This is a genomic window from Pseudomonas sp. SJZ103, from assembly GCF_007828335.1.
Classification (GTDB): Bacteria; Pseudomonadota; Gammaproteobacteria; order Pseudomonadales; family Pseudomonadaceae; genus Aquipseudomonas.
In genome coordinates, this window is the sequence record NZ_VIUN01000012.1 from 1 (window position 1) to 56503 (window position 56503).

Genomic DNA, 56503 nt, shown 5'->3' on the forward strand with positions numbered 1-56503 from the left:
TTTTTGAAGGCGAACAATTTGGTTGCCAGCATGAGCCGCCGAGGCAATTGTCATGACAACGCCGTGGCTGAGAGCTTTTTCCAGCTTCTAAAGCGGGAACGGATCAAGCGGAAAATCTATTCCACGCGCGAAGATGCTCGTAGTGATGTGTTTGATTACATCGAGATGTTCTACAACGCAAAACGCCGCCATGGTTTCAACAATCAGCTGTCACCGGTAGAGTTTGAAAAGCGTTATGCAATGAGCTTGCAAGGTGTCTAGAGAATCCGGGGCGATTCATCTCGGTAACTGGATCAATTCGGCATCGGCGCCAACAATCACAAGCTCATAGCCGGTGAAACGACCGGTACTTCTGTCTTGGAATCACCAATCACCGAAGCTGACATCCTGCAGATGGCTCAACAACTCGCGATGAGTCGTTTGTCGAAAGGCCTGGCATTGACTGAGCCTAAGCACGTCTTCAGCCACTTACAAACACTGCTGCAGTACCACGAGCACGAAGTCTTTGCTTTGCTGTTGCTCGACACCAACCACCGGGGGATTGGTTTCAGGGACTATTCAGATGCACACTGGACGGTGCCCGAAAACTCACTCAAACACGCACCTGTGGCAGCCGAACGCTGGCTTCGCCAGCTGCTACAGGGCGTGGAGTTAACAGTTGGCTCAGCTCAAATACCAGCCCCAGGCCCCACCGTTGTATTGGGTGATTTGCTTGGTTTCGAGGTAGTTGTTGTAGCCCCACTCACCCAGTTCACGGCCAATACCGCTCTGCTTGTAGCCGCCCCAAGGCGCTTCCACGAAGGTCGGTTGCGAGCAGTTGACCCAGACGATTCCGGCGCGAAAGCGTCGGGCAACCCGTTCGCAGCGTGGAATATCACGCGACATGACAGCCGCTGCCAGGCCGAAGGGCGAGTCATTGGCCAGGCGAATCGCTTCGGCTTCCGTATCGAATGCACGCAGACACACCACCGGGCCGAAAATCTCCTCGCGCCACACCGAACTCTGTTCCGGCACATCGGCGAAAATCGCCGGGGTCAGGTAATAACCCTTCTGCAGATGGGCCGGACGTGTGCCGCCCGACACCAGTCGCGCGCCCTCTTGCTGACCGGCCGCAATCGCTTCAAGGACTTTGTCCCGTTGCCCTTGGCTCACCAGCGGCCCAAGTTTCACACCGTCAGTAAAGCCTTGGCCGATCTGGATCTGCTCGGTGGCAGCGATCAAACCCTCCAGCAGCGCCGGGTATAACGCGCGCTCCACCATTACGCGCGAAGTGGCCGAACAGACCTGGCCCTGATTCCAGAAAATCCCGAACAGAATCCATTCCACCGCGGCGTCGAGATCACTGTCAGCGAAGATCACGAAGGGCGATTTACCGCCCAGCTCCAGACTGATGTTTTTGATCTCGGCCGCTGCCGCTTGCATGATCTTGCGCCCGGTCGGGACGCTGCCGGTGAAGGCAATCTTGTCCACGTCCGGATGTTCGGCCAGCGGTGCGCCAGCCTCTCGCCCCAGCCCGGTGACGACATTCAATACCCCCGCCGGCAAGCCTGCCTGATCGGCAATGCCCGCCAGTTCAAGGGCGGTCAGCGGTGTGAGTTCCGACGGTTTGAGCACCACGGTGCAGCCAGCCGCCAGTGCTGGAGCGACTTTCCACGACGCCATCAGCATCGGGAAATTCCACGGAATGATCGCCGCGACCACACCCACCGGCTCCTTGATCACCGAGGAACTGAAGCGTTCATCCGGCACGCTGATCGCCTGCTCGCTGTGTTTGTCCGAACCTTCGGCGAGGCCGGCATAGAAGTCGAAACAACCGGCCGTGTCAGCAATGTCCCACAGCGCTTCCGGCAGCGGCTTGCCGTTGTCGCGTACTTCGATGGCGGCCAATTCGTCCTGACGTGCCCGGATACCATCGGCGATTCGCCGCAGTACGTGTGCACGCTGCGCGCCTGTCCAGCGCGGCCAGTCACCTTCGTCGAATGCCTTGCGTGCGGCGCCGACAGCCAGGTCGATATCGTCCGACGTGGCGGCGGCGACCTGCGCCAGAACCGATTCATCGCTCGGGTCAACGGTCTCGAAAACCCCACGCTGTACCGGCGCGATCCATTCGCCGCCGATGTACAGCCGTTGATAATCACGCATGGCACACTCCTTCTTTCATCGCCGGCTCCAGCCGAATATTTTCCAGACGACTGAACGCATCCACCCGCACCCCGCTGCCCACGCTCACCCCTGGTCCAAATACCACGCAAGGTTCGATGCACACGTCCCTGGCCAGCTGTGTATCGGCACTGAAGAACACCGTGTCCGCCGCCATCAGGCTGACGCCCGATTGCATGACCGCTTGGCGTCGACGCTGTTGGAAAAGCTGTTCGGCCGCATGCAATTGCTCGCGATCATTCACCCCGAGCACGTCGTCTTCACCTACCTCCACCGCCGTCACTTGCAGCCCGGCGCTGTTGGCCACGGCCACCGCGTCGGTGAGGTAGTACTCGCCTTGCGCGTTTTGGTTGCCGATGCGTTCCAGCAACCAGAGACAGGTGTCGGCACGCAAGCCCATGACACCGCCATTGCAGAAGCCGACGTCCAACTCTTGCGGGCTGGCGTCCTTGGCTTCGCGGATTGCCAGCAAGCGGCCGTCCTCCACTAGCAGTCGCCCATAAGGCCCGGGGCTTTCAGTGTGAAACCCTGCAACCGCAACCGCCGCACCGTCGATCAGCGTCTGACGCAGCTGCAACAATGTCTGCGGACTGATCAATGGTGAATCGCCAAACAGCACCAGCACGCAGCCCTGCTCATGGGCCTGTAACGCGGCGCGGGCGGCGAGCAATGCGTGCGCCGTACCCAATTGTTCGTGCTGGGTAAACAGTTGTGCCGTGGGCGCAACCCGTTGCAAGTAATCGTTAACCGGTCGACTGCCAGCCCCCAGCACCACCGCCACTTGCTCAATGCCCGCGGCCTCGACCGCCGCCAGCACATGGCCGAGCAGCGGTCGATTACCCACCGGGTGCATGACTTTCGGCAACTGCGAACGCATGCGAGTGCCCTGCCCGGCCGCGAGAATCACCGCCAGGGTTGACCAGGAAATGTTGTCGCTCATTGCGATCCTCCCAAGTACCGCGGCGTTAAACCTGATCGCGATAAAACACGTCGTCGGCATACGGATACCACCAGTCCTGGATCTTCGGCTGGTGATCGATGATGACCATTTTCGAGCGACGGAACGCTTCAAGGCCCTGACGCCCGAGTTCGCGTCCCAGGCCTGACATCTTCCAGCCACCAAACGGCAGCGCGTCGTTGTCGATCAGTGGGTTGTTGACCCAGACCATCCCGGCTTCGAGACGCTCGGCGGCTTCCATGGCTTCGGCAAGATCGGTGGTGAACAGCGATGCGCCGAGACCGAACGGCGAGTCATTGGCCAGACGCACCGCTTCGTCGAAATCGCTGACACGGCAAATCGCCGCGACGGGGCCGAAGCACTCTTCCTGGAGGATCGCCATGTCGCGGGTCACGCCGGTGAGAATGGTCGGTTCGTAGAACCAGCCCACCGTGTGCTGTGGCGGAATCCGCCCGCCGCATACCAGCGTCGCGCCCTTGGCCACGGCGTCGTCGACCAGGCGCATGACTTTATTGCGTGCGGCTTCGCTGACCATCGGCCCGATTTCCGTACGCTCCAGACCATGGCCAATGCGCAAGGCGCGGGTACGTTCGGCGAACTGCTCGACGAACTCATCGTGGACCTCATCGACCACATAGAAGCGTTCTGCCGAGGTGCAAATCTGCCCGCTCAGGTGGAATGCAGCGGTCACCGCTCCTGCCGCCGCGACGTCCAGTGGTGCGTGTTTTGAGATGATCAGCGGGTCGCTGCCACCGGCCTCGATCACGCACGGTTTCATTTGTTTTGCACACGCCACCGCCACGGCTTTGCCCGCCGCGACGCTGCCGGTAAAAGCCACGGCGTGAGTCCCGCTCGACTTCACCAGCAACTGCGCAGTCAGCGCATCGCCCGGCACGCAAGACACCAGACCCGGCAACAGCGAGGTGAAATGCTCCATGAACTTGAGCGTGCAAAGGGTTGTGGCTTCCGCCGGTTTGACGATGCAGGCGTTGCCCGCCGCCAGCGATGCAGCGACCGTCCAGCACATCAACAGGATCGGAAAGTTGAACGGCATGATGTGCACGCTGACGCCATACGGCTCATAACGCACATGCTGGAACGAGCCGATCTGCGTGGTGCCGGCGACCTTGCCCGCATCGTCCCGCGCCATTTCCGCGTAGTAGCGAAAGATCGGCGCGCAGTTCGCCAATTCACCCATGGATTCGGGAAACGGCTTGCCCATTTCCAGGGTCATCAACCGCGCGACTTCGCGGTTGCAGGCGACGTTCTGTTCGATGGCATTGGCCAACTGATGCAAGCGCGCGGCACGGCTTTTGGCGTCGATCAACCGCCATTGTTTTTGCGCGGTGGTGGCGGCATCGACGGCGGCTTGCACGTCGGCTTCGCCGCATAGGCCTACCTGCCCGACAGGTTGCAGCGTCGCCGGGTCAAGCACTTCGCGGGTGCGGGCATTCGTCAGGAGCAGGTACTCCGAATTGATGAAACGCAGGGCAGTGTCAGTGTTAAACGTGGCCATGGGATGATCCTTGAACCAATCGATAAGGGGTTTCGCGCAACGTCGCCAAGGTCGCGGGCGATAGATCCTCGCGCCAACCCGGTACGTGCCGGTTGAGCCAATCGCGCAGCGGAGCAAAGGCCTCAGCGTCCAGCGCTCGAACAAACAAACCGAGGGTGCGTGGCAGATGCGCCAGGTAACCGTGCTTGCCGTCGCGGCCTGCCAGGCGCACAAAAATCCCCAGCACCTTGGCGTGACGCTGGGCGGCCAGCCGCCGGTAATCCTCGAGAAAACGCGGCGCATTGAGCTCCGGACGCTGCATCAGGTAGTGCGTCAGCAGCGTCACGCGCAATGCTTCGGGCACGTCGCGGCGAGCGTCTTCGAGCAACGACATCAAGTCGTACGCCGCCGCACCGATCAGTGCGTCCTGAAAATCCAGCAGTCCGCAGGCCGCAACGCCTTCGCGGCCTTCCAGCAGCATCAGGTTGTCGACGTGAAAGTCGCGCAACACCAAGGCTTCGCGACGTTGCGCGACATCGCCGCAAGCCTCGGCGAACAGCGTCAGAAACGACTCGCGCAGGTCCAGCGCCGCGTCCTTGCCAATCAACAGCGGGATATACCAGTCGATCAGCAGCGCACACTCGTCACTCAGTTGCCGGGCATCGTAGGGCGCCATTTCTGCCGCCGGTGGCGCGCGATGCAGCGCCACCAGCGCATCGACAGCCAAGCGATACAGCGCCGCTTCCGGATGCCCCGCCGCCAACAACCGGGTGTAGGTGTCGTGACCGAAATCTTCGATCAGCGCCAAACCCGCCTCTTCGTCAACCTGCACCAGGGCCGGCGCGGAAAGCCCCAGCCCGTGCAAGTGACGGGCAACCTGCACAAACGGACCGATCGGCTCGCTGCGCGGTGGCGAGTCCATCAGCAGCAAACCTTCACCGCTTAAACGAAAATAGCGCCGGGTCGAGGCATCCGCCGGCAACGCAACCAGCTGCGCCTCGGCGAAGCCGGCACCCGCCAGAAAGGCTGCGCGCTGGTCCTCACGAGTCGGCGAAAACGCACGTGTATCAGTCATGGCATTCACCGGATCATATAGACCTTTTTCACCGTCTCATGGACGGTGCATATGCCTTTCCAGTCCTTGCAGAAAAAGGCAGCCGTGTCGGGTTTGATCTCGATCACTTCGCCGGACTCATGGACGTACGTGCAGCGGCCTTCGAGGAAATGGCAGAACTCGTCGCTGGTGACATGGCAAAACCATTTACCCGGCGTGCAGATCCACACACCGCACTCGGACTGGCCTTCGGGGCCTTTGTGCAGCACCACGCCGGAGACATGGGATTGACCTTCAAGCATGGTCGGGATCACGCCCCAATCCTTGACGTCGGTGATGCTCAGCGGGTCGTACAGAAACGGGGTAGTCATTGTTGCTCTCCAAAAAAATTCAGGTTCAAGCCAGCATGTAAACGTTGCGCAGGGTTTCCCGGACGTGGCATTCCCCGGTCCAGCCAGCCGGGAACAACACCAGTGTGTTGGGACGAACTTCGATCACTTCACCGTCGTCATTGCGGTAAGTAGCATTGCCTGCGATGAAATGGCACAGCTCGTCGCGGGGAATCGACAGCCGCCAGCGACCGGGCGTGCAGACCCAAAGTCCGGTTTCAGGACTGTTATTCGGGCCTTTGAACAACAGTCGGCCGCTGGAGTGCGAGACGCCTTCGACGGCTTCACTCTGCACGCCCCAGTCCACTAGATCGGTGCGACTGCTGACGGCTTCGAGGTACGGCGTAAAACCCGCCGCGGTGTTTTGCTCAGGCATTGTTAAGCACCTTGTCGAGAATGGCGGCCGCGTCCGCTGGCCCTTTGCGTGATTGCATTTGCATGCTGGTGTGCCGCAAACGTTGGCGCATCGCCTCGTCGTTGAGGCAGGCGGCGAGTTTTTCCGCCAACTGCGCTTCGCTCCAGTCGTAGCGATCGAGCTTGAAACCGTGACCGCTTTCTTCGGCGCGCATGGCGTTGTCGTGACCGTCCCAGACGTACGACATGACAATCGCCGGTTTGCCGAAGAACAGGCACTCGGTAAAGCTGTTGTTGCCGCCGTGGTGGATCACCGCATCGACCTGGGCAATCACCGACGGCTGCGGGAACCAGTTGGAGATCAGCACGTTGTCCGGCAGGTCCGGGTATTCATCGAGGTGCTCACCGACATTGAACAGCGCGCGGTAAGGCAACGTGCCTACCGTAGCAATCAGGCGTTTGAGCAAATCGACATCGCCGGAACCGAGGCTGCCAAAACTGACGTAGAGCAATGGCTTGTCGTTGTTGGCGCGGAACTCGGGAATCTCGTACGTCGTATCGTGACGCACGCACCCTTGCAGGTAGTGAAAGCGCTCGGCCGGCAACGGATGACGGCGCTCGAACTTGACCGCGTCCGGGTACAGCAACAGGTTCATGCAAGGCGAGGCTTCGAAGAACGTGCCAAGCGGATACGGCTGCTCGCCATGGGCTTGCAGGAATTGGTTGAAGTCTTCGTGGATCGGCCCGATCACGTCTTCAAAACGCTGCCGAAACTGTGCGTGACCGGCCTTGTCGTCGATGCTCATGCCTGACAGGTGCGGCGGGATATCCGGGTCTTCGATTTCGTTTTCCGAGCAGGAAATGATCCGCACCCAAGGCTTGCCGTATTGCTTGATCGCCGGGAACAGGATCACGTTGTCGACGCAAATCAGGTCCGGTTTGACCTTGTCCAGCACCGCCGGCAAATCCTTTTGCGCCCACTTCGCGGTATCGACGATGGCGGCCCAGCATTCCTTTACGTAGTTGTCGATTTGATCGAGTGGCGATTTGCGGAAGTTGGGAATGTGGCCGTTGATGAAATCGACCCAGTAACGGGCCATTTCTTCGGCCGGCATGGGCGCCGACATGTTGACCATGTGTTCTTCGAAACCATACCCGGCATACACGCCACTCATGCCGGGGTCGGTGAGGAATACTGCTTTGTGGCCGAGGGCTTCACACGCCTGGGCGATACCGACTGAGTTCAGCGCCGGGCCATAAGCGGCTTCCGGAAAGAAGGCGATCACTTTCTGTTTCATCGAGGGGTACTCCTGCCTGGTCTTTTTATTGTTCAGCGCGTCAGAACACGGGCGTGGCGAGCCTGCCAGCCGAGCCGGACGCTCATACCGATAGCAAAATGAGCAAATTCGAATTGCGAGGACGGCACCCGGACGATCAAGGCCTTGTCGCTGAGCGCTGTTTGCACATGCACGTTGGTGTCGAGGCCGTGATAGGCGATTTCGACGATATTGCCGATCACCCGATTGGCACAGTCGTCGCCCTCCTCCGCCAGCACCTGTAAACGTTCCGGGCGAACGACGACGGCAACCTTTTGCCCCGGAATCAACGGCGCATCGGTCTCGACCGCCAGCTCCTGGCCGTTGACGCGCACCGTGCGCTCGCCCGAACGCACACCTTCAAACAGGTTGCTCACGCCGATAAAGTTGGCGACAAACCGACTGTTGGGATTTTCGTAGAGTTCGGTCGGGCTGCCGCACTGGCAGACCTTGCCGCCGTCGAGTACGGCCATGCGATCCGACATCACCAACGCTTCTTCCTGATCGTGGGTGACGATGATGAAAGTGATGCCGCTCTCGAGTTGCAGGCGTTTGAGTTCGAGCTGCATTTTTTCCCGAAGCTTTTTGTCGAGCGCGCCCAACGGCTCATCGAGCAGCAACACCCGCGGCCGTTTAACCAGTGCCCGCGCCAGTGCGACACGCTGACGTTGACCACCGGAGAGCTGATCCGGTTTGCGATCCGCCAGCTCACCGAGCTGCGCGGTGCTCAGCACTTCATCAACCCGACGACGGATTTCCGACTCAGGCAGACGCTCCATCTCCAGCCCGTAGGCGATGTTCTTGCGCACGGTCATGTTGGGAAACAGCGCATAGGACTGGAACATCAGGTTCAACGGACGCTTGTTGGCCGGCAGCGGCGAGATGTCCTGGCCATCCAGGTAAATGCAGCCGGCGCTGGGTGTTTCGAAGCCGGCGAGCATGCGCAACAGCGTGGTCTTGCCGCAGCCGGATGGACCCAGAAGCGCAAAGAACTCATTCTCGCGGATGTTCAGCGACACCTCATCGACCGCCAGACCGTTGCCATAAGACTTGCTGACCTTGTCCAGGATCAGTACCGCAGATGAATTATTCATGGGTGCGAGGAGCCTTGTTGAGACGCTGCGAAGCCAGCAGCGCGGTGATGCTGACCAGCATCACCAGCGTCGCCAGAGCGTTGATTTCCGGGGTGACGCCAAAACGGATCATGGCGTAGATCTGCATCGGCAACGTGGTGGAAGCCTGGCCGGAACCGGAGTTGAAAAAGGCGATGATGAATTCGTCCACCGACAACGTGAACGAGAGCAATCCACCCGCCAGCACGCCGGGGAAAATCGCCGGCAGCAGCACTCGGCGAAAGGTGGTGAACCAGCTCGCACCCAGGTCGATCGAGGCCTCGAGAATCGAATAGTCGAAGTGCTTGAGCCGCGTGCGCACCACTGCGCAAACGAAAGCGATGTTGAACACGGCGTGGCTGATGATGATCGAGTGCAGGCCCAGCCCAACCTTGAGCAGGTTGAAAAAGCTCAGCAGCGCAATCGCCAGGACGATGTCGGGAATGATCATCGGCGCCATCAACAAGGTGTCGACCACCTGCCCCTTGTCATTGCCCTTGCGGCGCAACTCAATGCCCAGCGCCAGGAAAGTCCCGAGTACGCAGGCAATGAAGGTCGCCGACAGCGCGACGATCAAGGTGTTGAGGGCCGCCGACAAAATGGCCGAGTTATGCGCCAGCGCCACGTACCACTTAAGTGAAACGCCGCCCCACGCAGTGGGTAATCCTGACTTGTTGAACGACAGCAGGATCAACACCAGGATCGGCACATAAAGGAAGGCGTAAACCAAACCCAGGTGCGTGCTGAGCACCGTGCCGCCAACCGAACGTGACTGACTCATGCGCGGCCCCCTTCTGCACGACGAGCTACCAATGCCTGAATGAACAACAGAACCAGCATGATCGCGATCAGGAAGAAGCTCAGCGCCGCGCCGAACGGCCAGTCCCGCGCCGTGAGGAATTGCGAGTAAATCAGGTTGCCGACCATCTGCACCTGCTTGCCGCCCAACAGGTCGGCCGTAATGAAGTTGCCGATGCTCAAGACGAAGACAAACACGGCGCCGGCCGCAACACCGGGCACGCTCAGCGGCAGGATGATCCGCCGAAAAGTCATCCAGCCCGAGGCACCAAGGTCTTTCGACGCATCCCAGAGCTCGTTGTTGATCCGTGACAGCGAAGAGAAAATCGCCAGGATCACAAACGGGATGTAGTTGTAGACCAGCCCCAGCACCACCGACGCTTCGGTGTACAGCAAGCTGATCGGTTCGCCGCTGTAGCCGAACATCTGCAGCATCCGGTTGATCAAGCCTTCGCGGTTAAGCAGGACGATCCAGGCATAGGTGCGGATCAGGTAGTTGCTCCAGAACGGCAGCATCACCAGAAACAGGAACACCGCTTGCCGGCGCCGCGGAGCACGAGCAATGGCGTAGGCGGCCGGGTAGCCGATCAGCACCGCAAACACCGTCGCCAGACCGGCGATCTTGGCCGATTTGAGCAAGATGCCCAGGTACAGCGGATCGAACGCGCGCTGGTAGTTTTCCCAGGTAAACAGCCAGTCGATACCGCCATAAGCACCGCGCTCGACGAAGCTGTAGACAAGCACCAGCAGGCACGGGATCACCAAAAAGGTCAGCAGCCAGCCAAAGCCGGGCGCAAGAAGCCAGGCCGACAGACGCCTGTCAGCATGCAAAGCACTCATTACCCATATCCTCCCGCCCCGGAACGGAGGCGGCTTGCGAGCGTGGCGAGGCATGCGGGGCATGCCTCGAATCGATGCGGCTTACGTTTTGTGAGGCTTAGTTCTGTGCCGCCATGATTTCGGTGACGGCCCGGGTGTAGGCCTTTTGCGTAGTGCCACCCAGATCGCGCAACTGTTCCATCTTCAACAGCTCGCTCGGGGCGATCGTCAAGTTGGGGTATTGCTTGAGCAGGTCAGGGGACAAACCAGCCATTGCGGCCTGGTTGGGGATTTTGTAGAGGATGTTTTCAGCCACCCAAACGTGGTTTTCCCTGGCGAGCATGAAGTTGACGAACTTGAACGCCTCCTCCTGATGCTTCGAGCTTTTCAGTACAACCATGGTGTCCACCCAAAGGTCGGAACCTTCCTTGGGCACGACAAACTTGATGGCCGCATTGGCTTGGGTGCCGTAGTTGCACCAGCCATCCCAGGCATGCGCCATCAGCGATTCGCCGGAAGCGAGCTTGGAGTAGAAGGTGGTGTCGTCGAACGCGAGGATGCGTTTCTTGGTGGCGATCAACTGATCGCGCACGGCCGCGATCTGTTCGGGATCGTTGTCGTTGACTGACCAGCCCTTGGCCAGAAACCCGGCGCCGAGCATCCAGCGGTCGGTGGCGAGCATCGTCACTTTGCCTTTGAGCGCATCGCTAGGGTTGAGCAGTTCGTTCCAGCTCATCGGCGCCGGTGTGACCTTGTCGGAGCGGTAGCAAATCCCGGTCGTGCCCCAGGTGTACGGCACCGAGAAATGGTTGCCCGGGTCATATTCCAGCTGGGTGGCTTCGGGATAAAGGTTTTTTAGATTGGGGACTTTGACGGGGACGATGTCTGCCAGCAGACCTTGCTTGTGCAGGACTTCGGCGAAGGGAGAGGAGACGAACACAACGTCATAGCCTTCACCGCCAGACGCCATCAGCTTGCCCATGATTTCTTCGTTGGTCGCGTGCAACGCCTTGTCGACGTCAACGCCGCTGGCCGCTTTGAACTTGTCCAGCGCATCCGGGGCAATGTAGCCGTCCCAGATCGAAATCACCATGTCTTTTGCACTTGCAGCCTGTGAAGCGATCGCCAGGGAGACGCTCAATCCCAGACACATAAGGCCTTTCAGCTTTCTCATAATACTCACCCGACGATTGATTATTTTTTGTGTTCGAAGGCAGTACGGCGTAAAGAGAAACGATTGCTTGTGTTTTTTTTTAGAAATTAGGACCAGCATGATTGGATGTCAACGTTTTTTTTGCGCCTGACCGTTTTTGCGATGCATGGCATAAGATGAGCACCGGAGTCGATGCGACCAAAAGAGATCAGACGCTTGAGCACAACACCCGAGAAAAAACCTCGCACCAATCACCTGGAACTCGCCCGCCGGATTCTGGAGCACACCCAGGAAACCGGACTGGTGGCCGGCGATCCAGTGGCCGAGCAAGCGCTGGCGCGAACATTCCAGGTGTCACGCACACTGATTCGTGGCGCACTTAAAGTGCTGCTGGAAGAGAACCTGCTGAGTCATGAGGCCGGCAAAGGCTATCGACTGATCGCACCGCCAACTGGCCAGGCGTTCAATGCAGCATTGCCACAAGCCGAGGAAGAAGAGCTGGCGACCTCGGTGCTGCGCGACCGCATGGCCGGACGCCTCGGGGACAGCATCAGCATCAGCGAATTGATGCGCCGTTACGACATCGGCCGGCCGGCCGCTCAAAAAGCCCTGCAACAACTGAGTGAAAGCCAGGCCATCGAGCGCGGCCCCGGCCAGTCCTGGCTGTTCCGCCCCTCACTGAACAGCCTCGCCGCCCTCGAAGAAAGCCTCAAATTCCGCCTGATTCTGGAGCCGGAAGCTCTGCTCAGCCCGCATTTCAATGCCGACCCGCAACGCCTGGCGCTGCTGCGTAGCGCCATGCAAACCCTTCTCTCAAGCCCGGTAGAAAATTTCGACATTCAGCAATTTCGCGAGCTGGACATAAGCTTCCATGAACTGATTGGCCAGAGCTGCGGCAATCGTTTTATCGGTGACGCCCTGCTCCAGCATCAGAGCCTTCGACGCCTGCCGAACCTGCTGCCGACCGTCAGCGTGCACCGCCTCCAGGAAGCCCTGCGCGAACATCTGCAAATCATTGCGCACATCGAACGCGGACAGCTGGAGATCGCCGCCGACCTGCTGCGACTGCACCTGCGCCTGAGTGCCGCCCAGCGCCCGCAAACTGCCAACCGCGGCATCCCGCAGGGCCAGTTGTTCGGGCTTCGCTGAACAGCTCAAAAAACATGATGATTTTTTTTATAAAATAAGACAGCATCACGTCATCTTCAGGCACGGCGGGCTGTACCCGCCTCGGACGTCCTCGCCATGCACACACAAAAACTGATCGCATTGTTTCCGGAAGCCAGTTTCGGCGCGGCCTTGAACTGTATTGGCATTGCCCAATCGCTGCGTGAGCTGGGAGCAAAACCGGTCTTTATCTGCCACGAACATTTTCAGGGACTCTTCGCCGAATATGGCTTCGACGAGTACCCGATTCCACAAGCCCGTCCATTGTCGGCAGCGGAACACCAGCATTACTGGGAACGTTTTATTGAGCGCAACATTCCCTACTTCGACCAGACTCCGCTGGCACAGATCGACAGCTATGTAGCGCCAGCCTGGAAAGCCATTATAGATACCGCGATTGAAGCGGAAAAACCGCTGCAACAGTTGCTCGGGCGCCTTAAACCGGACGTCATCGTCCTCGACAACGTGGTCATGTTCCCCGCCATCGCCAACGCGGGATGCCCGTGGGTGCGGATGGTTTCCTGCGCTGAAACCGAACTGCCGGATGCCGCCGTGCCGCCGTATTTGTCAGGCTGCCTGGCCAGCGACGCGGATGCCCGCGAACGTTTTACCGAGCATTACCGCAAATCCGTCGCGCCGGCCCATGAACGCTTTTCGCAGTTTCTCGCGAGCAACGGCACGGCGCCCTGCCCACCCGGCCAGTTCCTCAACGATTCACCGTGGCTCAACCTGTTGCTGTCGCCGACGCCGGTGCGTTATGAACGCCAGTCACCGCTGAACCCACAGCGCTATGTGTACCTCGACGGTTGCGTACGCCGCGAGGCGCCTTACATCGTTCCCGACTTCCCACGACACAACGACGCGCCGCTGATCTACATCAGCTTCGGCAGCCTCGGTGCCGCCGACACCGACATGATGAAGCGCCTGATCGGGACCATCGAAACCTTGCCCTATCGCTTTCTCATCAACGTTGGCGCCTATCGGGAGATGTACACCACAGTCCCGGACAACGTGTATCTGGACAGCTGGTTTCCACAGCCGGCCGTGCTCAAGGAGTGCCAGTTGTTCATCCACCACGGTGGTAACAACAGTTTCTGCGAAGCGCTGTACTTCGGCTTGCCGTCACTGATCATTCCTTACTGCTGGGACGGTCACGACAATGCCGCACGCGCCGAGGAAGTCGGCGTCGGCCGCTACTTGCCGCGTTTTGCCGAGCCACTGTCCGCGCTACCCGCCGCCCTCGAACAACTGCTGGCCGATCAGTCGATGAAACAGCGCCTCGAAACGTTCAGCAAGAATATGCAGGCGACTCGTGGCACGGACATTGCTGCGCGAGCAATCATGGCGCTACCTGACGCCTAGCGGTTTCAACGCATTTGATCTCTGCCGCTCACCCTCAACCCCTGAGGATCATGAACACCTTGCGCACCCGCGTCAGGTTTTCCCAAGTGCCTTTGAAGCCGGCGGCGACCACAAACGTGGCGCCGGCCTTGAACTCCTGGCTGACACCATTGCTGTCGGTCAGACGAACGTGTCCTTCGAGCAAATGACAGAGTTCGTCGTAGTCGCATTCACATCGCTCGAGGTGCTCCGGTGCCTCCCAGATTCCTGCGACCGCTTTTTTCTCCGGCGCCACAAAGTGCCGCCAGCTACGACTGCGATACGGGGTGTCGACCGCTTCGGGGTCACTGGTTTCCAACTCGACGACGGGCATATCGGGGTTGGCAAAATCGATGATGTGATCAGGTTTACTCATGGTCATTCTCACTCCAGTTCAAGAATCAAAACCGATACCCAGCGCATCAAACCCTTTGAGCAGCCAGTCGCGGTGCCCGGTAAGGTCTTCGCGGGCCAGTGAGCGCTGCGCCAGCGACACGCCCACATAACGCAGGGGCTCGGGTGGAAACGGAAAAGGTGCCGTCGAGGTCATTGCCAGTTTCGTGCGCTCGGTCGATTTGCCCTCGAGCAAATCAAGCATGGTCAACGCCGCGAAACGACTGGCGGACACGCCCTGCCCCGTGAACCCTTGGGCGTAGGCAATGCAGCCGTCAGACGAAGTGCCGCAGAACATTGTGGTGCGCGCGGAGGTATCGATGATGCCGCCCCAGGCATGACTGAACATGACGTCCGCCAAGACAGGGAAGGCCAACTGAAATTGCCGTGCCAGTGTCGCGAAGCTGTCGGGACGTTGCGTCAACGCCTCATCGCGCCGGCTCCCGAAGTGATAGATGGCGTCGTAACCACCCCAGAGGATGCGGTTGTCTTCGGTCTTGCGCAGGTAGTGAAACTGATTGCCACTGTCAGCAATCCCGTAGCGGCCGACCCAACCGATTGCGCGCAGCTGAGCATCGTCGAGCGGCTGAGTCGCTAATGCGTAGTCATAAATGGGAATGACCTTGGACTTCAGTTCCCCCAGCAACGGCGGCGCGATGTTGGTGCCGAGTGCGACTTTGGCTGCTTTTACAGTGCCTAGTCCGGTTTCCAGTACCTGATGACTGCCGTCGTGATGCAGCGCGGTTACCGGAGAATGTTCGAACAGCTGCACGCCTTGCGCCAGGCACACGCGTCGAAGCTCTGAAACCATCTTAACCGGGTTCAGCAACGCATAATTGGGCTCAAAAACGCCCGCAACATAGGCCGGTGAGTCGAGGTGTGACTTGAGAGCCTCGCCATCCAGAAATTCACAGGCGATGCCAAAGCGCTCGTAGTTACGCTGCATCGACCTTAGCCCTTCCACCTGCCAGGACTGACTCGCGACATTCAATTTTCCGCAGCGCTCAAACGCTACGTCCATGCCATAGCGCTGCAGATCCTCCTCAAATGCCACCAGGTTTTCCCTGCCCAGTCGAACCAGTTGCTCCGCCTCCTTGGGCCAACGTTTCAGCGCATTGGAAACACCGTGGGAAATACTTGGCGCGCAGAACCCGCCATTACGACCGCTGGCTTCGCCACCGCACTGTCCGGCTTCAAGCACAACGATGGTTGCTTCAGGCCAGCGCTGACGCGCCATCAGCGCAGTCCATAGCCCGACAAATCCGCCGCCCACAATCGCAATATCACAGGTCACTTCACCCGTGAGCCTTGGCGCGGCAGTCGCAGGCGTTTGTGCTTCCTGCCAGACAGGATAAGGCCGAGCGTCCGCCAGGGACTGGTTCGCGATGTGAAGTGTCATGCGCTCATGCTCCGTAAAATTCCTGGGCTGACGCTAAAGCAATAACCGACGTTTTCACAGGCACAACGGGCAGGTAAACATCGCAGCGGACACGGGCGGAAAAGTGCGGCTTCTGGAATACTCTGGACTTTGCCCTGTTCTGCACCCTGGAGCTCGTTGTGGAAGTACCTGATTTACCCACCACCCCAACCTTCCCGGCGGATCCTTCGAGCACACAGACTCATGAAGTTGTGGTGCGTTATCACGAGGCATGGAAGCGGCGCGACCTGGACTCCGTGATGGCTCTCTATCACCCAGCCATCGAGTACAACGATTTTTTCCAGAACCGGACCATCGACTACTCGCAATTGCGCGACTATCTCGCGGCAAGCATGCCGGTGGGATCAGAAGAGTTTCAGATTTACACCGATCGCTTGCGCATCGATGGCGACACCGCGTTCTTGCAGTACCGAGTGACGCTCAATGGCAGCGAGGGTCTTGTTTCATTCCGCACTGTTGAAGCGCTGTCGGTACGGGACGGGCTGATCATTAAAGTCAACGAACACGCGATGCTGGTCAATCATGCCCCAACGTTAACCCGCCAGGCCTATAGCGCTGAGGCCGTCAATCGTTTGGGATTATCAGCCCGTCAGGTCGGGGCGCTTGCCAATGATTTGCAGCAGTACTTCGAGCAGACCAAGCCCTATCTCGATCCACGCCTGGACCTGTCTCAGGTTGCGGCATCGACTGGCTACACACGCAACCAGATCTCGTTTTTTCTCAATCAGGTTCGGGGGCAAACGTTTTATACGCTGCTCAATCAGCTGCGCCTGGATGAGGCCCTTTCACGTTTGAATGCGCAACACCACGCCTCGCGCATTGATGAAATTGCCAGCGCCTCAGGCTTTAACTCGCTGTCCACTTTCTACCGTTGCTTCAAGCAAAAAACAGGGTGTTCGCCGAAGGCCTATTTGCAGCAACTTACTTAGGCTAGGACCAAATGTGAGTTCGCAGCGGATGTGGCACCGGCCAGGACCTTGCAAGAAATCCCGAGCTGACCGCTAGAAGCCGCTGCCGGCGGATCTTTCGTGGGGTCAGCGGAACTCAATCGGTGCCAACTACCTGCAAAATGATTTGTCACCAAAACAGCAAGAAGTCGGGTGAATTTGCGGTCTGTTTGGCACTGCGGTTTGGGCCCAAAAACGCCGAATTTGGAGGTATGAGTCAGGCTCTTGGACGCGATGGTTTGATTCCAAATCGGCCCTTGGCCTTGGGATCAAAACGCTCGGCCAGCGACTAGAGACTTTCGCAGATCTGGCGATTGCCCACCCTTCCCTCCCCGCACACTGTTCCGTTTCCCTAGCGCACAATCGGAAGTCTGGCCTAAAGGTGCTTTCGCCGCTTCCGTTTGTATTCAAAGGCACGGCCCGCTTGACGAGCAGCCGGTTTCACTGATTAGGGATGCTGACCTTTAAGAACGAAGAATCGGAACTGAGCTTCCAGGGTTTAGCGCCGCGCAGCGGGTGAGGAAAAACGGCCTAATCGGCCGTAAAACAGGGCGTTTGGCAAGGCTATCTAACATGCGAAAAAGCGGAGAAAGGAAGAGAAATATCAGACAGGATTGGTGCCAATGGCAGCGCGAAAAAGGGCCAAAAGCGGCGCGAACTCACACTGAGTCTCGCAGAGCTACCAAGGTCCAAGATATCTGTGGGAGCAATTTTGCAGGCATGAAAAAGCCCAACCTGAAAAAATTGGGCTAAGCAATTGGAAGATATGGTCGGGTCGGAGTGATTCGAACACTCGCCTCCTAGCACCCCATACTATAGCTAACAGATTCCTGCTGCGCGTTCAGAAAATCCATTGAGCGTAGGCCGCCCTGCGCCATGTATGCTTCAGGGTTAGGCGGCGAAACCCCACTCTCTAGCGCATCTAATAAGTCCGCCCAATATTGCATCATCCTACGCCTCGGCTCGACGTATTCGGCATGATTATATGCAGCGCGAATTTTGTTGGCATCCGCATGGGAAAGCTGCGCCTCAATCCACTCTTCTACAAAGCCCACCTCGTTGAGCGCCGTTGAGATGGTGGCCCTGATGCCATGCCCAGTGAGCCTTCCTTTGTAACCCATGCGGCTGATCGCGGTGTTAAGGGTATTTTCACTGATCATTTCCTGCGGTTCGTATCGGTGTACCAGCAGATACCGCGCACCGCGCGCCCTTAACTGCATTAGCCGCTGCACAATTGCAATTGCTTGGGTAGACAGTGGAATTACATAAGGTGGGATCTCATTCCTCTGGGTTCGAACACGACTCCGGAGTTGCTTGACACCCTCCGGCGGCACCAGCCAGATCCCCTTGTCGAGGTCGAATTGGTCTGGCGTCGCCGCCCGTAGCTCTCCTGTACGCACCCCTGTCAACAGCAATAGACGGATACCAAGCCGTGTCGCTTCTGCACACCCATAGTTGGTTACGGTCCTGAGCAGTCCTGGAAGTTCATTTACCTGGAGGAAAGGATTATGGCGAACTGGCCGCGGCGTCTCAGCAACGATATCAAGATCTGCTGCTGGGTTCACATCAACGAGCCCTTCCGCTATGGCAAAACGGAAAATCTGGTTGAGCCAGGTGCGCACCTTTCGAGCAGAGACCAGCGCCGCTCTGCGCTCAATTCGCCTAATGAGCTCCAGCACGTCACCACGAGAAATATCTGAGATCGGAAGATCGCCCAAACACGGCAGCATGTCCTTCTTCAGGTATTTACTCGCTTGCCCTGCACTGCCCTTCTTACTTTTCGTCAGCTTTTTACTTCGGAACTCATGCCAGCGACCAGCAACCGCTTCAAACGTGTTGTTGGCGGCGTGAGAGGCTTTTTGGCGCTCGGCGCGACGATGTGAGCGGGGATCGATATTGTTGGCCACCAGCGCACGTGCAGCCTCTCTCCGCTGGCGAGCCTCCTTGAGACTGACGTCGGGATAGATGCCAAGGGAAATACGCAATTGCTTGTCATTCCAATAGAAACGGAAATGCCAGCGCTTCGAACCCGTCGTGGGAACTTGCAGAGATAAGCCATCCCCATCAGTTAACGTATAAGGCTTGCTGGCGGGCTTGGCTTGCTTTATCGCTGTATCTGTCAGAGCCATCAGACACCTCCTTTTGCATCAAGGAGAGGAATACAACCCAGCGGTAGACGAACCAATACGAAAATTGATGCGCAAGGAATCGTAAAAGGCTGTGCCAGCGGTGTACTTAAATGTGTACTTAAAAACCGTGGCTGGAGATGGATTCCAGTGGAATTCAGAAAACGAAAAAAGCGGCTCAAGGCCGCTATCTCCGTGGCTTCCAGGCGTTCAGTGGGCCTTAGTGGAAGCAAATATGGCGCAGCGGACGGGACTCGAACCCGCGACCCCCGGCGTGACAGGCCGGTATTCTAACCGACTGAACTACCGCTGCGCGTAACACTTGAAGCGAATGGTGGGTGATGACGGGATCGAACCGCCGACCCTCTGCTTGTAAGGCAGATGCTCTCCCAGCTGAGCTAATCACCCTTCGTCTCGGTGTGGCGCGCATTCTACGGAGCGACCTTGGGTCTGGCAAGCACTTTCTTAAATCTTTTTTTTGAGGCCTTCCAATGGCTTAGGCAGGGTTGGCCTGAGGCGCTATCAAGAGAATAATGCCCCCCTTTGTATAAAGGAGAGACTCACCCCATGTGGTTCAAGAACCTGCTTATCTATCGCCTGACCCAAGATCTGCCTGTTGATGCCGAGGCGTTGGAAGCGGCCATGGCCACCAAACTGGCGCGCCCTTGTGCAAGCCAGGAGTTGACCACTTACGGTTTCGTCGCGCCTTTCGGTAAAGGCGAGGACGCTCCCCTGGTTCACGTCAGCGGTGACTTCCTGCTGATCGCCGCCCGCAAGGAAGAACGCATCCTGCCAGGTAGCGTGGTGCGTGATGCACTCAAAGAGAAAGTCGAAGAGATCGAAGCTGAGCAAATGCGCAAGGTCTATAAAAAGGAACGCGACCAGATCAAGGATGAAATCATCCAGGCCTTCCTACCCCGCGCCTTTATTCGTCGTTCGTCGACCTTTGCCGCCATCGCGCCGAAACAGGGCCTGATCCTGGTGAACTCGGCCAGCCCGAAACGCGCCGAAGACCTGCTCTCCACCCTGCGTGAAGTGATCGGCACCCTGCCGGTTCGCCCACTCACCGTGAAAACCGCGCCAACCGCCATCATGACCGACTGGGTCACCACCCAGAAACCGGCCGATGATTTCTTCGTCCTCGACGAATGCGAACTGCGCGACACCCACGAAGACGGCGGCATTGTGCGTTGCAAGCGTCAGGACCTGACCGGCGAAGAAATCCAGTTGCACCTGACCACCGGCAAAGTCGTGACCCAATTGTCCCTGGCCTGGCAGGACAAGCTGTCCTTCATGCTCGACGACAAGATGACCGTCAAGCGCCTGAAGTTCGAAGACCTGCTGCAAGACCAGGCAGAACAGGACGGTGGTGAAGAGGCGCTGGGCCAACTGGACGCCAGCTTTACCCTGATGATGCTGACCTTCGGCGACTTCCTGCCAGCGTTGATCGAAGCCCTCGGCGGCGAAGAAACCCCACAGGGCATTTAAGCCATGTGAAGATCAAAATGTGGGAGGGCTTGCCCTCTCCCACTTTTGACTGCATTTGCACTTCCAGAATCTAACAACAAGGACGCCCCCATGCGCGCACTCGCCGCCTTGAGCCGCTTCGTCGGCAATACCTTCGCCTACTGGGTGTTGATCTTCGCCGTCGTCGCGTTCTTCGAACCCAGCTGGTTCATCGGCCTGAAAAGCGCCATCGTCCCGCTGCTGGGCCTGGTGATGTTCGGCATGGGGCTGACCCTCAAACTTGAAGACTTCGCCGAAGTCGCTCGCCACCCGTGGCGTGTGGCCCTGGGTGTAGTCGCGCATTTTGTGATCATGCCTGGGGTGGCCTGGCTGCTGTGCCAGGCCTTTCACCTGCCGCCGGAAATTGCCGTCGGCGTGATCCTGGTCGGTTGCTGCCCAAGCGGCACCTCCTCCAACGTGATGACCTGGCTGGCCCGTGGCGACCTGGCGCTGTCGGTGGCCATCGCCGCCGTCACCACCCTCCTCGCCCCGCTGCTCACCCCGGCACTGATCTGGCTGTTGGCATCGGCCTGGTTGCCGGTGTCGTTCATGGAGTTGTTCTGGTCGATCCTGCAAGTGGTGCTGCTGCCGATCGTGCTCGGCGTGGTCGCGCAACGCCTGCTCGGCGAGCGGGTCCGCCACGCGGTGGACGTGCTGCCCCTGGTGTCGGTGGTCAGCATCGTGATCATCGTCGCTGCAGTAGTGGCGGCCAGCCAGGCGAAAATCGCCGAGTCGGGCCTGCTGATCATGGCCGTGGTGATGCTGCACAACAGCTTTGGCTACTTGCTGGGCTACTTCACCGGCCGCTTGTTCAAGTTGCCATTGGCCCAACGCAAGTCGTTGGCGCTGGAAGTAGGCATGCAGAACTCAGGGCTGGGTGCCGCGTTGGCCAGCGCGCACTTTTCACCGTTGGCGGCAGTGCCCAGTGCGTTGTTCAGTGTCTGGCACAATATTTCCGGGGCACTGCTGTCGACGTATTTCCGTCGCATGAGCGAGAAGGAAGACCGCCGCGTATTGGAGAACACGCCGCAAACTTGATCGAATGATCAATTTTCGGCACTCTACCGAGCTTCGCGGGGACGACCTCGCGACGCTGTCGAGGCGCACAACCCGGGGACGACCCCGCCTGAAAAAGCGAGGTCATCATGTCCTGGATCATTCTGTTTTTTGCCGGCCTGTTCGAAGTCGGCTGGGCCGTCGGCTTGAAGTACACCGACGGTTTCAGCAAGCCACTGCCCACTGTCCTGACGATTGCCGCCATGGCCATCAGCCTCGGCCTGCTGGGACTGGCCATGAAAGAACTGCCCCTGGGCACCGCCTATGCCATCTGGACCGGCGTGGGTGCCGTGGGCACCGTGATCGCCGGGATTGTCCTGTTCGGGGAGTCCATGGCGCTGTTTCGGTTGGCCAGTGTGGCGTTGATCATTTGCGGGCTTGTTGGGCTTAAGATCAGCGCTTAGGCCGCTACCGCCATCGGGGGCAAGCCCCCTCCCACATTTGACCGAGCTGTCTAGTGTGGAAGGAAGCTTGCCCCCGATGAGGCCAGTACATCCAGCACAGAACTACCTGACACTCCCCCGCAAAACACCAACCACCGCCTGCAACTGCGCAGGCGTAGCCGCGTCCACAGCAACAGGCTCGCCCGCCACCAACACCACCCGCGACCAGATTCGATGAAGGAAGCCCTTGTTCGGATCGCGGCTGAAGAAACTCCCCCACAACCCCTGCAACGCCATCGGAATCACCGGCACCGGCGTCTCTTCCAGAATGCGCGTCACGCCACCGCGGAACTCGTTCATCTCGCCATCACTGGTCAGCTTGCCTTCCGGGAAGATGCACACCAACTCCCCGTCCTTCAGGTATTGGGCAATGCGCGTGAAGGCCTTTTCGTAGATCTGAATATCTTCGTTGCGCCCGGCAATCGGAATCGCCCCGGCGGTGCGGAAGATAAAGTTCAGCACCGGCAACCGGTAGATCTTGTAGTACATGACAAAACGAATCGGCCGACGCACCGCGCCACCAATCAACAGTGCATCGACAAACGAAACGTGGTTGCACACCAGCAAGGCTGCGCCTTCGTCCGGAATCAGGTCGAGGTTGCGATGCTCCACGCGGTACATGGAGTGGCTGAGCAGCCAGATCATGAAGCGCATGGTGAACTCGGGGACGATCCGGAAGATGTAGGTGTTGACGGCGATGTTGAGCAGCGAGACCACCAGGAACAGCTCAGGGATCGACAACTTGGCCACGCTCAGCAGCAGGATCGACACAATCGCCGACACCACCATGAACAGCGCGTTGAGAATGTTGTTGGCGGCGATCACACGCGCCCGCTCGTTCTCGGCGGTACGCGACTGGATCAGCGCGTACAGAGGCACGATATAGAAACCGCCGAACACACCCAGGCCAAGGATATCGAACAACACCCACCAGGCTTGGCCATAGCTGAGCACCGCGAGCCAACCATTCGCTTGAACGTTCTGTGGAAAGCCGCCGGAATGCCACCACAGCAGCAGGCCGAACACCGTCAGGCCGAACGAGCCAAACGGCACCAGGCCGATTTCCACCTTACGCCCGGAGAGTTTTTCGCAGAGCATCGAGCCCAGGGCGATGCCCACCGAGAACACCGTGAGGATCAGGGTGACCACGGTTTCATCGCCGTACAACCACTCCTTGGCGTAGGCCGGGATCTGTGTCAGGTAGATCGCGCCGACAAACCAGAACCATGAGTTGCCAACAATCGAGCGCGACACCGCCGGCGTCTGTCCCAGGCCCATGCGCAGCGTGGCCCAGGACTGCGTGAAGATATTCCAATCCAGGCGCAGCTGCGGCGTCGATGCCGCCGCCCGTGGAATACTGCGGCTGGCCAGGTACCCCAGCACTGCCACGCCGACAATCGCCACCGCCACGATCGGCGCGTAATGGGTGGACGACATCATGATTCCGGCGCCAATGGTGCCGGCGAGGATGGCCAGGAACGTGCCCATCTCCACCAAGCCGTTGCCACCTACCAGCTCGTCTTCGTGCAGGGCCTGGGGCATGATCGAGTACTTCACCGGACCGAACAGTGCCGAGTGGGTACCCATGGCAAACAACGCCAGCAGCATCAATTCCAAATGGTTGAACAGGAAGCCCGTGGCACCGACGGCCATGATCACGATCTCGCCGATCTTGATCGCGCGGATCAACGCATCCTTGTTGAATTTTTCGCCAAACTGCCCGGCCAGCGCCGAGAACAGGAAGAACGGCAGGATAAACAGCAAGGCGCACAGGTTGACCCAAATGGTGCGGTCACCGTCGATGGTGAGCTTGTAGAGAATCGCCAGGATCAGCGATTGCTTGAAGATGTTGTCGTTGAAAGCGCCCAGCAACTGGGTGATGAAAAACGGCAGGAAGCGCCGTGTGCGCAGCAAGGTGAATTGTGAGGGGTGGCTCATCGTCCGTGTTCCTGCGTGGCCTAATAGTTATCAGGCCACGACTTTACCTAACTCCGCCTACTTATTCCCTAGTCCTGCAATGCACGGCGAAACAAAAAGCTCACCTTTATAGGCGCCCTGCACAGTGCGCTTGGCCACGATCAGCCACATCAGCGCCAACGCCGCCACCAGCACGCTACCAAACACATTAAAGAAACCCAGATGCAACAGGCTCGCCAGCTTCAGCGTGGCCAGGGCGTAAACGCCCAACGGGAAGGTAAAGCCCCACCAGCCCAGGTTGAACGGAATACCGCCGCGCAGGTAACGCAGGGTGATCAATACCGCGATCAGCATCCACCATAAGCCGAAGCCCCACAGGGTGATACCTGCAACCAGGCCGAGACCATTGGCCATTTCCCCCACGCCAGGCAAGCCATTGGCGGCAAAGATCGCTGGTGCATCGCCGCCCAGCAACAACATGCCCAGGGCACCGGTACCGATCGGACCCAGCGCCAGCCAGCTCGACGCGGCCATATTGGCATGGGGCAGTTTGTGCAGGGCCATGCGCAACATCAGGATCGTCAGGATGCTGAACGCCACCGGCAGCGAAAACGCCCACAGCACGTAGCTGGTCACCAGCATCACCAGTTGCGAGTGAGCGTCCGCCAGGTGCGGCGCGAGCAAGCCACCGCTGGCTGCCGCAACTTCTGCTGCAACCACCGGCAGCAGCCACACGGCGGTCATCTGGTCGATGCTGTGTTCCTGGCGGGTGAACATCATGAAGGGGATGAGCACACCGCAGGCCAGGGCCATCGCCACATCCAGCCACCACAGGGCTTCGGCCAGCGGGATCACATCGCCCCCCCAGCGCGGCAGGCCAAACAGCAGCAAGCCATTGAGAATGGTCGCCAGGCCCATGGGAATGGTGCCGAAGAACATAGAGACCGTGGAGTGCCCGAAGATCCGCCGCGCCTCGTGGAAAAACATCAACCAACGCGCGGCATACAAGGCACTGAACAGGATAAACAGGCCGATGGTGAACCACCACAGCCCTTCGGCAATGGCATGCAAACCTGGCAGGTTGACCGGCCATTGCGCCAGGGCCAACGCCAGTACACCGGTGCCCATGGTCGCGGCGAACCAGTTGGGGGTGAACTGACGAATCACTTCCCGAGGGCGGGTCAGGTGACTGAAGGGTTTGTAACTGATGGTCGTCGAGCAGGTCATGATGGCAATCCTCTTCCTCGCATGAGGTTGAGACCATGGTAGAACCTGATCGAATATCTATATAACGGGTAATATCTCTAACTGTTATCTACTTTGCAGATATACAGGCCACCTTGGACTTTGCCGAATCCTGCAGCAGCAAAGCGACCAACGCCCCCAGGGCCAGCAGGATGAGAACTGCGCCGTACCCGTCGGTGGTGGCAATCAGGCCAAAGCTGCGAATCAGGTTGCCCGCCAGCAGCGAAGGCAAGCAAAACGCCAAATAACTCAGCACATAGAATGCCGACATCAAGCCTGCCCGTTCATGGGGCAAGGCCAGTGGCACCACACTGCGCAAAGCGCCGAGAAAGCCGGCGCCGAAGCCGCTGCCGGCGATCAACGTGGCGATAAAAAACAGCGGCAGGCTGGCGCTGTGCACTGCCGTGAGGATCAGCGCCACCCCCACAGCCAACAGCGTCGCGCCCAGGCGCAGGACCTTACTGGCCGGGCGGTTGCGCAGGGTGAAGATCATCAGCGCCCCGCTCAACGTCAGCACCGCCACCAGGCCGCCACCGATAAGGTTCGACGTAGAGCCTGTGGCCGCTCGCACCAGCGACGGCGCCAGGGACAAGTAAAAGCCCCCCATCGCCCACACCGCCACGTCCACCGGCAGCGACAACCACAACGCTCGACGCGCCTGGGGCGGCACATGCAGCGTTGGGCGCAGCGATGCCACTGCACCGGGAATGCGATCAACGGTTTCCGGCAGGCGCCATACATACAGCGCCTGCACCAGCATCAGCGCCAGCAGCGTCCAGTAGATCAACTGCGTCGGCAGCGGCGCGAACTCCGCCAGCACACTGCTGCCCATCGCACCGCACGCCATGCCCAGCAGAGGCGCCACACTGTTGACCAGCGGGCCCTGTTGGCGGTCGGTGTCGAGCAATGCCGCGCCCAGCACCGCCGTGGCCATGCCGGTGGCAAACCCTTGCACGGTACGCGCGGCGATCAGCCAAGCCACGCTGCCTTCATTGATGAACAGCAGCATCGCTAGCATATTCAGGACCAACGCAGTAAAAATCACTGGCTTGCGTCCCAGGTGGTCCGACAGCGAGCCCACGGTCAACAGCGCCGCCAACAGGCTCAAGGCGTACACGCCAAAGATCAACGTGAGCATGCCTGCCGAAAAATGCAGCCCCTCCTGATACAGGTGATACAACGGTGTCGGCGCACTGGAAGCCGCGAGAAACGTCAGCAACGTGACCGCGAGGAACACCAGGCTGGACCGATGAGAAGTGAGGCTAGACATGGGCACGCTCCGCTAAAGCTAATATTTTGCTTTTGCGGAGTGTGCTACCCGCCAGCGCTTAAAGCAAATTCTTTGTGTTAAGGTCGCCGCATGGCGATAAAAGAAGGCCTCCGCCCGGGGGGCCGCAGTGCCCGGGTACAAGAATCGGTCCATTCGGCCGTACGTGATTTGCTCGACGCCCATGAGCGCTCCAGTGTCACGGTGCCGATGATTGCCGCGCGCGCAGGCGTCACGCCCTCGACCATCTACCGGCGCTGGGGCGACCTCTCGGTGCTGCTCGCGGATGTGGCCCTGGCGCGGATGCGCCCCGACAGCGAACCCGCCAACACCGGCAGCCTGCGTGGCGACTTACGGGCGTGGGCCGAGCAATATCTGGATGAGATGAGTTCGGAGCCGGGCCGCAACATGATGCGCGATCTGCAATGCAGCGTGACGCCGGGCTACTGCGTGAGCATCTTGAGTGGGCAGTTTCAGGCGATTGTCGATCGTTATCCGGACCAGGCACCACCGAGCGTGGACCACTTGATCAATCTGCTCGCGGCGCCGACGGTGTTTCGTATTCTGTTCTCAACCGAGCCACTGCAAGTTGAAGAACTGCACGCGCTGATCGAGCTGGCACTGAAGGCCTGAAGACCTGACACAAAACCAAATGTGGGAGGGGGCTTGCTCCCGATTGCGGTATGTCAGTCAGCTAATCTGTAGCTGACACATCGCAATCGGGAGCAAGCCCCCTCCCACATTTTTCTACCGCGCTTATCAGGTACGCATCCCGCGCCCGCTCACCAGCAGCTTCGCGCAACCGATATACAACACCACCGTCGCCACCAGCATGAAGGTGATCGCCACGCTGATCTTGATATCCGACACACCCAGGATGCCGTAGCGGAAGGCGTTGACCATGTGCAGCACCGGGTTGGCCAGCGACACGGTCTGCCAGAACGGCGGCAGCAAGGTGATGGAGTAGAACACCCCGCCCAGGTAGGTCAGCGGCGTCAGTACGAAGGTCGGGATGATCGAAATATCATCGAAGTTGCGTGCGAACACGGCGTTGATAAACCCCAACAGCGAGAAGATCGTCGCCGTCAGCACCACCACCAGAATGGTGACCCCGAGGTGATGCACCTGCAGGTGGGTGAAGAACAGCGACAGCAGCGTCACGATCACGCCCACCATCAAGCCGCGCAATACGCCACCCAAGGTGTAGCCGATCAGGATGGTGTGCGGCGACACCGGCGAGACCATCAGCTCTTCGATGGAGCGCTGGAACTTGCTGCCGAAGAAACTGGAGACCACGTTGCCGTAGGAGTTGGTGATCACTGACATCATGATCAGGCCCGGCACGATGTACTCCATATAGGTGAAACCACCCATATCGCCGATCTGGCGGCCGATCAGGTTACCGAAGATCACGAAGTACAACACCATGGTGATCGCCGGCGGCAGCAGGGTCTGCGGCCAGATCCGGGTAAAGCGCTTCACTTCGCGGTAGACGATGGTCTGCAGCGCGACGAGGTTGGGTTGCAGCTCAGAACTCATACCGCCACCTTCGTCAGATTTTTCTCCACCAGGGACACGAACAACTCCTCAAGGCGATTGGTTTTATTACGCAGGCTCAGCACTTCGATGTTCTGGGTCGCCAACTGGGTGAACAACGCAGTGATGCCCATGGCTTTATCCACCTGGACCTCCAGAGTGTGGCTGTCCACCAGGCGGCTGGGGTAGCCAAGCAGTTGCGGCGCTGCCGACAGGTTGTTCTTCAGGTCAAGCAGGAAGGTCTCCACATGCAACTGGCCCAGCAGGTTACGCATGCTGGTGTTCTCGACGATGGTGCCGTGGTCGATGATGCCGATATTGCGGCACAACTGCTCAGCCTCTTCCAGGTAGTGGGTGGTGAGGATGATGGTGATGCCCTTCTCGTTCAGCTCGGTGAGGAAGGTCCACATCGAGCGACGCAGTTCGATGTCCACGCCAGCGGTGGGTTCATCGAGGATCAACAGGCGCGGCTCATGCACCAGTGCGCGGGCAATCATCAGGCGACGCTTCATGCCGCCGGACAGCGAGCGGGACGGTACGTCGCGCTTGTCCCACAGGCCCAGCTGAGTCAGGTACTGCTCGGCGCGCTCCTTGGCGATTTTCGCCGGGATGCCGTAGTAACCGGCCTGGGTCACGACGATGTCGAAAGTCTTTTCAAACTGGTTGAAGTTGAATTCCTGGGGCACCACACCGATGGAACGCTTGAGCGCCGCCGGGGATTTGTCCAGGTCGTGGCCGAAGATATTCACCGTGCCGCTGGTCTTATTGACCAAGGTGGAGAGGATACCGATGGTGGTGGATTTGCCAGCGCCGTTGGGGCCGAGCAAGGCGAAGAAGTCACCTTCGGCAACGTCCAGATCGATACCGCTCAGGGCCTGGAAACCGTTGCCGTAGGTTTTGGTTAGCTGCCGGATGGACAGAGCAGAACTCATATCGGAATACGCACCAAAGAAGGGAATAGAAAGAGTAGATGAGGGCGCAGCGCACGTAGTTCAACGGCGGCGCATGACGGGCATGGTGCTTGCCCGCGCCGCACAAGTACAGTCACCTGTATTAATAGTCAGTATTAAGTCAACGCGGTCATGACCGCTTTGCGGTAGGCCGGGCGTTGTTGCAGGCGCTGGTACCAGGCCTCCAGATGGGGCATCGAAGGGCGTTCGATGGGCATCTCGAACCAGGCGTAGATAAAGCAGCCGAGGGGGATATCACCGATGCCGAAGGTGTCGCCCGACAGATAAGGCTGGTGGGTCAATGCGCTGTCCACGGTGCTCAGTGCATCGATACAGGCCTGACGCCCGGCATTGATGCTGTCCCAGTTCTGCTTTTCCGCCGGGGTGCGCACAATGCCCCAGAACACAGCCTTGAACGGTTCGGCAAGGGTCGAGGTGGTCCAGTCCATCCATTTCTCGGCGCTGGCACGCACTTGCAGGTCGCTCGGGTAAAACGCCGACGCGTGCTTGGCGCAGAGGTAGCGCACGATGGTGTTGGACTCCCACAACACAAAGTCACCGTCCTCGATCATCGGCACCCGACCGTTCGGGTTCAATGCCCGGTATTGCGGCGTGTCGACCACACCAAAAGCCCCGCCCGCATCAATTGCCTCATAGTCTAGGCCGAGTTCCTCGGCGCACCACAGTGCTTTCCTGACGTTTGATGAATTTTTACGACCCCAGATCTTCAGCATGACCGCGCCTTATTGTTGATGTACATGGCTTGATGAACGCAGCAGCATACGCCGGTTCACACGCGGCTTAAATCGCTCTGCATATCGCCCAGCAGGGCCGGCATGTCCTCGCCGAACAAGTGCGGGTAACAGGCCTGGATATGCGCGAAGAAAAAATCCTCAGGCACATCCGGGAACTGCCCATGGTCCACCACGTACTCCATCGAGCGCTGTCCCTGGCGATTGAATGCATGGAATACGCTGTGGTTGATCCCGTCGAAGTCCAGCGGCGGTACGTCGAACACGTCACACAGTTGCCGGTTGAACGCCGGGGTCGCCTTGACCCAGCGGCCATCGAGGTAAAGCTCGGTGTAGCCATGCATGGCAAACACATCGCTTTTGAGCAACGCGATCAGGCGTGGCGTCGACAGATGATTGCGCACGTCCGCCAGGCCGATGCGCGCCGGGATGCCACAGTGGCGGGCGCAGGCGGCGAGCAAGGTGGCCTTGGGCACGCAATAGCTTTCGCCAGCGGCCAGGGCAAAGCTGGCGCTCAGGGTGTCGGGGTCACGGCTGAAGGTGTAGGGGTTGTAGCGAATCGCCTCACGCACGGCGTAATAGAGACTGACCGCCTGGTCACATAAGTCCGCGCTGGGACCACGATGTTTTTCGGCGAACTCCACCACCGCTGGGTGGTCACTATCGATGAAGCGGCTGGGACTCAGGTACGTATCCATGAGCTTGATCTCCGAGGGAAGCCTGGAGTTTAACGACAGGTCTGCCATAGAGATAACGACGAATCGGCCAAATGTCGGCGCCTGATGCCAGGTGTCCCCAGTACAACTTGTAACACCCTGATCACCTCGCTTGTTCGGATGCCGACTAAGCTTCCTGGTGGTTTCGCCCCTGGTTTCACGGAGGATTGAATATGCTGTTGTTGTGGATACTGGTTCTGGTGGTCGGCATTGCCTACCTGGCACATCGCCGCGTCGCCCCCCTGCCCGCCCTGGGCGTGGTCGCCGTTTACCTGCTGGCGATGGGTGCCTGGAGCCACGCACCGGGTTGGCTGCTGCTGATTTTCTGGGTGTTGATCGCTGTCGTGGCCGCGCCCCTGCTGTTGCCGGACCTGCGCCGCCAATACTTCACCAAGCCGCTGTTCAGCTGGTTCCAGAAAGTCTTGCCGCCGATGTCCGAGACCGAGCGCGACGCGATCGACGCCGGCACCGTGTGGTGGGACGGCGAACTCTTCAGCGGTCGCCCCGACTGGGACAAGTTGCTGGCCTATCCCAAGGTCAAACTGACCGAAGAAGAACAGGCATTTATCGACGGCCCCACCGAAGAACTCTGCGCCATGGTCAGCGACTGGGAAATCGGCCAGGCCATGGACTTGCCGCCTGCCGCGTGGGAGCACATCAAGACCCACGGTTTCTTCGCCCTGATCATTCCCAAGGAATATGGCGGCAAAGGCTTCTCCGCTTATGCCCACTCCCAGGTCGCGATGAAACTCGCCACCCGCAGCGGCGACCTGGCCTCCACCGTGATGGTGCCTAACTCCCTCGGTCCGGCCGAGCTGCTGCTGCACTACGGCACCGACGAACAACGCAACCACTACCTGCCGCGCCTGGCGCGTGGCGATGACATTCCCTGCTTCGCCCTCACCGGCCCGCTGGCCGGCTCCGATGCCGGCGCCATGCCTGACACAGGCGTGATCTGCAAAGGCGAATGGGAAGGCAAGGAAACCCTCGGCCTGCGCCTGAACTGGGAAAAACGCTACATCACCCTTGGCCCGGTCGCGACCCTGCTGGGCCTGGCCTTCAAGGCCCACGACCCCGACCACCTGCTGGGTGAAGAAGAAGACCTGGGCATCAGCCTTGCGCTGATCCCTACCGACACCCCCGGCGTGGAAATCGGCCGTCGCCACCTGCCCCTCGGCGCCGCGTTCATGAACGGCCCGAACTCCGGCAAGGACGTGTTCATCCCCCTGGAGTACCTCATCGGCGGCCAGGAAATGCTCGGCAAAGGCTGGATGATGCTGATGAACTGCCTGTCGGTAGGCCGTTCGATCTCCCTGCCCGCCGTGGGCACCGGCGCGGCCAAGTTCACCAGCCTGGTGACCGGCCAATATGCCCAGGTACGCGAACAGTTCAACGTACCGCTGTCGGCTTTCGAAGGTATCCAGGAAGCCCTGGCCCGCATCGGCGGCAACGCCTGGCTGATGGACAGCGCGCGCATGCTCACCGCCAATGCCGTGGACCTCGGCGAAAAACCCTCGGTGCTGTCGGCGATCCTCAAGTACCACCTGACCGAACGCGGCCGCGAGTGCATCAGCCACGCCATGGACGTGCATGGCGGCAAGGGCATCATCATGGGCCCGAACAACTACCTGGGCCGCAGCTGGCAGGGCGCGCCGATCTTCATCACCGTGGAAGGCGCAAATATTCTCTCGCGCAACCTGATGATCTTCGGCCAGGGTGCCATCCGCTGCCATCCGTTCGTGCTCAAGGAAATGGCGCTGGCCGGTCGTGAAGACCACGATCAGGCACTGAAGGAGTTCGACGGGCTGCTGATGCAACACATTGGTTTTGCCGTGAGCAATGCCGCCAGCACCCTGGTGCTGAACCTCGGCGTGGGGCACTTCGAGAAAGCCCCGGGCAACCGTTTGAGCCAGGGTTATTTCCGCGCCTTGAACCGCCAGGCTGCCGCATTCGCGCTGCTGGCGGACCTGAGCATGATGCTGCTGGGTGGCGAGTTGAAACGCCGCGAACGCCTGTCGGCACGCCTCGGTGACGTGCTGAGCCATATGTACCTGGCATCGGCGGCACTCAAGCGTTACCACGACCTGGATTCGCCGGATCACCTGGAACCGCTGTTCGCCTGGGCCATGGAAGAAAGCCTCGGCGAGTCCGAGCGTGCGCTGGATGAACTGCTGACCAACTTCCCGAATAAAGTGCTGGGCTGCCTGCTGCGGGTGATTGTGTTCCCGTTCGGGCGCCGCCATACCGGCCCGTCCGATGCACTGGATGCCGAAGTGGCCGCGGTGATTGGTCGCGCCAAAGGCGACCCGACCCTGGAAGAACTGCTTGCCGGCTGCTACCGCCCGCAAGCGGCAGAAGATCCGGTGGGCGCACTGCAACATGCCTACGACCTGCTGGGTGCCAGCCACCCGCTGCAGAAAAAACTGCACGCCGCGCTCAAAAGCGGCCAGGTCAAACCGACTGCCGGCGAACATGCCATCGACGCCGCGCTGCATGCCGGTGTGCTGCAACCTGCAGAAGCGCAAACCTTGCGTGACGCTGAAGCGGCACGGCGCAAGGTGATCGACGTGGATGATTTCAGCAAGGAAGAGCTGGTACACGCTGAAGGTAAAGTCCGCTGAGTCCGGAGGTCATATAAAAACGGGCGCGAGAGGCATATACTCTCGCGCCCGTTTTTGCTTTAGAGGACTTATCTCGTGTCCAACGTCGTTGCCGATCATCTCGTCTTGCTCGACCACCTGCGCAGCATCCTGGTTGCCGTCGGCGAAGCCGAACAGGTGCCCGAGGAAAGCCACACCCTGTTCCTGGAGCGCTTCGACGAACTGCGCGCCCTGCTGCCAATCGACCCGATCGAAAGCCAGTACCTGGGCCAGGACCTGATGAGCCAGGTCATCCTGCGCTACCCGCAGATCGCCCACCTCGTCCCGCGCGACCTGCTGTGGTTCTTCGGCGGCGATTGCCTGCACTTCATGCCTGATGAAGAACTGGACCTGTACCAGGCCCTGGAAGAGCGTCGCTTTGAAGCCGAACAGAACGAGGAACCGTTCGACTGGAACCAGGAAAAGCAACTGCTGGCCATGCCGCAAGACCAAAGCAAACACTGATTGCTCAAAACACTGCACAACTGTATGCGGGAGGGAGCAAGCCCTCCTCCCACATTTTCGACGGCGCGCCTATCGACGGCGCAATGTCGGCTCCCTCGCCATGCACTCCACCAGATAATCGATAAACACCCGCAGCTTCGGCGGCAAGTAGCGCGTGGGCGAATGCAACAACCACGCCTCGCCATGGTAGGACGCAATAAAATCCCACGCGGGCAACACCTGTACCAACCGCCCCTCCTCCAACGCATGCCGCGCGGTGAAATACGGCAAGCTGCCAATTCCCACGTGCTGTAACACCGCATCCAGCCGTACGCCGGTGTGATTCGCCGCATAACGTCCACGCACGCCGACCGTCACCGCCTTGCCGCCCTGGCGGAATTTCCAGCGCGAATCCCCCGGGGTTTCACCGAGATAGATGCAACTGTGCGCCAGCAAATCGTGGGGATGCTCCGGCGCACCATGCTCGGCTAGATACTGCGGCGTGGCACAGAGTAAATGCTCAATTGGCAATAACTGCCGCCCCACCAGGCCCGGCGGCGGGCTGTCGGTGATACGGATGCTGAGGTCGACATTGTCGTCGATCATGTCCACATGCCGGTCCTCAAGGATCAATTGCACATCCACCTTGGGATAACGCCGCAGAAACTCCGGCATATGCGGGTGCACCACAAACCGCCCCACCGCCTTCGGCACACTGACCCGCACCAGGCCTTCGGCCTCATGGGTGAACTGGCCGCTGATTTCCATCACTGAGCGCGCCGCGCTGACCATCTCCTGGCAGCGCTTGAAAACCTCCTCACCGGCTTCACTCAGGCGCAATTTGCGTGTGGTGCGTTGCATCAAACGGGTAGCCAGGGCCTTTTCCAGGCGCGAGATGCTACGGCTCACCGCCGACGGCGAAACGCTCAACTGCCGAGCCGCTCCGGAGAAGCTGCCGGTTTCTACTACCTTGACGAAAATCGCCATTTCACCCAGCAGCGACAAAGGAAGATTGATGCTCATGACGCACAGGTCCATTGATATTTGAGCGGATTATCACCTATCGACGCACTATTTATACTGCCCGCAGAACCCTGATGCGGATGTAGAAAATGACCGAGCGCCTGTTTTTCACCCACGACCACCTGACCGCCGAGCTTGAAGTGCTGAGCTGCACCCCCTGCGAGGGCCAGTTTGCAGTCGTTTTGCGGTCGACGATTTTCCACCCCCAAGGCGGTGGCCAGCCATTCGATACCGGCTGGCTGGGCGACAGCCAGGTGCTGCGAGTCACCCAGGAAACCGATCGCGTGGTGCACTATGTCAACCAACCTGTGGAACCGGGCCCCATCACCGCACGGGTCGACGAACCACGCCGCGCCCTGCACACCCGCCTGCATTCCGCCGGACATTTGATCGGCAACGCCGGCGAGACCCTGGGCTGGATGCCGATCAAGGCCCATCACTGGCCAGGCGAAGGCAAGATCACTTTTATCCGTGGCGAAACCGCACAAGCCATGGACGCCGAGATCATTCAACAGCGGATCAACCAATGGATCGCCGCCGACTACCCGCGCCGCATGGCCTTGGAGGACGGCACCCGCGAAGTGGGCTTCGGTGATTTGCCGCCCTACGCTTGCGGCGGTACCCATGTGCAAACGCTGGGCGAGCTGGGCCAGGTGACGATCCTGGCGCTTTCGGAGAAAAAGGGCGCGTTGTCGGTGCGGTACAGCCTGGGCTAGAGCGCGGAGTCGAGCGTGCTATCGAGTTTTTAGATAAGCCTCTCAGTGGCCTCCCAGGCACACCTTGGCAGTGGTAGTGTGTCGAAATATTTCTGACATATCGATCAGGAATCCCCTATTTCCCTTTGCAAAGGAATGCCTCTGACCATGCACTTTCGACTCAAGCAATTAGCGGCTGCCACCCTGTTCGCGGCCGGTCTTTCGGTGATGACCACGCCCGCCTTTGCCAACATCACCCCAGAGCAAAGCACGGCGATTCTGAAGAGTTTCAGCGAAACGTCAGTTACGGATTTCCGTGGTTTCCTCGGCAGCCTGGCCAAGGGCGACTTGGGCAAGGCTGACGACGTGGGTCCGGCGATCAGTGCCTTCCTCGATAACAAAACCCTGACCGCCGACCAGCAGAACGAGATCCATCGCCTGCTGGGGATTTACACCCGAGTGAAGTACGGCAAGGCCGCCCTCGATACCTTGCGCGAACTGGTGGAAATCCCGACCTTCAACGTGGACGGCATACCGCAGTACAAAAACCCGGAATTCATCCGGATTGCTGACAAGATCCAGGCCCTGGCCAAGACCTTCAACCTCAACTTCCGTAACGTCGACAACCGCGTGTACGAGATTTCCCTGGAAGGCAGCGGCGCCGAAGTGGTGGGCATCCACGCCCACGCCGACGTGGTGCCGGTGACGCCGGAGAACTGGGTGTTGAAAGACGGCACCAGGCTCGACCCGTTCAAGGTCACGCTGATCGGCGACCGCATGTATGGCCGGGGCACCGAGGATGACAAAAACGGCATCGTGGTGGCGATGTACGCCATGAAGGTGATCAAGGAAGAGAAGCTGCCGCTGGCGCGCAATTTCAAGCTGCTGGTGGACACCACCGAAGAAACTTCCGGCGACGCGATACCCTATTACTTCGAACGCAACCCGACGCCGCAGTACAACCTGGCGCTGGATGGCGGCTACCCGGTGGTGATTGCCGAAAAAGGTTATGGCACTGTCATGGCCACCTTCCCGCGTCGCAAAGGGGAAGGCAAAGGTGCCGAAATCATCTCGATGACCGGCGGCATGGCCACCAACCAGATTCCCTCGGCCTCGGTTGCCACGTTTATCAGCGACAAGCCTGCCGAACTGGCCGCCAGCCTGCAAAAAGCCGGCGCGGAGTATGCCAAGCGCAACGGCGGTGACTTCGAGGTGGCAGCCAAGGTGGTCGGCAAAGAGGTCAAGCTGACGGTGACCGGGGTTTCCGCGCACTCCTCCGAACCGCAATCCGGTATCAACCCGGTGTCGCGCATGCTGGAGCTGATCCACACTGTCGACGGCAAGATCGCCCTCAAGCATAACCACATCACCGACGCCGCCCGTTATGCCTCGGATAACTGGGGCCTGGATTATCTGGGCGGCAAATTAGGCGTGGGTTTCTCCGATGATTTCATGGGGCCGCTGACCACCTCGCTGACCTTTGTCGGCCTGGATGACAAAGCCTTCAAGCTGGCGGTGAACCTGCGTGTACCAAAGGGCAAATCGCCGGAGAAACTGAAAGCCGAGATTTCCAACAAGTTGAGCGCCTGGGACAAGCAAACCAAGGTCAATGTGGACTTCACTTACTCGATCGCCGAACCGATGTACCGCAACCCGGAAGGTGAGTGGGTGAAGGCCTTGTTGGCAGTGGCCAGCGAAAACCTGGGTATGGAGCATAAGTTCGGCACTTCGGCCGGCGCGACCTCTGTGCATGAACTGCCCAATGGCGTGCAATTCGGCCTGGCGCGGCCGGAAGTGAAATACACCGGGCACACCGACAATGAGTTCAAGACGGTCGATCAGTTCTTGCTGGATCTGCAGATCGTCACCGAAATGATGGGGCGTATCGGGCAGTTGCCGAAACTCTGACAGCGATTGAAGTGTGCGCAAAAAAACGCCGATCAGTGATGATCGGCGTTTTTATTCAGGTTCTTCATGCGCCCAGGTATCGCTTGCGCTCCTGTTCCCGCTGCAACATGTCCAGAGGTGGGTAGTAGATATACAGGGAAGACTCGATGGCAAACCATGCCGACGCCAACATTACCCCGCCAGCTACCACGACCATACTGGCCAAAAACAGCCCCGTATCACCCAGTACATGCATTGCCGAGAAAATCAGCGAACCAGTGCCGAATCCAAAATATGGCACCGCCCAATCCACGACGGACAGCACCAAACAACCAAACACCAGGTGCGCGACTTTGTTCATCATCAACCGGTGCTGTTCTCGCAACTGCACATGCCGCTGATACCAGCTAAGCAGGAAATCACTGTTTTCCTTCAGCGCCAGATCCAGAAGGTCGTTGGCCCACACATAACCGATCCCCCTTGAAGGAGGTGTATAGGCATCACCCAAGAGCTTTGGAAAGGCCATTCGCAACCTTGTGCCGATCCCACGAACGATTTCCGTCAACAGCGGCAGAACGAAAGACACCACCAGCGCAAAAGAGGCCGCGGCGACCGTCAGGAACCCCAAGTCAGCGAGCAATGCATCGCTGCTGGTCGTCCACTCCACCAAGGGCGTACCGGTACGGATTAGCAAAGCGATATCGAGAAACAGCACAACGCTGACAAAGCGCATTGCCCAATGGAAATCCCATGCTTTTTCCAAGGCGCTGATCCCCAATGGGGCGACCTTGGTTTCACCGGACGATTGAGAGGTTTCTGCCATCACGGGCGCTCCTTGAACTGAAACGCCCGACTATATCTCGAACACGCCAGGATCTGAGCCAGGAAGATGGCAGTTTCAGACAGATAAACAAATAACGCACAAACAAAAACGCCGATCATCACTGATCGGCGTTTTTGTTGAATATGGAGCGGGAAACGAGACTCGAACTCGCGACCCCGACCTTGGCAAGGTCGTGCTCTACCAACTGAGCTATTCCCGCAAATGGCGTCCCCTAGGGGACTCGAACCCCTGTTACCGCCGTGAAAGGGCGGTGTCCTAGGCCACTAGACGAAGGGGACACGCTACTGAAACACATGGTGTGTATTTCAGTGCCCAGAGGCCTCATCCGAAGACTTGGTCCTGGTTTCACTCAGTGCCGCCCGAGAGCCACACTGCTTGTAAATTGGAGCGGGAAACGAGACTCGAACTCGCGACCCCGACCTTGGCAAGGTCGTGCTCTACCAACTGAGCTATTCCCGCATATGGCGTCCCCTAGGGGACTCGAACCCCTGTTACCGCCGTGAAAGGGCGGTGTCCTAGGCCACTAGACGAAGGGGACACACGTACAACATTCACTCCCTACCGCGTTTCGCTGTGTGCTTTACGCTGTAAGTGGCGCGCATTCTATGGATGGATTGAAAGGTCGTCAACCCCCAAGGATAAATTTATTTAAATCAATGACTTCGCCCGCGTTTACCGGCCTGCACGGGCATTCTGACCGCCCGGGCCTTGGCGCCTATATTCTGGCGCCCGACAAGGCGCTATAGTTTGCTCCAGCAAATGATGGCAATGTGCATCTATACAGGAAGCGGCTACCTATATAGCTATATAGGAGAAACTACCTGGGTAACTGGTCGATCAGTCCTATCCGCCGACAAGCCCAGTCACTACACTCTACTGTAAACCCTATTAAAGAGGTCACACCGGTGACACCACTCATGATCACCCTGCTGGTAATAGCCGGGATCGTAATACTGATCGCCATTGGCTACATGAACCACGTGGTGGAAAACAACAAGCTGGAAAAGCAGCGCACCGAAATCGAGCTTAACGATCGCCTGCGCCGTTGCGGTGAGATCACCGAGACATTCCCTGGCCAACTGATGACCCCGGCGCTCAAGCTGTTACTGACCCGCCTGGAGCTCAACGTCAACCAGCGCCTGTTGAACCTCAACAAGACCAGTGCACCGATCAAGGCACGTATCGCTGAGCTGAACACGCTGGTGGCCCAGGGCGAATCCCTTCCGGTGAACAACCCGCCGGCGCCGATCCAGACCGAAGCCAAGGCCAAGGACGTGCGCTTCCTGCTGGAAGCCCTGCACGGCCAAGTCACCCGCGCCGCCCAGGACGGTTTCCTGCCGACCAACGAAGCCAAGCACTGGATCAAGGAAATCCGTCATATCCTGGTGCTGTTGCACATCGAATTCTTCAACAACCTCGGCCAGCACGCCTTGCAGCAGGGTCAGCCTGGCCAGGCGCGCCTGGCCTTCGAGCGTGGCGTGCAGTACCTGCGCAAGCAGCCTGAACCGGTGCTCTACAGTGCACAGCTGCAATTGCTGGAAGGCCAACTGGCCCGCGCCAACTCTACCGTGCTGGCTAACAGCAAACAGGCGGCAGAGGAAGTCAACGAATTGACCCAAGGCATGAAAGAAGTCGACGCCGACGCCGAGTGGAAAAAGAAAGTCATCTACGACTGATCTGCCCACTCCCCTGTGGTGAGCGGGCTGCCCGCTCACCACAACATGCCATCACTTTGCATCTATCGCCACGCCCCCGACTAGCGTAAAAAAGTGCCCCTCACTCCGTGAAGTCAGAGGCCCGTTATGCCTATCGCCGTCATTGATGGACAACCGCTGCATTACGTCGACCAGGGCATCGGTCCTGTCGTCCTGCTCGGCTCAAGCTACCTGTGGGACCGCAACATGTGGGCTCCGCAGATCGAAGCCCTGTCACAACAGTACCGGGTGATCGTGCCCGAACTATGGGGCCACGGCGAATCGGGCCAACTCCCCGCACCCACCCACTCCCTCGACGACCTCGCGCGCCAGGCCCTGGCCCTGCTTGACCACCTGGAGATCGCACAGATCAACCTGGTAGGCCTGTCGGTGGGTGGCATGTGGGGCGCACGCCTGGCGTTGCAGGCCCCCGAGCGGATCAACAGCCTGGTGCTGATGGACACCTACCTCGGTGCCGAGCCAGAGGCCACGCGCCAGTATTACTTCTCGTTGTTCAAGATGATTGAAGACGCCGGCGCCATTCCTGAGCCGTTGCTCGATGTGATCGCGCCGATCTTCTTTCGCCCGGACATCGACCGCGAATCAGCGCTCTATCAGGATTTTCGCAAGTCACTGCTGGACTTTCCCCGGGAACGCCTGCTGAACAGCATCGTGCCCCTGGGTCGATTGATCTTCAGCCGCGAAGATGTGCTGGAACAACTACCGCACCTGGACGCCGACACCACCTTGGTGATGTGTGGCGAACAGGACCAACCTCGCCCACCCGCCGAATCCGAGGAAATGGCCGAACTGATTGGCTGTGCCCTGATCCTGATTCCAGACGCCGGGCATATCTCCAGCCGGGAGAACCCGGATTTCGTCAACGAAGCGCTGCTGACCTTCCTCGCCAACCACGCCTGATCGCCCTCCCTTTTGATCGCCGCCTCCGGGCGGCGATCAAAGACGGAAGTGCCCTACCATCCCTTTGAGTTCCGCCCCCAACTGCGCCAGTTGGATGCTCGACGCCGCATTGCCCTGCATGCTCAACGCCGATTGATCGGCACTCGCACGAATACTGGTGACGCTACGGTTGATCTCTTCGGCCACCGAGCTCTGCTCCTCAGCCGCAGCGGCAATCTGCTGGTTCATCTGCTGGATCAACGACACCGCTACCGCAATGCTGCCCAGGGCACTCTCGGTTTCCAGCGCATCGCTGACCGCCAGCTTGACCAGCTCGCCACTTTGCTGGATCTGCTGCACCGATGATTGCGCAGCGCTGCGCAGGGTACTGACCAGCCGCTCGATTTCTTCGGTCGATTGCTGGGTGCGCTTGGCCAGTGCCCGTACTTCATCGGCCACCACCGCAAAACCCCGGCCCTGTTCGCCTGCTCGCGCGGCCTCGATGGCCGCATTCAGGGCCAGCAGGTTGGTCTGTTCGGCAACGCTTTTGATCACACTCAGCACGGCGCCGATATTCTGGATTTCGGCACTGAGGCTCTCGATGCTGGTGCTCGCACGGGTACTGGACGTGGCCAGCAACTCAATGCGCTGCAAACTCTGGCGCACCACCTGCTGGCCGCTATCGACCTTCTCATCCGCCGTCTGCGCGGCTTGCGCGGCCTGTTCGGCGTTGCGCGCCACATCGTGCACGGTGGCGGTCATCTGATTCATCGCGGTAGCAACCTGCTCGGTTTCTTCCTTCTGGCTGCTGACCTCGACGTTGGTCTGCTCGGTCACGCTGGACAGCGAATGCGCCGAGCTGGCCAATTGTTCGATACCGGCCTGCAGGCCGCTGACCATCTGGCTGAGGCCGCTGCCCATCTGTTGCATCGCCTGCATCAACTGGCCGATTTCATCACGACGGCTGACCTCCATGCGTCCGCTCAAATCCCCGGCGGCAATCTGTTGGGCCACCGCGATCACACTGCGCAGCGGTGCAACGATCAAGCGGGTAATCACCCAGGCTGCAATCAGGCCCACCAGCAAGGCCAGGACCGACGAACCGACGATCAGCATCGCGCTTTTCTTCAGTTGCGCCTGCATCGACAGGTCTTCAGCGTCATAGGCCTGGTTGACCCGGCTGACGACTTGGTCAGCACGATCATGCAGTTGTTTGTAGACGACTTTTTCCTGGGCCAGCAGGCCGGTGTATTCCCCCAGTTTCTCGCTGAACGCGGCGATATGCCCGGAAACTTCGTTGAGCACCGTCTGATAACCAGGGTCCTTGACTGAAGTTTTCAGTTGCTCGACCTGGGCCAGGGCCTGGTCGGCCTGCTCGATCTTGCCTTGCTCGGCGTCGTCTGCATCCACCCTGCGGCTCTGGTCCAGGCGCACATGAGCTTCGTTCATGGCCTGCAACATCAAACGTGAAACCTGACTGATCTGGCCTGCCTGCTCGATAAACTCGGCCCCCTCCTTACCTTGGCTTTCCTTGAGACCATAGGCCCCGTCGTCCGACAGCCCGGACTGCAATACATCCAGGTTATTCGCCACACTGGACACCGACCAACTGGCCATTTCCAGCGCCAGATCCTTGGTCTGTGTCAGCTCGACAAATTCATCGAACGCCTTACGGTAAGCGGCAAGGGCCTGCTCGACCTCGGCCATCACCGAAACATTCGCCGCAGACCGGGCCTTGAGACTGGCCACCTGGACCGCCAGGGCATCGAGATTTTCATGCAGGGCGTCGACAGCCTTGGGGTCGGCGTGCAGCGCGTAGTCCTGTTCGATCAGGCGCACCTTGAGCAAGCCGCTGTTGAGCGACGACATGGCCTTGAGGCCTTCAAAACGATGGCCAACGGTTTGCAGGGACCACACGCCGATAGCTGCGACCAACGCCGTCAGCAGCAGCACCAGGGTAAAGCCCAAACCCAGTTTTTTCGCCATACCGAGGTTGGCGAAACGTCGTTGCACGCCTGAAATCATTGCACTTGAATCCTCTTGCAATGGCGAACGCCATCAAGTCCGATGGACAAGCGACGAGATTCGCAACCAAAAGGCACCGAGCACAAGGCACTGGCGCCACAATAATGGCAAAAAGCTACACGCTCGTCGTTTTCAGAATGGTCGAGGTCGATCTGGCGGGCCCCATCGCACGGAACAACGCCAAGGCACGTTGATCAGTAGCATAGGCGACATTGAGGCGTAGCCACTCACTGTGACTGCCGGTTGGACTGAACAACGCCCCAGGCGACAACAACACCCCCAACTTCCGGGCGCACGCCTGCAACCGCGAAGGCTGCGCCGTCCCCGGGCGTGCCCACAGGAACATACCGCCGGTGGGTACGTCGAACACCTCCCACTCTTCGTCCTCCAGCACTTGCAGGGTCACGGCCATTTCACCACTCAACCGCTTGCGCAGGCGCTGCACCCACTTACGATACGTACCATTGGCCAGCAACGTGGCGACCACCGCTTCAGCAAACCGGGAGGTGCCGAAACCGGTCAAGGTCTTGAGGCTGGCCAGTTGCGTGATGATTGCGCTACTGGCGCAGAGGTAGCCCACACGCAAGGCGCTGCTCAGGGTCTTGGAAAAACTCGCGACGTAGATCACCCGATCATCATGGGGCAATGCCGAAAGCCGCGTGCAACCGGCATGTTGCAGGTCGCCGTAGACGTCTTCCTCAATGATCAGGAAGTTTTCGCGGTGCGCCAGTTCCAGCAAACGCTCGGCCACCACCCGGCACAGGCTGGTGCCGGTGGGATTGTGATAAAGGCTGTGGATGAACAGGCACTTGGGATGATGGCGCTGTAGCAGCGCTTCAAGCGCCGGGAGGTCGGGGCCGCCTCGGGTACGCGGTACTTCCAGCAGTTGCACGCCCTGGAACGCCAGTTGCCGATAGAGGTTGGCATACCCGGGGGTTTCGACCACCACGCTGTCGCCGGCCTTGAGTAGTGTACGTATCAGCAGGTCCAGGGCATGGCTGGCACCTGCGGTGGTAAGAATACGGTCCAGGCTGGTGGCGATGTGAATCTGAGTCAGGCGCTTGAGCAGTTGCTCGCGCAGCGCGGGCAACCCCAGAGAGGTGCTGTAGTTGAACAGGCCGGCGGTGTCGGTGCGGGTGACTTCACGAATCGCGTAACTGATGTCATCGCTTTCGCGCCAGGCATCGGGCAACCAGCCGCAGCCCAGTTTCAACTCTCCCAACGGATTGTCGGCAAAGGCGCCCCACTCGCGCTCCGCCCCCTCATACCAATTACCTTCGTGGCAGACCGCCGGCTGGGCCACCACAAATCCCGAGCCCTGCCGGGGCGCCAGCACCCCTTGGGCGACCATCCTTTCGAATGCTTCGATCACGCTGGATTGGCTGAGCAGATTATCCAGGGCCAACTGGCGGACGGACGGCAAGCGCGTTCCGGGGCTCACCCCGTCCTTGCGAATCCATTGCGCCACTGCACTGACGATTTGCTGCACGACCGGTACAAGGGCTTGTCGATCGATCCCTAAATCCATGAGCCACTCACTTCAACTGTCTGTTATCAACCCGGAGAGTTAAGCACAGAAGCAGCGAATTACCGGCCGCATAATTTTATTAAAGTATTGATTTTATTGACTTATTTACCTAATGACACATATTCGGTCACGGCGTTTTGCCAGCTTTGGAAAAGCCCCACGCCCCCCCCAGACGTTTTCGAACAAGGGGGCGGCCAAAGGTCCTAGATAGCCGTCGCGCCACCGTCCACGGCCAAGGCGTGGCCGGTGGTGAACGCCGCTGCGTCGCTGCACAGGTACAGCACTGCGCTGGCGATTTCCTCCACCTTGCCGATACGCCCGACCGGGTGCATGGCGGCGGCGAATTCCGCCTTGCGGGGGTCGGCTTCATAGGCGCGCCGGAACATATCGGTATCGATCACCGCCGGGCAGACGGCATTGACGCGGATTTTCTTCTTCGCGTACTCGATGGCTGCGGACTTGGTCAGGCCGATCACCGCGTGCTTGGAGGCCGCATAGATACTCATCTTCGGCGCCGCGCCCAACCCCGCCACCGACGCGGTGTTGACGATGGCCCCACCGCCCTGGGCCAGCAGCAGCGGCAACTGGTACTTCATGCACAACCACACCCCCTTGACATTGACGCCCATGATCGCGTCGAACTCATCCAGGCTGCCGTCCGCCAGCTTGCCCTTCTCGATCTCGATGCCAGCGTTATTGAAGGCATAGTCCAGGCGACCATAGGCACTGATGGTCTTTGCCATCAACTGCTGCACCTCCGCCTCCTGGGTGACGTTACAGCGCACGAACAGCGCCTCGCCACCGGCCTGGTGGATCAGCCCGACCGTACCCTCACCGCCTGCGACGTCGAGATCGGCGACCACGACCTTCAAACCTTCGGCGGCGAACGCCAGCGCAGTGGCGCGACCAATACCGGCGGCTGCGCCGGTCACCAGGGCGACCTGACCGGAAAACGTCATGCTCATGGAAGATGTCCTATTGGGATTAATGGCTGTGGCGCGAGTCTAGCCACCGCCGAGACGGACACGTCAGCACTATCAGAAGGCCGGTTAGCGCCGTATGAGTCATAGTGATAAGGCAACCGGGTTCGCTATCAATGGCACCTATCGATGAGCATTCGCGCCCTCGGCTGACCTTGCCCCGGGGCCGTTCAAGGTCTATCAATCATGCTTCACTTCTAAAGAGTCCTTGCCATGACCGCCCAGACCAACCGCCAATTCCTGCTCGCCAAACGCCCGGTCGGCGCGGCCACGCGGGAAACCTTCACTTACCAGGTAGTGCCGGTGGGCACGCCCGAGGACGGGCAGGTGCTGGTGCACAACGAATACCTGTCCCTCGACCCAGCCATGCGTGGCTGGATGAATGAAGGCAAATCCTACATTCCGCCAGTAGGCCTCGGCGAGGTAATGCGCGCACTGGGTGTGGGCAAGGTGATTGCCTCGAACAACCCGAAATTCGCAGTCGGGGACTACGTGAATGGCGCCCTGGGCGTGCAGGATTACTACCTGGGCGAACCGCGCGGCTTCTACAAGGTCGACCCCAAGCTGGCACCCCTGCCCCGCTACCTTTCTGCACTGGGCATGACCGGCATGACCGCCTACTTCGCGCTGCTGGACACCGGCGCGCCCAAGGCCGGTGAAACCGTGGTGATCTCCGGCGCGGCCGGTGCCGTGGGCAGCATTGCCGGGCAGATCGCCAAGCTCAAAGGCTGCCGCGTGGTCGGCATTGCCGGCGGTGCCGACAAGTGCAAGTTCCTGGTGGATGAACTGGGCTTCGACGCCGCCATCGACTACAAGAACGAAGACGTGCCCGCCGCCCTCAAGCGCGAGTGCCCTAAAGGCGTGGATGTGTATTTCGATAACGTCGGCGGCGACATTCTTGACGCGGTGCTCAGCCGGCTGGCGTTGAAAGCCCGCGTGGTGATTTGCGGGGCCATCAGCCAGTACAACAACAAGGAAGCCGTGAAAGGCCCGGCCAACTACCTCTCATTGCTGGTCAACCGCGCACGAATGGAAGGCTTTGTGGTGATGGATCACGCGGCGAACTTTGCCGCCGCCGGGCAGGAAATGGCCGGCTGGATGGCCCAGGGCAAGCTCAAGAGCAAGGAGGATATTGTCGAGGGGCTGGAGACGTTCCCGGAGACACTGATGAAGCTGTTCAACGGCGAGAACTTTGGGAAATTGGTGCTCAAGGTCAGCTGATACACGGCAGATCCGCTCGTTCCCACACGCGTGGGAACGAGCATCGATCAGGCGATCTCGGCGACTACCGCTGCCAACGCCTTGGCCGGATCCGCCGCCTGGCTGATCGGACGGCCGATCACCAGGTAGTCGGAGCCCGCGTCCAGTGCCTGGCGCGGGGTCAGGATGCGGCGCTGGTCGTCCTGGGCGCTGCCCGCCGGGCGAATCCCCGGAGTGACCAATTGCAACGACGGATGGGCGGTCTTCAAGGCCTGTGCTTCCAGCGCCGAGCACACCAGGCCATCAAGGCCGGCTTTCTGCGCCAGGGCTGCCAGGCGCAGCACCTGTTCCTGAGGCTCGATGTCCAGGCCCACGCCCGCCAGGTCTTCGCGCTCCATGCTGGTCAGCACGGTCACGCCGATCAGCAAGGGCTTGGGGCCGCTGCGCTGTTCCAGCACTTCGCGGCAGGCGGTCATCATGCGCAGGCCGCCGGAGCAGTGCACGTTGACCATCCACACGCCCATCTCGGCCGCAGCCTTGACCGCCATGGCGGTGGTGTTGGGGATGTCGTGGAATTTCAGGTCGAGGAACACCTCGAAGCCTTTGTCACGCAGGGTGCCGACAATTTCAGCGGCACAGCTGGTGAACAGTTCCTTGCCGACCTTGACCCGGCAAAGCTTGGGGTCCAACTGGTCAGCCAGCTTCAGTGCGGCGTCACGGGTGGGGTAATCCAGGGCGACGATGATAGGAGTCTGGCAGACGGACATTGGAATGGGCTCTCAGGCAAGTCGAAATCGGCGCGGATTGTAGCGCAAGCAGCGCCGTTGCGGGATCCGATGATCGGTAAATACTGACCGACCGCCATCAGGCGGGCATTTCGGGTAATTATTTCAAGGCTGATACATTCACGACATGCCCACAACACGCCCCGTCGCTAGTCTCGCCCGCACGACTCAACGACCAGCACTACCAGCCATGGGGCTGGGCGCCTATGCTGACCGCAATAACCAGGCAGATGATCGCACTATGCATACCCCTTCCGTCCCTGTGAACGAAGAGCAAAAAGGCGCAGTGATCGCCGATGACAAGCGCTGGAATACCCGCGCACTGATCGTCGACGACGATGTGCCGATCCGCGAGTTGCTGATCGACTACCTGGCACGCTTCAATATTCTCGCCACCGGTGTGACCGACGGCGCCGCAATGCGCCTGGCCATGCAAGCCGAAACCTATGATGTGGTGGTACTCGACCTGATGCTGCCGGGCGAAGACGGCCTGACGCTGTGCCGCTGGCTGCGCGCCGAATCGGACATCCCGATCCTGATGCTCACCGCCCGCTGCGAGCCCACCGACCGCATCATCGGCCTGGAACTGGGGGCCGACGACTACATGTCCAAGCCCTTCGAACCGCGTGAACTGGTAGCCCGCATCCAGACCATCCTGCGCCGGGTACGCGATGACCGCACCGAACAGCGCGCGAATATCCGCTTCGACAACTGGCGCCTCAACAGCGTGTTGCGTCAATTGGTGGCCGACGATGGCTTGGTGGTGCCGCTGTCCAACGCTGAATTCCGCCTGTTGTGGGTGTTTATCGAACGCCCGCGCCGAGTGCTGAGCCGTGAGCAGCTGCTCGATGCCGCCCGTGGCCGCTCCATTGAAGCCTTTGATCGCAGTATCGACTTGCTGGTGTCACGCCTGCGGCAAAAACTCGGGGATGACCCCAAGGCACCGCAGTTGATCAAGACCGTGCGCGGCGAAGGCTACCTGTTCGACGCCCGGGATATTGGCTGATGCGCGCCCCCTTCAATACGCTGTTCGGTCGGCTGTTCGGCGTGTTGCTGGTGGCGATTGTGCTGGCCCATGCGCTGGCGTTCTTCTGGTTTCACCACTACGGCCAACCGCCCCCGCCCCCTCCTGAGCGATTTATCGAGCAGCCGGACGGGACCATGGCGCCGATGCGCGATAAGCACCCACGCCCCTGGTTTGGCGGCCCGGTGGTGCCCCTGACCTTTCAATTCGTCTCGTTGATTATCGCGGCCTGGTACGGTGCCAAACTGCTGAGCCGGCCAATACAGCGCCTGAGTGAAGCGGCGGAACGCTTGAGTCTGGACCTCGACAGCCCCCCCCTCGATGAATCCGGCCCGTGGGAAGCGCGGCAGGCCGCCTCGACCTTCAACCTGATGCAAAGGCGCATTCGCGAGCAGGTCAGCCAACGCGCGCGCATGCTCGGCGCCGTCTCCCATGACCTGCGCACCCCGCTGTCACGCCTCAAGCTGCGTCTGGAACAAGTTGAAGACATCCGGTTGCAGGGCCAGATGCGCCAGGACCTGAACGACATGATCGGCATGCTCGACGCCACCCTGAGCTACCTCCACGAACAGCGCACCAGTGAAACCCGGCATTGGCTGGATGTACAGGCGCTGGTGGAGTCAATGAGTGAAAACGCCCAGGACCAGGGTTCCGATGTGCAATGTTCGGGCACTTGCGTGCCCTTGCTGGTGCAACCGATGGCCTTGCGTTCATGCCTCAACAACCTGATCGACAATGCCTTGCGTTATGCCGGCACAGCCCGCGTGGAGTTGAGGGACAGCCGTGAGGCGCTGATCATCCGCGTGATAGACCACGGGCCGGGGATTGCGGCAGATATGCGCGAGGCGGTATTCGAGCCGTTCTATCGTCTGGAAGGTTCCCGTAACCGCAATTCCGGCGGCGTCGGCCTGGGCATGACCATTTCCAAGGAAGCCGCGGAGCGCCTGGGCGGCCGCCTGAGCCTGGAAGAGACGCCAGGCGGCGGCTTGACCGCAGTGATGTGGTTACCCAGGACTTAAAGAGGCTTGTCTTCGCGCCGAACCTGGGCCTGGGTTGCGCTCCAATCCATCAGCAGGCTGTAGGCCACGGCCAGCAGGGTCGGACCGATAAACAGGCCGATAAAGCCAAAGGCGATCAACCCGCCAAACACCCCAAGCAACACGATCACCAGCGGCAAATTGCCGCCACGGCTGATCAGGTAGGGCTTGAGCACGTTGTCCACGCCGCTGATGATGAACGTACCCCACACGCCAAGGAACACCGCGTAGGTGTAATCGCCTTTCCACGCCAGCCAGGCCGTGGCCGGGATCCACACCAGCGGCGGGCCCATCGGGATCAGGCTGAGCAGGAACGTCACGATCCCCAGCACCAGCGCGCCCGGTACGCCGGCGATCAGGAAGCCAATCAGTGCCAGCAGGGCCTGGGCGGCAGCAGTGCCGATCACGCCGTTGACCACCCGTTGCACGGTGCCCGCCACCAGTTCGATGTAGTAACCGGCGCGATCACCGATCAGACGCTCCAGCAGGCGATGGACGAACATCGCCAAACGTGGGCCATCACGATAGAAGAAAAACACGAACACCAGGCTCAGGGTCAGCTCGAGGATGCCGCCACCGATCTGCGCGCTGCGCGCCAGCAACCAGTTACCGACCTGCCCAAGGTAGGGCTTGATGCTGACCATCAACGCCGCGCCTTGCTGATCGATAGTGTCCCAGGTCGCCACCAGCCGCTCGCCGATAAATGGGATCGAGCCCAGCCAGGTGGGCGCCTCGGGCAAGCCATCAACCTGAATATCCTTGATCAGCGCGACGGCATCGCGCACATGGTCCGCCAGGTTGAACCCCAGCCACACCAGGGGCACTGCCACCAGCAACATCCAGCCCAAGGTCAGGATGCCGGCGGCCAGGGATTCACGGCCGCCCAGCCAGCGGGTCAACAGCACCATCAACGGCCAACTGGCGAACGCCAGCACTGCGCCCCAGAACAGCGCCGACCAGAACGGCGCCATCACCCAGAAGCTGGCACCAAACAGCACCAGCAGCAGGATTTGCACCAGCAGGCGATCGTTATTGAGCATGGAGTATCTCTAGAAGAAGGCTGTAGGAGAGAGCTTAGGCAAACGGCACGGGTCCGTTCGCCCTGTTACGGTCAGCGTATCAGATGCAGATGCAGGCCTTTGGTTTCAGTGGTGCCGGTTTCCAGGCGTGCGGCACGCACGCCCTTGTCGACCAAGGCCTGGCGCCAGGCTTCGGCTTTCGGGCCGGTCAAACTGACGCGCAAGGTGGCATCGAGGTTCAATCCGCGGGAAATCAGGGTCAGCCAGGTGTCGTCAGGGTCGCCGCCCAGCGCGGGGAAGTCCAGCTCGCCGGTGCTTTTCAGCTCGCGCAACAAGGTGGCCGAGGTGGGCAACAAGTCGCCCAACGGTGCGCTCGAATCCAGCTGCTCCACATGCAGATAGGCGCGGCGGTTGCCCCGGGTGATGCCGTACATGGCCACCAGGGCGTTTTCCTGCGGGGCGGCCAGACGCAGCAGCAGGTATTCCTGCTGGCCATCGGCACCGACCAGCTTGGCATTACCGAAGACTTCGTTGGCCCACAGGCTGCTTTCCCCGCAGTCGCGGGCCTGGCACCAGAACAACAACTGCGCGCCGTTGGCCTGCAACGCTTCGCGCGTCGACGTAAATGCAGCACTGGAGGTGTGTTCGGCAGGCAGTTCATAGGTAATCGCTGTGGTTTGCCCACGGGCGGTGGCCTGGCTTTCGTAACGCAACTGGCCACTGATCTTGCGGATCGCCCCCATGGGGTAGATGCGTTCCTTTTCTTCAGCGGGGCGGTAATCGACGATCTGCGCGTCGACCTGACGGGCCACGGCAGGCAGGTCCTGGCTTCCCGGCACATCGGCGGCGAACACCAAAGGGCTGAAACAGCACAGTCCGAGGGCACGTATACATCCTTTACGCAGGCTCATCGGATCGGTGAGCCCTGGCCATCGGAGGTCGCAGCGGTGTTGAGTTGGTTCATGGTTGACTCCCTTTCAATCCGCCCAGCCTCGGCAGTTGACCGCCCCAAGTCAAGGCGCGGAGAAGAACCGATTGAAACAGTCTGCAACAAGGACTGCACCGGGCTCATCATTCAGGTGTAAATGATGGCCACCTGGCAACGTGGTTACCGTAAAGGGTAGCTGGGAAAGCAATTCGGGATGTTTCGCCAACATGCCATCGGCGGCGACCACCAACTGCGTAGGGCAACCCACGCGGCGCACGAAAGCCATCGCCTGCTCATCGGTCAGACGGATCGGCGAAGCCAGGGTCAGGCGACTGTCCGAGCGCCAGGTATAGCCGCCCGGCACCGGCATCAAACCACGTTGGGCCAGCAGTTCTGCGGCTTCACGGCTCACGGCAACCAAACCTTTCATACGCGCCTCAACCGCCCGGTCCAAGGTGGTGTAGACCGGTTTGCGCTTATCCTGCAGGTTCAATTGGGCCTGCAAGGCCATGCCCAAGCGCTCGGCTGCGTTCTCACCGCTGGCAGTGGGCGGGATCACGCCGTCAATTAAACCCAGGTGCGTCACCCGTTCCGGCAAAGCGCCGGCCAGCACCAGGGAAACGATGGCGCCGAGGGAGTGGCCAAGTAATGCAAAACGTTTCCAGCCCAGTTGCTCGGCGACGTGCAGCACGTCGTGGACGTAATCCCACAAGGTATAACCGGCACCTGCAGGACGATGCGCCGAATGCCCATGGCCGGCCATGTCCAGCGCCACGATACGCAAACCCGCAAGCTTCGGCGCCAGGCGTGCAAAGCTGTTGGCATTGTCCAGCCAGCCATGCAGGGCGATCACCGGCAAACCGTCCTCGGGGCCAAACAGATGGGCCGCCAACTCGATGTGCGGCAGGCTCAGGCGCACTTCTTCGACCGGCGTACTCATGCGCAACTGCGCTCGCGGGCTTGCCAGCGGGCGAACAGGGTCTTGATCAAGGTCGCGGTGTCCTGAGGGCGTTCGAGGGGAAACATATGACCGCCGGGCATAGTGAGCATTTCGCCCATGGGCAGACGGTCGACACCGCTGGCGTGGTGACGCATCACCACACGACTCTGTCGACCGCGCACCACCGCCAGCGGCACTTTCAATTGGCGCACCTGGCCGGGGCTGGTGTGAGGCACGCCCCGGTAGATGCTGATTTCGGTCGCCGGGTCGAAGCGCAGGCGCAGGCGATCACCCGCCTGGTACAGGCCGTGTTGCAGGTAGGCGTCGAAGCATTCCGGGTCGAAGCCTCGGAATAGGGTCTTGCCGGCGAAGTAGCTGCGCGCGGCGTCCAGGTCGCTGAACTCTTCACGACGGCCCAGGGTGCGTCCGGCCGGCGTGAGTCGGTCGATAAAACCGAAGCGCTTGGCGGCGCGGATCACCCAGCGGTCGGCGCGGGTCAATACCGGCGAATCGAGCATCACCACCCCACGATACAGCTGCGGGCAGCGCATGGCCGCGTGCAAATGCAGCACGCCACCCAGGGAGTGGCCCACACCCCACACAGGCTCCGGTTGCTGTTCCAGATGATGGATCAACTCGTCCACCAGGTTCTGCCAGTTATCGTCCACTGGAAACCTGGGGTCGTGACCGTGCTGCGGCAAGTGAGCTACCGCATACTCCGGGGCAAGGGCGGCAAACAGCTTGCCGTAGGTGGCCGAGGGGAAGCCATTGGCGTGGGCAAAAAACACGTGCTGCGACATAGCGGATCCATCTGCAAAAACCGAGATTGATTGTCACCAGCCTCAAGCCCCACAGCAATGACTGTAACCGCCAGGAATGATGACACTCACGCCACACCTATCGCGCCGGAGGGGTTTCGCCCAAAGGCACCACGGCCATGGTCAGCCGTGAAACACAGTTGCACTTGCCGTCATCGGTGGTCAGGCGGATGTCCCAGACCTGGGTGGTGCGGCCGATATGGATCGCCTTGGCCACCGCCGTCACCCGCCCGCTGCGCACACCGCGCAGGTGGTTGGCGTTGACCTCCAGGCCCACGCAATAGAACTTGCTCGGGTCGATGCACAAGTAAGCCGCCACGGAGCCGACGCTCTCGGCCAGTACCACTGACGCGCCGCCATGCAGCAGGCCGTAGGGCTGGTGAGTGCGGTGGTCGACCACCATGCTGGCGGTGAGGGATTCGTCGTCGAAGCTTTCAAAACGGATGTCCAGCAGTTCACCGATGGTGTTTTTCTGGCCGGCATTGAGTTGCTCGATATTCGGTTGGGTGCGCCACAAGCTCATGGAATTGTCCTTATTGGTTTTATTACGGCCCTAATCCTGCCACACAACTGCCTCGCTGCGCTCGCTCCACGCCTGAAACTGAGCACCGTTGTGCGGTGCAGCGGGCGTGGTGAGGGTCTGCACCTCAGCTGCGCCGACGGGCTGCACCAGAAAGGTTTGGCGCGGGTGCCGCGCTTCACGTTCGAAGAACACCTGTAACGGCAAACGAAAAGCGGCGGGCATGGGACGCGCGCCTTTGTGGCCCGACGATAGCCTACGGATTCTTCACGCTGACCAGGCTCATCAGTCCCGCCAGCGGGAAGTCGCCCTCCAGTTCCGCCAGGCTGGCGGTGTACATCGGCTGCGGCTGGCGCTGATGGCCATGCTGCAAAAAGCTGATCAAGCTGCCGACCAGGGGCTGATGGCTGACCAGCAGCACATTGTCATCGCTGTCGAGCTTGTTCAGAACCTCCAGCGGATTGCCCTCCGGCGCGAGCCAAGGCACCGTGCGGATGTCCGGCTCAAAACCCAGCGAGTCCCGCACCAACTGTGCAGTTTGCTGCGCCCGTACGTACGGGCTGGCAATGATCGCGCTGAGCGGCTGGCCGATCAGGTGCGCAGCACTGCGCAACACCTCGGCGCGGCCATGCTCGGTGAGGTTGCGCTCGGCATCCGTGCGGGCATGCCCCTCGGCCTCACCGTGACGCAAGACCCACACCTTCATAGCTTCGGTTCCTCATCACGCGCTGGATGCGGCGCCGGCGGCACGCTGTGGGCGGCTTCGCCCTCGGGAGCGCGCGGGGTTGGCCAGTCGGCGAACGGCCAGGGCTTCTGTTCAGTGTGGAAGCTGCCAAAGCGGCCGATCTGGGCAAGAAACTGGCTGAGGCTGTCGCCGAAGTTCATCAGGCCCAGATTCGGCGCGCTGTAGACCAGACGGTAGATCAACTGCACCACCACCAATGCGCCTAGCAGGAACTGCGCCACCTGCCACACCAGGGCAAACACCAGCATCCACAGGATGCGCAGGAGGATGGACTCGTACTTGGGGGCTGCTTTCGGATCGTTCATGGCGCGTTCCTCAGTTGAAACCACTGGTGGAAATAAAGTCGACGTCGGTTTTGGGTTCGGCCCGCATCAGCAACTCGATGACCTGATTCAAGGTGCGCCCTTCAAACAGGATGGCGTGCAGCCCGGCGACCAGCGGCATATACACGCCGACTTCCTGGGCCTTGGCCTTGAGCACCTTGAGGGTGTTGACCCCTTCGGCCACTTCGCCCAGGCGCGTCACCGCGTCTTCCAGGCTCAGGCCCTGGCCCAGGGCGAACCCCACTTGGTAGTTGCGGCTTTTCGGCGACGAACAGGTGACGATCAAGTCGCCCACGCCGGCCAGGCCCAGGAAGGTCATGGGGTTGGCGCCCTGGTTTACCGCGAAGCGGGTCATTTCCGCCAGGGCACGGGTAATCAACATGCTCTTGGTGTTTTCGCCCATGCCCAGGGCCACCGCCATGCCGGCGATGATCGCGTAGACGTTTTTCAGCGCCCCGCCCAGTTCCACGCCAAAACGGTCGCCACTGGCGTATACGCGGAAGGTCCGGCCATGCAGCACCGCCTGGACACGCTCGCACAGTTCCTCATCCTCGCTGGCGATCACCGTGGCGGTCAGCGCGTGCTCGGCGACTTCCCGCGCCAGGTTCGGCCCGGACAGCACGCCAATGCGCGCCTGGGGGGCGATTTCTGCGAGGATTTCGCTCATCAGCTTGAAGGTCTGCGCCTCGATGCCCTTGGTCAGGCTGACCAACAGCTTGCCCGCCAGGCGCTCGGCATGGGGCGCCAGCACCGAGCGCAAGGCGCTGGAAGGCAGCGCAACGAAGCACAGGTCGCAGTCCGTCAGGGTGGCCAGCAAGTCGGTGACCGGCTCGACCGCCGGATGAATCTTGATGCCTTTAAGGTAACGCGGGTTTTCGCGGTGTACACGAATGGCCTCGGCCTGCTCGGGATCGCGCATCCACTGGCGCACCGCATGACCGTTCTCGGCCAGCAGGTTAGCCACGGCGGTACCAAAACTTCCGCCTCCCAGGACCGCAATAGGGCGCTGTTGAGTCATATGCAATCCGTTAATCCATACCAGTGGCGATGGCGGCATTATACGGGGCGACCCGCTTGCGGCCAGCCCCCGTATCAAATCGTGCGGCTATCGGGAAATGCCATGCCCGTGCGACGGAATTGCAAGGGCGACGACTGGCAAATAGCCTCACCTCAGTTAACATGGGCGGCTATCCGTCACTATCAAGGCCATGTCGTGTATTTGGGCCCTCCTTCCCGTTCATCTCTACTGCTTATGCTGTTGTGCAGTGCACCTGTGCTGGCTGACGACCTCTTCCTCGACAGCCAGCCGCTCCCACAGGTATTGACCGCCACGCGCCTCAAGCAATCGGCCGCCGCCGTGCCGGGCAGCATGACCGTGATCGACAGCGAGTTGATCAAGGCCAGCGGCGCAAGGGACATCAGCGAGCTGCTGCGCCTGGTGCCGGGGATGATGGTCGGTTACACCACCGGCAACCAGGCGGCGGTGAACTACCACGGCACCAGCGCCAGCGACGCGCGACGCATGCAGGTGTTGATCGACGGGCGTTCGGTGTACCGCGCCGGCCTGGCCACGGTGGACTGGAGCGACATTCCGGTGGCGATGGAAGACATCGAACGCATCGAGGTCTTCCGCGGCCCCAACACCGTCAGCTACGGGGCGAATGCCTTGATGGCGGTGGTCAATATCCTCACGCGCTCACCGGCCAACAGCCATGGCTCACGGGTGAAGGTGATTCGCGGTGAGCGCGGTATCAATGACTTTTATGCCAGCCAGGGCGTGGGCTGGGAAACCGGCGATCTGCGCCTGTCGCTGTCAGGGCAACAGGACGATGGCTTTGACAGCGATGCCGTTGGCGCCGACCGCCGAGACAGCCGTCGCCTCAACCGCTTCAGCCTGGCAGTGAGCCAGACCTTGAACGCGCAACAGAGTATCGACTGGCAACTGAATGCCAAGGAAGGCACCAACCAGCGCCCTTACACCTACGCCCCGGTATTCGCCGGGATTACCGAAGGCGGCGACAGTTCCGACGTCACGGCCAAGGACTACGCCGGTTCCCT

At 60.1% G+C, this 56503-nt stretch carries 54 protein-coding genes, 6 tRNA genes and 2 pseudogenes (1 of these 62 cut by a window edge); 19 read left to right on the plus strand and 43 right to left on the minus strand.

Annotated features, from left to right (window positions below):
- Both FBY10_RS22560 and FBY10_RS31865 read left to right on the plus strand, forming a co-directional pair.
- The coding region (locus FBY10_RS22560; RefSeq protein WP_145337948.1) for an IS3 family transposase at positions 1-261 on the plus strand (261 nt) is incomplete at its 5' end.
- A 42-nt stretch (positions 262-303) separates the two neighbouring features.
- A pseudogene (locus FBY10_RS31865) lies at positions 304-581 on the plus strand (JAB domain-containing protein); the annotation flags it as partial.
- Between the two features lie 82 nt (positions 582-663).
- Here FBY10_RS31865 and FBY10_RS22570 read toward each other — a convergent pair.
- The 11 genes from FBY10_RS22570 to FBY10_RS22620 form a co-directional block, all read right to left on the minus strand.
- Positions 664-2142, minus strand: coding sequence for an aldehyde dehydrogenase family protein (locus FBY10_RS22570; RefSeq protein WP_145337950.1), 1479 nt, complete (start codon positions 2140-2142; stop codon positions 664-666).
- Positions 2135-3100 carry an NTP transferase domain-containing protein gene (locus tag FBY10_RS22575; RefSeq protein ID WP_256663575.1) on the minus strand — a complete coding sequence of 322 codons (966 nt, stop codon included), beginning with the start codon at positions 3098-3100 and terminating at the stop codon, positions 2135-2137. Before FBY10_RS22575 ends, FBY10_RS22570 begins: the two co-directional genes overlap by 8 nt.
- 25 nt (positions 3101-3125) lie before the next feature.
- Complete coding sequence (locus FBY10_RS22580; RefSeq protein ID WP_145337952.1) at positions 3126-4634, minus strand: aldehyde dehydrogenase; 1509 nt, start codon at positions 4632-4634, stop codon at positions 3126-3128.
- On the minus strand, positions 4621-5688 hold the full coding sequence (locus FBY10_RS22585; RefSeq protein WP_145337954.1) for an aminoglycoside phosphotransferase family protein: 1068 nt from the start codon (positions 5686-5688) through the stop codon (positions 4621-4623). The genes FBY10_RS22580 and FBY10_RS22585 overlap by 14 nt, the downstream gene beginning before the upstream one ends.
- Before the next feature lie 5 nt (positions 5689-5693).
- Positions 5694-6038: a cupin domain-containing protein gene (locus FBY10_RS22590; RefSeq protein WP_145337956.1), complete on the minus strand. Its 345-nt coding sequence runs from the start codon at positions 6036-6038 to the stop codon at positions 5694-5696.
- 25 nt (positions 6039-6063) lie between these two features.
- Entirely contained in the window at positions 6064-6432 is a 369-nt protein-coding gene (locus tag FBY10_RS22595; RefSeq protein ID WP_145337957.1) for a cupin domain-containing protein, read from the minus strand.
- Positions 6425-7708, minus strand: coding sequence for a glycosyltransferase (locus FBY10_RS22600; RefSeq protein ID WP_145337959.1), 1284 nt, complete (start codon positions 7706-7708; stop codon positions 6425-6427). The genes FBY10_RS22595 and FBY10_RS22600 overlap by 8 nt, the downstream gene beginning before the upstream one ends.
- Before the next feature lie 32 nt (positions 7709-7740).
- Entirely contained in the window at positions 7741-8820 is a 1080-nt protein-coding gene (locus tag FBY10_RS22605; protein ID WP_145337961.1) for an ABC transporter ATP-binding protein, read from the minus strand.
- Complete coding sequence (locus FBY10_RS22610; protein WP_145337963.1) at positions 8813-9619, minus strand: ABC transporter permease; 807 nt, start codon at positions 9617-9619, stop codon at positions 8813-8815. The genes FBY10_RS22605 and FBY10_RS22610 overlap by 8 nt, the downstream gene beginning before the upstream one ends.
- Positions 9616-10476: an ABC transporter permease gene (locus FBY10_RS22615; protein ID WP_145337965.1), complete on the minus strand. Its 861-nt coding sequence runs from the start codon at positions 10474-10476 to the stop codon at positions 9616-9618. Before FBY10_RS22615 ends, FBY10_RS22610 begins: the two co-directional genes overlap by 4 nt.
- A gap of 97 nt (positions 10477-10573) precedes the next feature.
- Positions 10574-11548, minus strand: a complete 975-nt coding sequence (locus tag FBY10_RS22620; protein WP_256663576.1) for a spermidine/putrescine ABC transporter substrate-binding protein — start codon at positions 11546-11548, stop codon at positions 10574-10576.
- 276 nt (positions 11549-11824) lie between these two features.
- On the opposite strand from FBY10_RS22620, the gene FBY10_RS22625 reads away from it, so the two are divergent.
- The gene (locus FBY10_RS22625; protein WP_145337969.1) at positions 11825-12757 is read left to right on the plus strand and encodes a GntR family transcriptional regulator; all 933 of its coding nucleotides are present in this window, start codon (positions 11825-11827) and stop codon (positions 12755-12757) included.
- Positions 12758-12853: 96 nt separating this feature from the next.
- Positions 12854-14137 (plus strand): glycosyltransferase, encoded by a 1284-nt coding sequence (locus FBY10_RS22630; RefSeq protein WP_145337970.1) that lies wholly within the window; start codon positions 12854-12856, stop codon positions 14135-14137.
- Positions 14138-14171: 34 nt separating this feature from the next.
- Here FBY10_RS22630 and FBY10_RS22635 read toward each other — a convergent pair whose 3' ends face one another.
- Together FBY10_RS22635 and FBY10_RS22640 are read right to left on the minus strand one after the other, a co-directional pair.
- Positions 14172-14531, minus strand: coding sequence for a cupin domain-containing protein (locus tag FBY10_RS22635; protein WP_256663577.1), 360 nt, complete (start codon positions 14529-14531; stop codon positions 14172-14174).
- An 18-nt stretch (positions 14532-14549) separates the two neighbouring features.
- Positions 14550-15947 carry an FAD-binding oxidoreductase gene (locus FBY10_RS22640; protein ID WP_145337974.1) on the minus strand — a complete coding sequence of 466 codons (1398 nt, stop codon included), beginning with the start codon at positions 15945-15947 and terminating at the stop codon, positions 14550-14552.
- Between the two features lie 158 nt (positions 15948-16105).
- Between FBY10_RS22640 and FBY10_RS22645 the strand changes: the two genes are divergently transcribed.
- Positions 16106-16915 carry a nuclear transport factor 2 family protein gene (locus FBY10_RS22645; RefSeq protein WP_145337976.1) on the plus strand — a complete coding sequence of 270 codons (810 nt, stop codon included), beginning with the start codon at positions 16106-16108 and terminating at the stop codon, positions 16913-16915.
- A gap of 818 nt (positions 16916-17733) precedes the next feature.
- Here FBY10_RS22645 and FBY10_RS22650 read toward each other — a convergent pair.
- From FBY10_RS22650 to FBY10_RS22660, 3 genes are all read right to left on the minus strand, one after another.
- Positions 17734-19062 carry an integrase arm-type DNA-binding domain-containing protein gene (locus FBY10_RS22650; RefSeq protein ID WP_145337978.1) on the minus strand — a complete coding sequence of 443 codons (1329 nt, stop codon included), beginning with the start codon at positions 19060-19062 and terminating at the stop codon, positions 17734-17736.
- 233 nt (positions 19063-19295) lie between these two features.
- Positions 19296-19372 (minus strand) — tRNA-Asp (locus tag FBY10_RS22655).
- Positions 19373-19391: 19 nt separating this feature from the next.
- Positions 19392-19467 (minus strand) — tRNA-Val (locus FBY10_RS22660).
- A 159-nt stretch (positions 19468-19626) separates the two neighbouring features.
- Here FBY10_RS22660 and rdgC point away from each other — a divergent pair.
- The 3 genes from rdgC to sugE all read left to right on the plus strand — a co-directional run bounded on the left by rdgC (position 19627) and on the right by sugE (position 22025).
- Positions 19627-20547 carry a recombination-associated protein RdgC gene (gene rdgC, locus FBY10_RS22665; RefSeq protein ID WP_027607105.1) on the plus strand — a complete coding sequence of 307 codons (921 nt, stop codon included), beginning with the start codon at positions 19627-19629 and terminating at the stop codon, positions 20545-20547.
- A 90-nt stretch (positions 20548-20637) separates the two neighbouring features.
- Positions 20638-21603, plus strand: coding sequence for a bile acid:sodium symporter family protein (locus tag FBY10_RS22670; RefSeq protein ID WP_131699168.1), 966 nt, complete (start codon positions 20638-20640; stop codon positions 21601-21603).
- Positions 21604-21710: 107 nt separating this feature from the next.
- Positions 21711-22025 (plus strand): quaternary ammonium compound efflux SMR transporter SugE, encoded by a 315-nt coding sequence (gene sugE / locus FBY10_RS22675; RefSeq protein WP_131699167.1) that lies wholly within the window; start codon positions 21711-21713, stop codon positions 22023-22025.
- Positions 22026-22127: 102 nt separating this feature from the next.
- Here the strand turns inward: sugE and FBY10_RS22680 are convergent, their stop codons facing one another.
- The 3 genes from FBY10_RS22680 to FBY10_RS22690 form a co-directional block, all read right to left on the minus strand.
- The gene (locus tag FBY10_RS22680; protein WP_145337980.1) at positions 22128-24002 is read right to left on the minus strand and encodes an MFS transporter; all 1875 of its coding nucleotides are present in this window, start codon (positions 24000-24002) and stop codon (positions 22128-22130) included.
- 57 nt (positions 24003-24059) lie between these two features.
- Positions 24060-25208 (minus strand): TDT family transporter, encoded by a 1149-nt coding sequence (locus tag FBY10_RS22685; protein WP_145337982.1) that lies wholly within the window; start codon positions 25206-25208, stop codon positions 24060-24062.
- An 88-nt stretch (positions 25209-25296) separates the two neighbouring features.
- Positions 25297-26496, minus strand: a complete 1200-nt coding sequence (locus FBY10_RS22690) for an MFS transporter (protein ID WP_131699164.1) — start codon at positions 26494-26496, stop codon at positions 25297-25299.
- 90 nt (positions 26497-26586) lie between these two features.
- Here FBY10_RS22690 and FBY10_RS22695 point away from each other — a divergent pair, with 90 nt between their 5' ends.
- Positions 26587-27126, plus strand: a complete 540-nt coding sequence (locus FBY10_RS22695) for a TetR/AcrR family transcriptional regulator (protein ID WP_131699163.1) — start codon at positions 26587-26589, stop codon at positions 27124-27126.
- 126 nt (positions 27127-27252) lie between these two features.
- Here FBY10_RS22695 and FBY10_RS22700 read toward each other — a convergent pair whose 3' ends face one another.
- The 4 genes from FBY10_RS22700 to FBY10_RS22715 all read right to left on the minus strand — a co-directional run bounded on the left by FBY10_RS22700 (position 27253) and on the right by FBY10_RS22715 (position 30429).
- On the minus strand, positions 27253-28032 hold the full coding sequence (locus tag FBY10_RS22700; protein WP_012723134.1) for an ABC transporter permease: 780 nt from the start codon (positions 28030-28032) through the stop codon (positions 27253-27255).
- On the minus strand, positions 28029-28961 hold the full coding sequence (locus FBY10_RS22705; RefSeq protein ID WP_131699162.1) for an ABC transporter ATP-binding protein: 933 nt from the start codon (positions 28959-28961) through the stop codon (positions 28029-28031). The genes FBY10_RS22700 and FBY10_RS22705 overlap by 4 nt, the downstream gene beginning before the upstream one ends.
- A gap of 134 nt (positions 28962-29095) precedes the next feature.
- Entirely contained in the window at positions 29096-29713 is a 618-nt protein-coding gene (locus FBY10_RS22710) for a glutathione S-transferase family protein (protein WP_131699161.1), read from the minus strand.
- A 56-nt stretch (positions 29714-29769) separates the two neighbouring features.
- Positions 29770-30429, minus strand: a complete 660-nt coding sequence (locus tag FBY10_RS22715) for a transglutaminase family protein (RefSeq protein WP_145337984.1) — start codon at positions 30427-30429, stop codon at positions 29770-29772.
- 191 nt (positions 30430-30620) lie between these two features.
- On the opposite strand from FBY10_RS22715, the gene FBY10_RS22720 reads away from it, so the two are divergent.
- A complete protein-coding gene (locus tag FBY10_RS22720; RefSeq protein ID WP_131699159.1) occupies positions 30621-33068 on the plus strand; it encodes an acyl-CoA dehydrogenase in 2448 nt (815 codons plus the stop codon).
- A 75-nt stretch (positions 33069-33143) separates the two neighbouring features.
- Positions 33144-33551, plus strand: a complete 408-nt coding sequence (locus FBY10_RS22725) for a PA2817 family protein (protein ID WP_053128652.1) — start codon at positions 33144-33146, stop codon at positions 33549-33551.
- A 69-nt stretch (positions 33552-33620) separates the two neighbouring features.
- Here FBY10_RS22725 and FBY10_RS22730 read toward each other — a convergent pair whose 3' ends face one another.
- On the minus strand, positions 33621-34553 hold the full coding sequence (locus tag FBY10_RS22730) for a LysR family transcriptional regulator (RefSeq protein WP_145337986.1): 933 nt from the start codon (positions 34551-34553) through the stop codon (positions 33621-33623).
- 89 nt (positions 34554-34642) lie between these two features.
- On the opposite strand from FBY10_RS22730, the gene FBY10_RS22735 reads away from it, so the two are divergent.
- Positions 34643-35269 (plus strand): alanyl-tRNA editing protein, encoded by a 627-nt coding sequence (locus FBY10_RS22735; RefSeq protein ID WP_131699157.1) that lies wholly within the window; start codon positions 34643-34645, stop codon positions 35267-35269.
- A gap of 147 nt (positions 35270-35416) precedes the next feature.
- Positions 35417-37156 carry a dipeptidase gene (locus tag FBY10_RS22740; protein ID WP_145337988.1) on the plus strand — a complete coding sequence of 580 codons (1740 nt, stop codon included), beginning with the start codon at positions 35417-35419 and terminating at the stop codon, positions 37154-37156.
- 64 nt (positions 37157-37220) lie between these two features.
- On the opposite strand, the gene FBY10_RS22745 is transcribed toward FBY10_RS22740, so the two are convergent.
- The 5 genes from FBY10_RS22745 to FBY10_RS22765 all read right to left on the minus strand — a co-directional run bounded on the left by FBY10_RS22745 (position 37221) and on the right by FBY10_RS22765 (position 38517).
- A complete protein-coding gene (locus FBY10_RS22745; protein ID WP_131699155.1) occupies positions 37221-37958 on the minus strand; it encodes a hypothetical protein in 738 nt (245 codons plus the stop codon).
- A 144-nt stretch (positions 37959-38102) separates the two neighbouring features.
- Positions 38103-38178: transfer RNA gene (locus tag FBY10_RS22750), tRNA-Gly, on the minus strand.
- A gap of 3 nt (positions 38179-38181) precedes the next feature.
- Positions 38182-38257 (minus strand) — tRNA-Glu (locus FBY10_RS22755).
- A 105-nt stretch (positions 38258-38362) separates the two neighbouring features.
- Positions 38363-38438, minus strand: a tRNA-Gly gene (locus tag FBY10_RS22760).
- Positions 38439-38441: 3 nt separating this feature from the next.
- Positions 38442-38517 (minus strand) — tRNA-Glu (locus FBY10_RS22765).
- A gap of 367 nt (positions 38518-38884) precedes the next feature.
- Here FBY10_RS22765 and FBY10_RS22770 point away from each other — a divergent pair.
- Together FBY10_RS22770 and FBY10_RS22775 are read left to right on the plus strand one after the other, a co-directional pair.
- Entirely contained in the window at positions 38885-39655 is a 771-nt protein-coding gene (locus FBY10_RS22770; RefSeq protein ID WP_131699437.1) for a hypothetical protein, read from the plus strand.
- A 126-nt stretch (positions 39656-39781) separates the two neighbouring features.
- Positions 39782-40594 carry an alpha/beta fold hydrolase gene (locus FBY10_RS22775; protein WP_145337990.1) on the plus strand — a complete coding sequence of 271 codons (813 nt, stop codon included), beginning with the start codon at positions 39782-39784 and terminating at the stop codon, positions 40592-40594.
- A 36-nt stretch (positions 40595-40630) separates the two neighbouring features.
- Here the strand turns inward: FBY10_RS22775 and FBY10_RS32270 are convergent, their stop codons facing one another.
- The 4 genes and pseudogenes from FBY10_RS32270 to FBY10_RS22790 all read right to left on the minus strand — a co-directional run bounded on the left by FBY10_RS32270 (position 40631) and on the right by FBY10_RS22790 (position 45091).
- Positions 40631-41512, minus strand: a complete 882-nt coding sequence (locus tag FBY10_RS32270) for a methyl-accepting chemotaxis protein (protein WP_371920996.1) — start codon at positions 41510-41512, stop codon at positions 40631-40633.
- A pseudogene (locus FBY10_RS32275) lies at positions 41492-42598 on the minus strand (HAMP domain-containing protein); the annotation flags it as partial. The pseudogene FBY10_RS32275 and the gene FBY10_RS32270, both read right to left, overlap by 21 nt.
- A 115-nt stretch (positions 42599-42713) precedes the next feature.
- Entirely contained in the window at positions 42714-44126 is a 1413-nt protein-coding gene (locus tag FBY10_RS22785) for a PLP-dependent aminotransferase family protein (RefSeq protein WP_145337994.1), read from the minus strand.
- A gap of 203 nt (positions 44127-44329) precedes the next feature.
- On the minus strand, positions 44330-45091 hold the full coding sequence (locus FBY10_RS22790; protein ID WP_131699441.1) for an SDR family oxidoreductase: 762 nt from the start codon (positions 45089-45091) through the stop codon (positions 44330-44332).
- Positions 45092-45319: 228 nt separating this feature from the next.
- Between FBY10_RS22790 and FBY10_RS22795 the strand changes: the two genes are divergently transcribed.
- A complete protein-coding gene (locus tag FBY10_RS22795) occupies positions 45320-46327 on the plus strand; it encodes an NADP-dependent oxidoreductase (RefSeq protein ID WP_145337996.1) in 1008 nt (335 codons plus the stop codon).
- Positions 46328-46374: 47 nt separating this feature from the next.
- On the opposite strand, the gene pyrF is transcribed toward FBY10_RS22795, so the two are convergent.
- Positions 46375-47073: an orotidine-5'-phosphate decarboxylase gene (gene pyrF, locus FBY10_RS22800; protein WP_131699443.1), complete on the minus strand. Its 699-nt coding sequence runs from the start codon at positions 47071-47073 to the stop codon at positions 46375-46377.
- Positions 47074-47281: 208 nt separating this feature from the next.
- On the opposite strand from pyrF, the gene FBY10_RS22805 reads away from it, so the two are divergent.
- On the plus strand, positions 47282-48097 hold the full coding sequence (locus FBY10_RS22805) for a response regulator (RefSeq protein WP_131699444.1): 816 nt from the start codon (positions 47282-47284) through the stop codon (positions 48095-48097).
- A complete protein-coding gene (locus FBY10_RS22810; protein WP_145337998.1) occupies positions 48097-49134 on the plus strand; it encodes a cell wall metabolism sensor histidine kinase WalK in 1038 nt (345 codons plus the stop codon). Before FBY10_RS22805 ends, FBY10_RS22810 begins: the two co-directional genes overlap by 1 nt.
- Here FBY10_RS22810 and FBY10_RS22815 read toward each other — a convergent pair.
- The 9 genes from FBY10_RS22815 to FBY10_RS22855 all read right to left on the minus strand — a co-directional run bounded on the left by FBY10_RS22815 (position 49131) and on the right by FBY10_RS22855 (position 55463).
- The gene (locus tag FBY10_RS22815) at positions 49131-50192 is read right to left on the minus strand and encodes an AI-2E family transporter (protein WP_131699446.1); all 1062 of its coding nucleotides are present in this window, start codon (positions 50190-50192) and stop codon (positions 49131-49133) included. The two genes, FBY10_RS22810 and FBY10_RS22815, sit on opposite strands and share 4 nt — an antisense overlap.
- A gap of 71 nt (positions 50193-50263) precedes the next feature.
- Positions 50264-51082 (minus strand): DUF4892 domain-containing protein, encoded by an 819-nt coding sequence (locus FBY10_RS22820; RefSeq protein WP_131699447.1) that lies wholly within the window; start codon positions 51080-51082, stop codon positions 50264-50266.
- Between the two features lie 102 nt (positions 51083-51184).
- On the minus strand, positions 51185-52039 hold the full coding sequence (locus FBY10_RS22825) for an alpha/beta hydrolase (protein ID WP_145337999.1): 855 nt from the start codon (positions 52037-52039) through the stop codon (positions 51185-51187).
- Entirely contained in the window at positions 52036-52839 is an 804-nt protein-coding gene (locus FBY10_RS22830; protein ID WP_131699449.1) for an alpha/beta fold hydrolase, read from the minus strand. The genes FBY10_RS22825 and FBY10_RS22830 overlap by 4 nt, the downstream gene beginning before the upstream one ends.
- Positions 52840-52936: 97 nt before the next feature.
- Positions 52937-53380 carry a hotdog fold thioesterase gene (locus FBY10_RS22835; protein WP_027607077.1) on the minus strand — a complete coding sequence of 148 codons (444 nt, stop codon included), beginning with the start codon at positions 53378-53380 and terminating at the stop codon, positions 52937-52939.
- Positions 53381-53410: 30 nt separating this feature from the next.
- Positions 53411-53602 (minus strand): hypothetical protein, encoded by a 192-nt coding sequence (locus FBY10_RS22840; protein ID WP_131699450.1) that lies wholly within the window; start codon positions 53600-53602, stop codon positions 53411-53413.
- Positions 53603-53633: 31 nt separating this feature from the next.
- Complete coding sequence (sixA, locus tag FBY10_RS22845) at positions 53634-54083, minus strand: phosphohistidine phosphatase SixA (protein WP_145338001.1); 450 nt, start codon at positions 54081-54083, stop codon at positions 53634-53636.
- Positions 54080-54427 (minus strand): DUF4389 domain-containing protein, encoded by a 348-nt coding sequence (locus FBY10_RS22850; RefSeq protein WP_131699452.1) that lies wholly within the window; start codon positions 54425-54427, stop codon positions 54080-54082. Before FBY10_RS22850 ends, sixA begins: the two co-directional genes overlap by 4 nt.
- A 10-nt stretch (positions 54428-54437) precedes the next feature.
- The gene (locus FBY10_RS22855; protein WP_145338003.1) at positions 54438-55463 is read right to left on the minus strand and encodes an NAD(P)H-dependent glycerol-3-phosphate dehydrogenase; all 1026 of its coding nucleotides are present in this window, start codon (positions 55461-55463) and stop codon (positions 54438-54440) included.
- A gap of 195 nt (positions 55464-55658) precedes the next feature.
- Here FBY10_RS22855 and FBY10_RS22860 point away from each other — a divergent pair, with 195 nt between their 5' ends.
- Positions 55659-56503, plus strand: the 5' portion of a protein-coding gene (locus FBY10_RS22860; RefSeq protein WP_371920993.1) for a TonB-dependent receptor plug domain-containing protein. The gene runs 1276 nt beyond the window's last position; 845 of the gene's 2121 nt are visible here — the first part of the coding sequence; its start codon is at positions 55659-55661; its stop codon lies beyond the right edge, outside the window.

Bases quoted from the DNA above. Each gene is read 5' to 3' on its own strand.
- FBY10_RS22570 (WP_145337950.1), bottom strand. From the start codon at position 2,142: ATGCGTGATTATCAACGGCTGTACATCGGCGGCGAATGGATCGCGCCG.
- FBY10_RS22575 (WP_256663575.1), bottom strand. From the start codon at position 3,100: ATGAGCGACAACATTTCCTGGTCAACCCTGGCGGTGATTCTCGCGGCC.
- FBY10_RS22580 (WP_145337952.1), bottom strand. From the start codon at position 4,634: ATGGCCACGTTTAACACTGACACTGCCCTGCGTTTCATCAATTCGGAG.
- FBY10_RS22585 (WP_145337954.1), bottom strand. From the start codon at position 5,688: ATGACTGATACACGTGCGTTTTCGCCGACTCGTGAGGACCAGCGCGCA.
- FBY10_RS22590 (WP_145337956.1), bottom strand. From the start codon at position 6,038: ATGACTACCCCGTTTCTGTACGACCCGCTGAGCATCACCGACGTCAAG.
- FBY10_RS22595 (WP_145337957.1), bottom strand. From the start codon at position 6,432: ATGCCTGAGCAAAACACCGCGGCGGGTTTTACGCCGTACCTCGAAGCC.
- FBY10_RS22600 (WP_145337959.1), bottom strand. From the start codon at position 7,708: ATGAAACAGAAAGTGATCGCCTTCTTTCCGGAAGCCGCTTATGGCCCG.
- FBY10_RS22605 (WP_145337961.1), bottom strand. From the start codon at position 8,820: ATGAATAATTCATCTGCGGTACTGATCCTGGACAAGGTCAGCAAGTCT.
- FBY10_RS22610 (WP_145337963.1), bottom strand. From the start codon at position 9,619: ATGAGTCAGTCACGTTCGGTTGGCGGCACGGTGCTCAGCACGCACCTG.
- FBY10_RS22615 (WP_145337965.1), bottom strand. From the start codon at position 10,476: ATGAGTGCTTTGCATGCTGACAGGCGTCTGTCGGCCTGGCTTCTTGCG.
- FBY10_RS22620 (WP_256663576.1), bottom strand. From the start codon at position 11,548: ATGGTGATTTCGATCTGGGACGGCTACATTGCCCCGGATGCGCTGGAC.
- FBY10_RS22630 (WP_145337970.1), top strand. From the start codon at position 12,854: ATGCACACACAAAAACTGATCGCATTGTTTCCGGAAGCCAGTTTCGGC.
- FBY10_RS22635 (WP_256663577.1), bottom strand. From the start codon at position 14,531: ATGAGTAAACCTGATCACATCATCGATTTTGCCAACCCCGATATGCCC.
- FBY10_RS22640 (WP_145337974.1), bottom strand. From the start codon at position 15,947: ATGACACTTCACATCGCGAACCAGTCCCTGGCGGACGCTCGGCCTTAT.
- FBY10_RS22650 (WP_145337978.1), bottom strand. From the start codon at position 19,062: ATGGCTCTGACAGATACAGCGATAAAGCAAGCCAAGCCCGCCAGCAAG.
- rdgC (WP_027607105.1), top strand. From the start codon at position 19,627: ATGTGGTTCAAGAACCTGCTTATCTATCGCCTGACCCAAGATCTGCCT.
- FBY10_RS22670 (WP_131699168.1), top strand. From the start codon at position 20,638: ATGCGCGCACTCGCCGCCTTGAGCCGCTTCGTCGGCAATACCTTCGCC.
- sugE (WP_131699167.1), top strand. From the start codon at position 21,711: ATGTCCTGGATCATTCTGTTTTTTGCCGGCCTGTTCGAAGTCGGCTGG.
- FBY10_RS22680 (WP_145337980.1), bottom strand. From the start codon at position 24,002: ATGAGCCACCCCTCACAATTCACCTTGCTGCGCACACGGCGCTTCCTG.
- FBY10_RS22685 (WP_145337982.1), bottom strand. From the start codon at position 25,208: ATGACCTGCTCGACGACCATCAGTTACAAACCCTTCAGTCACCTGACC.
- FBY10_RS22690 (WP_131699164.1), bottom strand. From the start codon at position 26,496: ATGTCTAGCCTCACTTCTCATCGGTCCAGCCTGGTGTTCCTCGCGGTC.
- FBY10_RS22695 (WP_131699163.1), top strand. From the start codon at position 26,587: ATGGCGATAAAAGAAGGCCTCCGCCCGGGGGGCCGCAGTGCCCGGGTA.
- FBY10_RS22700 (WP_012723134.1), bottom strand. From the start codon at position 28,032: ATGAGTTCTGAGCTGCAACCCAACCTCGTCGCGCTGCAGACCATCGTC.
- FBY10_RS22705 (WP_131699162.1), bottom strand. From the start codon at position 28,961: ATGAGTTCTGCTCTGTCCATCCGGCAGCTAACCAAAACCTACGGCAAC.
- FBY10_RS22710 (WP_131699161.1), bottom strand. From the start codon at position 29,713: ATGCTGAAGATCTGGGGTCGTAAAAATTCATCAAACGTCAGGAAAGCA.
- FBY10_RS22715 (WP_145337984.1), bottom strand. From the start codon at position 30,429: ATGGATACGTACCTGAGTCCCAGCCGCTTCATCGATAGTGACCACCCA.
- FBY10_RS22720 (WP_131699159.1), top strand. From the start codon at position 30,621: ATGCTGTTGTTGTGGATACTGGTTCTGGTGGTCGGCATTGCCTACCTG.
- FBY10_RS22730 (WP_145337986.1), bottom strand. From the start codon at position 34,553: ATGAGCATCAATCTTCCTTTGTCGCTGCTGGGTGAAATGGCGATTTTC.
- FBY10_RS22735 (WP_131699157.1), top strand. From the start codon at position 34,643: ATGACCGAGCGCCTGTTTTTCACCCACGACCACCTGACCGCCGAGCTT.
- FBY10_RS22740 (WP_145337988.1), top strand. From the start codon at position 35,417: ATGCACTTTCGACTCAAGCAATTAGCGGCTGCCACCCTGTTCGCGGCC.
- FBY10_RS22745 (WP_131699155.1), bottom strand. From the start codon at position 37,958: ATGGCAGAAACCTCTCAATCGTCCGGTGAAACCAAGGTCGCCCCATTG.
- FBY10_RS22775 (WP_145337990.1), top strand. From the start codon at position 39,782: ATGCCTATCGCCGTCATTGATGGACAACCGCTGCATTACGTCGACCAG.
- FBY10_RS32270 (WP_371920996.1), bottom strand. From the start codon at position 41,512: ATGCAGGCGATGCAACAGATGGGCAGCGGCCTCAGCCAGATGGTCAGC.
- FBY10_RS22785 (WP_145337994.1), bottom strand. From the start codon at position 44,126: ATGGATTTAGGGATCGATCGACAAGCCCTTGTACCGGTCGTGCAGCAA.
- FBY10_RS22790 (WP_131699441.1), bottom strand. From the start codon at position 45,091: ATGAGCATGACGTTTTCCGGTCAGGTCGCCCTGGTGACCGGCGCAGCC.
- FBY10_RS22795 (WP_145337996.1), top strand. From the start codon at position 45,320: ATGACCGCCCAGACCAACCGCCAATTCCTGCTCGCCAAACGCCCGGTC.
- pyrF (WP_131699443.1), bottom strand. From the start codon at position 47,073: ATGTCCGTCTGCCAGACTCCTATCATCGTCGCCCTGGATTACCCCACC.
- FBY10_RS22805 (WP_131699444.1), top strand. From the start codon at position 47,282: ATGGGGCTGGGCGCCTATGCTGACCGCAATAACCAGGCAGATGATCGC.
- FBY10_RS22810 (WP_145337998.1), top strand. From the start codon at position 48,097: ATGCGCGCCCCCTTCAATACGCTGTTCGGTCGGCTGTTCGGCGTGTTG.
- FBY10_RS22815 (WP_131699446.1), bottom strand. From the start codon at position 50,192: ATGCTCAATAACGATCGCCTGCTGGTGCAAATCCTGCTGCTGGTGCTG.
- FBY10_RS22820 (WP_131699447.1), bottom strand. From the start codon at position 51,082: ATGAGCCTGCGTAAAGGATGTATACGTGCCCTCGGACTGTGCTGTTTC.
- FBY10_RS22825 (WP_145337999.1), bottom strand. From the start codon at position 52,039: ATGAGTACGCCGGTCGAAGAAGTGCGCCTGAGCCTGCCGCACATCGAG.
- FBY10_RS22830 (WP_131699449.1), bottom strand. From the start codon at position 52,839: ATGTCGCAGCACGTGTTTTTTGCCCACGCCAATGGCTTCCCCTCGGCC.
- FBY10_RS22835 (WP_027607077.1), bottom strand. From the start codon at position 53,380: ATGAGCTTGTGGCGCACCCAACCGAATATCGAGCAACTCAATGCCGGC.
- FBY10_RS22840 (WP_131699450.1), bottom strand. From the start codon at position 53,602: ATGCCCGCCGCTTTTCGTTTGCCGTTACAGGTGTTCTTCGAACGTGAA.
- sixA (WP_145338001.1), bottom strand. From the start codon at position 54,083: ATGAAGGTGTGGGTCTTGCGTCACGGTGAGGCCGAGGGGCATGCCCGC.
- FBY10_RS22850 (WP_131699452.1), bottom strand. From the start codon at position 54,427: ATGAACGATCCGAAAGCAGCCCCCAAGTACGAGTCCATCCTCCTGCGC.
- FBY10_RS22855 (WP_145338003.1), bottom strand. From the start codon at position 55,463: ATGACTCAACAGCGCCCTATTGCGGTCCTGGGAGGCGGAAGTTTTGGT.